The 44,679-nt window shown below is 64.9% G+C and carries 43 protein-coding genes and 1 pseudogene; 23 read left to right on the top strand and 21 right to left on the bottom strand.

From position 1 onward, the window contains the following. From ACROSR_RS14750 to ACROSR_RS14735, 4 genes are all read right to left on the bottom strand, one after another. On the bottom strand, positions 1-302 hold a 302-nt coding region (locus ACROSR_RS14750; protein ID WP_432686347.1), incomplete at its 3' end, for an SOS response-associated peptidase family protein. A gap of 369 nt (positions 303-671) precedes the next feature. Then, entirely contained in the window at positions 672-935 is a 264-nt protein-coding gene (locus tag ACROSR_RS14745; protein WP_432686345.1) for a winged helix-turn-helix transcriptional regulator, read from the bottom strand. Further along, a complete protein-coding gene (locus tag ACROSR_RS14740; RefSeq protein ID WP_432686343.1) occupies positions 935-2,656 on the bottom strand; it encodes a SulP family inorganic anion transporter in 1,722 nt (573 codons plus the stop codon). Before ACROSR_RS14740 ends, ACROSR_RS14745 begins: the two co-directional genes overlap by 1 nt. A 76-nt stretch (positions 2,657-2,732) precedes the next feature. After that, entirely contained in the window at positions 2,733-2,993 is a 261-nt protein-coding gene (locus ACROSR_RS14735; protein WP_432686341.1) for a helix-turn-helix domain-containing protein, read from the bottom strand. Positions 2,994-3,800: 807 nt separating this feature from the next. Between ACROSR_RS14735 and ACROSR_RS14730 the strand changes: the two genes are divergently transcribed. From ACROSR_RS14730 to ACROSR_RS14715, 4 genes are all read left to right on the top strand, one after another. Beyond that, entirely contained in the window at positions 3,801-5,063 is a 1,263-nt protein-coding gene (locus tag ACROSR_RS14730; RefSeq protein WP_432686339.1) for a site-specific DNA-methyltransferase, read from the top strand. Continuing rightward, a complete protein-coding gene (locus ACROSR_RS14725) occupies positions 5,060-6,445 on the top strand; it encodes a site-specific DNA-methyltransferase (RefSeq protein ID WP_432686337.1) in 1,386 nt (461 codons plus the stop codon). Before ACROSR_RS14730 ends, ACROSR_RS14725 begins: the two co-directional genes overlap by 4 nt. Then, positions 6,442-6,651 (top strand): DUF7220 family protein, encoded by a 210-nt coding sequence (locus ACROSR_RS14720; RefSeq protein WP_432686335.1) that lies wholly within the window; start codon positions 6,442-6,444, stop codon positions 6,649-6,651. The genes ACROSR_RS14725 and ACROSR_RS14720 overlap by 4 nt, the downstream gene beginning before the upstream one ends. A gap of 84 nt (positions 6,652-6,735) precedes the next feature. Beyond that, entirely contained in the window at positions 6,736-7,098 is a 363-nt protein-coding gene (locus ACROSR_RS14715) for a hypothetical protein (protein WP_432686333.1), read from the top strand. A 6-nt stretch (positions 7,099-7,104) separates the two neighbouring features. On the opposite strand, the gene ACROSR_RS14710 is transcribed toward ACROSR_RS14715, so the two are convergent. Beyond that, on the bottom strand, positions 7,105-7,662 hold the full coding sequence (locus ACROSR_RS14710; RefSeq protein WP_432686331.1) for a DUF3489 domain-containing protein: 558 nt from the start codon (positions 7,660-7,662) through the stop codon (positions 7,105-7,107). Positions 7,663-7,803: 141 nt separating this feature from the next. Then, entirely contained in the window at positions 7,804-8,076 is a 273-nt protein-coding gene (locus ACROSR_RS14705; protein ID WP_432686329.1) for a hypothetical protein, read from the bottom strand. 129 nt (positions 8,077-8,205) lie between these two features. Here ACROSR_RS14705 and ACROSR_RS14700 point away from each other — a divergent pair, with 129 nt between their 5' ends. The 17 genes and pseudogenes from ACROSR_RS14700 to ACROSR_RS14620 all read left to right on the top strand — a co-directional run bounded on the left by ACROSR_RS14700 (position 8,206) and on the right by ACROSR_RS14620 (position 22,867). Beyond that, positions 8,206-8,766: a hypothetical protein gene (locus ACROSR_RS14700; RefSeq protein ID WP_432686327.1), complete on the top strand. Its 561-nt coding sequence runs from the start codon at positions 8,206-8,208 to the stop codon at positions 8,764-8,766. Continuing rightward, a complete protein-coding gene (locus ACROSR_RS14695) occupies positions 8,714-10,771 on the top strand; it encodes a phage terminase large subunit family protein (protein WP_432686325.1) in 2,058 nt (685 codons plus the stop codon). The genes ACROSR_RS14700 and ACROSR_RS14695 overlap by 53 nt, the downstream gene beginning before the upstream one ends. Before the next feature lie 2 nt (positions 10,772-10,773). Continuing rightward, on the top strand, positions 10,774-10,983 hold the full coding sequence (locus ACROSR_RS14690; protein WP_432686323.1) for a phage head-tail joining protein: 210 nt from the start codon (positions 10,774-10,776) through the stop codon (positions 10,981-10,983). Continuing rightward, on the top strand, positions 10,983-12,497 hold the full coding sequence (locus tag ACROSR_RS14685) for a phage portal protein (RefSeq protein ID WP_432686321.1): 1,515 nt from the start codon (positions 10,983-10,985) through the stop codon (positions 12,495-12,497). The genes ACROSR_RS14690 and ACROSR_RS14685 overlap by 1 nt, the downstream gene beginning before the upstream one ends. Beyond that, positions 12,497-13,996 carry a S49 family peptidase gene (locus tag ACROSR_RS14680; protein WP_432686319.1) on the top strand — a complete coding sequence of 500 codons (1,500 nt, stop codon included), beginning with the start codon at positions 12,497-12,499 and terminating at the stop codon, positions 13,994-13,996. Before ACROSR_RS14685 ends, ACROSR_RS14680 begins: the two co-directional genes overlap by 1 nt. Positions 13,997-14,106: 110 nt before the next feature. Further along, positions 14,107-14,487 carry a head decoration protein gene (locus ACROSR_RS14675; protein WP_432686317.1) on the top strand — a complete coding sequence of 127 codons (381 nt, stop codon included), beginning with the start codon at positions 14,107-14,109 and terminating at the stop codon, positions 14,485-14,487. 68 nt (positions 14,488-14,555) lie between these two features. Beyond that, positions 14,556-15,578, top strand: a complete 1,023-nt coding sequence (locus tag ACROSR_RS14670; RefSeq protein WP_432686315.1) for a major capsid protein — start codon at positions 14,556-14,558, stop codon at positions 15,576-15,578. 5 nt (positions 15,579-15,583) lie between these two features. Next, the gene (locus ACROSR_RS14665; RefSeq protein ID WP_432686313.1) at positions 15,584-15,895 is read left to right on the top strand and encodes a head-tail joining protein; all 312 of its coding nucleotides are present in this window, start codon (positions 15,584-15,586) and stop codon (positions 15,893-15,895) included. Then, positions 15,892-16,527 carry a DUF6441 family protein gene (locus tag ACROSR_RS14660; RefSeq protein WP_432686311.1) on the top strand — a complete coding sequence of 212 codons (636 nt, stop codon included), beginning with the start codon at positions 15,892-15,894 and terminating at the stop codon, positions 16,525-16,527. The genes ACROSR_RS14665 and ACROSR_RS14660 overlap by 4 nt, the downstream gene beginning before the upstream one ends. 76 nt (positions 16,528-16,603) lie before the next feature. After that, a complete protein-coding gene (locus ACROSR_RS14655; protein ID WP_432686309.1) occupies positions 16,604-17,197 on the top strand; it encodes a hypothetical protein in 594 nt (197 codons plus the stop codon). Positions 17,198-17,271: 74 nt separating this feature from the next. Then, positions 17,272-17,562, top strand: a pseudogene (locus tag ACROSR_RS14650) (acyl-CoA transferase); the annotation flags it as partial. A gap of 695 nt (positions 17,563-18,257) precedes the next feature. Continuing rightward, positions 18,258-19,559, top strand: a complete 1,302-nt coding sequence (locus ACROSR_RS14645) for a hypothetical protein (RefSeq protein ID WP_432686307.1) — start codon at positions 18,258-18,260, stop codon at positions 19,557-19,559. A 71-nt stretch (positions 19,560-19,630) separates the two neighbouring features. Further along, positions 19,631-19,939 carry a hypothetical protein gene (locus ACROSR_RS14640; RefSeq protein WP_432686306.1) on the top strand — a complete coding sequence of 103 codons (309 nt, stop codon included), beginning with the start codon at positions 19,631-19,633 and terminating at the stop codon, positions 19,937-19,939. A 161-nt stretch (positions 19,940-20,100) separates the two neighbouring features. Further along, positions 20,101-20,781 (top strand): YcbK family protein, encoded by a 681-nt coding sequence (locus ACROSR_RS14635; protein WP_432686305.1) that lies wholly within the window; start codon positions 20,101-20,103, stop codon positions 20,779-20,781. After that, positions 20,781-21,038 carry a hypothetical protein gene (locus ACROSR_RS14630; protein ID WP_432686304.1) on the top strand — a complete coding sequence of 86 codons (258 nt, stop codon included), beginning with the start codon at positions 20,781-20,783 and terminating at the stop codon, positions 21,036-21,038. Before ACROSR_RS14635 ends, ACROSR_RS14630 begins: the two co-directional genes overlap by 1 nt. Positions 21,039-21,066: 28 nt before the next feature. Then, the gene (locus ACROSR_RS14625; RefSeq protein WP_432686303.1) at positions 21,067-21,198 is read left to right on the top strand and encodes a hypothetical protein; all 132 of its coding nucleotides are present in this window, start codon (positions 21,067-21,069) and stop codon (positions 21,196-21,198) included. Between the two features lie 713 nt (positions 21,199-21,911). Then, positions 21,912-22,867, top strand: a protein-coding gene (locus ACROSR_RS14620) for an IS5 family transposase (protein WP_432686302.1) whose coding sequence is annotated in 2 segments (ribosomal slippage) — positions 21,912-22,500 and positions 22,500-22,867 — 957 coding nt in all. Because the reading frame shifts where the segments join, the coding sequence is not laid out codon by codon here. Between the two features lie 178 nt (positions 22,868-23,045). On the opposite strand, the gene ACROSR_RS14615 is transcribed toward ACROSR_RS14620, so the two are convergent. The 6 genes from ACROSR_RS14615 to ACROSR_RS14590 all read right to left on the bottom strand — a co-directional run bounded on the left by ACROSR_RS14615 (position 23,046) and on the right by ACROSR_RS14590 (position 32,152). After that, positions 23,046-24,338 (bottom strand): alginate export family protein, encoded by a 1,293-nt coding sequence (locus tag ACROSR_RS14615; protein ID WP_432686301.1) that lies wholly within the window; start codon positions 24,336-24,338, stop codon positions 23,046-23,048. 104 nt (positions 24,339-24,442) lie between these two features. After that, positions 24,443-26,650 carry a phosphotransferase gene (locus ACROSR_RS14610; RefSeq protein ID WP_432686300.1) on the bottom strand — a complete coding sequence of 736 codons (2,208 nt, stop codon included), beginning with the start codon at positions 26,648-26,650 and terminating at the stop codon, positions 24,443-24,445. Next, positions 26,634-28,481 (bottom strand): ABC transporter ATP-binding protein, encoded by a 1,848-nt coding sequence (locus ACROSR_RS14605; RefSeq protein WP_432686299.1) that lies wholly within the window; start codon positions 28,479-28,481, stop codon positions 26,634-26,636. Before ACROSR_RS14605 ends, ACROSR_RS14610 begins: the two co-directional genes overlap by 17 nt. Further along, positions 28,481-29,638 carry a glycosyltransferase family 4 protein gene (locus ACROSR_RS14600; RefSeq protein ID WP_432686298.1) on the bottom strand — a complete coding sequence of 386 codons (1,158 nt, stop codon included), beginning with the start codon at positions 29,636-29,638 and terminating at the stop codon, positions 28,481-28,483. Before ACROSR_RS14600 ends, ACROSR_RS14605 begins: the two co-directional genes overlap by 1 nt. Beyond that, positions 29,638-30,891, bottom strand: a complete 1,254-nt coding sequence (locus ACROSR_RS14595; protein WP_432686297.1) for a glycosyltransferase family 4 protein — start codon at positions 30,889-30,891, stop codon at positions 29,638-29,640. The genes ACROSR_RS14600 and ACROSR_RS14595 overlap by 1 nt, the downstream gene beginning before the upstream one ends. Positions 30,892-30,904: 13 nt before the next feature. Then, positions 30,905-32,152 carry a glycosyltransferase family protein gene (locus ACROSR_RS14590; RefSeq protein ID WP_432686296.1) on the bottom strand — a complete coding sequence of 416 codons (1,248 nt, stop codon included), beginning with the start codon at positions 32,150-32,152 and terminating at the stop codon, positions 30,905-30,907. A 234-nt stretch (positions 32,153-32,386) separates the two neighbouring features. Here ACROSR_RS14590 and ACROSR_RS14585 point away from each other — a divergent pair, with 234 nt between their 5' ends. Next, positions 32,387-33,985 carry a sensor histidine kinase gene (locus ACROSR_RS14585; protein ID WP_432686295.1) on the top strand — a complete coding sequence of 533 codons (1,599 nt, stop codon included), beginning with the start codon at positions 32,387-32,389 and terminating at the stop codon, positions 33,983-33,985. Further along, positions 33,982-34,680, top strand: coding sequence for a response regulator transcription factor (locus tag ACROSR_RS14580; RefSeq protein ID WP_432686294.1), 699 nt, complete (start codon positions 33,982-33,984; stop codon positions 34,678-34,680). Before ACROSR_RS14585 ends, ACROSR_RS14580 begins: the two co-directional genes overlap by 4 nt. 43 nt (positions 34,681-34,723) lie before the next feature. On the opposite strand, the gene ACROSR_RS14575 is transcribed toward ACROSR_RS14580, so the two are convergent. The 9 genes from ACROSR_RS14575 to ACROSR_RS14535 all read right to left on the bottom strand — a co-directional run bounded on the left by ACROSR_RS14575 (position 34,724) and on the right by ACROSR_RS14535 (position 43,795). Further along, positions 34,724-36,034: an HlyC/CorC family transporter gene (locus tag ACROSR_RS14575; RefSeq protein ID WP_432686293.1), complete on the bottom strand. Its 1,311-nt coding sequence runs from the start codon at positions 36,032-36,034 to the stop codon at positions 34,724-34,726. Positions 36,035-36,359: 325 nt separating this feature from the next. Further along, the gene (locus tag ACROSR_RS14570) at positions 36,360-38,027 is read right to left on the bottom strand and encodes a peptidoglycan-binding domain-containing protein (protein ID WP_432686292.1); all 1,668 of its coding nucleotides are present in this window, start codon (positions 38,025-38,027) and stop codon (positions 36,360-36,362) included. Between the two features lie 392 nt (positions 38,028-38,419). After that, positions 38,420-39,727 carry a HipA domain-containing protein gene (locus ACROSR_RS14565; protein ID WP_432686291.1) on the bottom strand — a complete coding sequence of 436 codons (1,308 nt, stop codon included), beginning with the start codon at positions 39,725-39,727 and terminating at the stop codon, positions 38,420-38,422. After that, positions 39,724-40,074 carry a helix-turn-helix domain-containing protein gene (locus ACROSR_RS14560; protein WP_432686290.1) on the bottom strand — a complete coding sequence of 117 codons (351 nt, stop codon included), beginning with the start codon at positions 40,072-40,074 and terminating at the stop codon, positions 39,724-39,726. Before ACROSR_RS14560 ends, ACROSR_RS14565 begins: the two co-directional genes overlap by 4 nt. 660 nt (positions 40,075-40,734) lie before the next feature. Further along, entirely contained in the window at positions 40,735-41,445 is a 711-nt protein-coding gene (locus tag ACROSR_RS14555; RefSeq protein ID WP_432686289.1) for a UPF0149 family protein, read from the bottom strand. Positions 41,446-41,448: 3 nt separating this feature from the next. After that, positions 41,449-41,712 (bottom strand): WGR domain-containing protein, encoded by a 264-nt coding sequence (locus ACROSR_RS14550; protein ID WP_432686288.1) that lies wholly within the window; start codon positions 41,710-41,712, stop codon positions 41,449-41,451. Positions 41,713-41,795: 83 nt separating this feature from the next. Further along, on the bottom strand, positions 41,796-42,302 hold the full coding sequence (locus ACROSR_RS14545; RefSeq protein ID WP_432686287.1) for a tyrosine-type recombinase/integrase: 507 nt from the start codon (positions 42,300-42,302) through the stop codon (positions 41,796-41,798). 253 nt (positions 42,303-42,555) lie between these two features. Continuing rightward, a complete protein-coding gene (locus tag ACROSR_RS14540; RefSeq protein ID WP_432686286.1) occupies positions 42,556-42,819 on the bottom strand; it encodes a hypothetical protein in 264 nt (87 codons plus the stop codon). Between the two features lie 589 nt (positions 42,820-43,408). Continuing rightward, positions 43,409-43,795, bottom strand: coding sequence for a DUF4168 domain-containing protein (locus tag ACROSR_RS14535; protein ID WP_372923108.1), 387 nt, complete (start codon positions 43,793-43,795; stop codon positions 43,409-43,411). Positions 43,796-44,679 lie beyond the last annotated feature (884 nt).

Raw genomic sequence — 44,679 nt, 5'->3', positions numbered from 1 at the left:
CGGTCCTCGAAGCTCTTCGTCCAGAACCGGGAATTGCGCAGCTTGTCGTCCCGCGCGTTGTTGACCGCCTTGGGCTGAATCGGATTGCCGGTCTTTTTCGAGACCTGGGGCATCACGAACCCCCAGTGCGCTTGCTGCAGCCATCGCGCGCCGTCTGTACCGACCCCGACGATCGGCGACATGGTCTTCGGGAAAATCGCCGGCAAGGGCTCGGCGTTGCCCAGCCGGTCATTCGCGGGATCCACAGCAAAGAGCTGGCGCATGGCCTCGGGCGGCATGGTGTTGGAATAGAGGTTGCACATGAAAGCAAGGATAGCTCACCGATCAGCATGAAGCATGCTGAAATATCACCTCACGTCACTGCGAGACCAGACGACGCGCTGGGCAAGCTCACCCCAGGGTGCTCGGCGAAACCGACGCAGGGCACTTGTCACCGACGCCGAGGCCCGATGCTGATTCGGTCAGCGGCCCGCTCAAGTAGCAAACCGGTCATCCGCTCCGCTGATGTCGAACGGCGGCACAGCGCAGGAAGCGGGGTTTGCAGAATTTGGCCTGTTTACCGACAGCGGTCATTCGTGGAGAGTGCGGCGAAAGCCGGTTGAGAGCCCAAAGTGTAGAATTCTGCGGGTCGCCCAAAGGACCTCTGTTGCAGTAAACCTACCTTTCGCCCCTCATGATGATGGGCGCGTCGCCGACCTGATCGCTCGTTCCCAGATGCGCGTGTGGCAGACCCGTTCGGCGGGCCGCACGAGCCCGTCGCGCTCCAACCGCCGCAAGAGATGAAGGATCCCGCTGTTGCTCATCCCAAGCGCGTCGCGCAGCTCCGCTTGCGTCCGCGGACGTTCGAGCGCGTCGAGGACATACCGCCTGCGCGCTTCGGCCTGGCCGTTCCGGCGGCGCAACCCACGCCGCGTGTCCCTGACTGTGCCGGGCATCAGGCGACCTCCTGATCGCCGTCGGCACCATCGCGCACCCTCGCCAGCGCCTCATCCACCGAGGCGGCATAGTGAACAAGCGGACGCTTCAGCCCGTGGGTCACCAACACCCGCTGAATGTCGCGGCTGGCGCCGGTGAGCCAGAGCGCAACGCCCTGCTTCTGAGCCTTGTGCGCGAGACCCTCGATCATGTTGGCGCCCGTCGAGTCGAGGAACGGCACGGCCGAGAAATCGACAATCAGCGCCTTGTGTGTGTCCTGGATGCGGTCGAGAACCGAGCCGATCGAGGCGGTCGCCCCGAAGAACAGCGCCCCGCTGATGCGGTAGATGACGACGTCGGGGTTCGCGGCCTGCTCCTCGTGGTATTCACCGCGCGGGTGGGCGCTGTCGGCCTCATCCCGGCTGACGAAGGCGCGTTCCGTCGCAACCTCCGTCGTCCGGCTCATGCGGTGGATAAAGAGCACCGAGCCGAGCGCGAAGCCGACGACGATGGCCTCGGTCAGGTCGCGGAAGATGGTGAGGAAAAAGGTGGCGCCAAGGACCGTCGCCTCACCCCAGCCCGAGCGGACGAGGATCGCGATGGCCGGTTTCTCGATCATGTTCCAGGCCACCACTGCCAGAACACCGGCGAGCGCCGCCAGCGGAATGTAGGAGGCGAGCGGTGCCGCGACGAGCATGAACAGCAGGATGAAAAGGGCGTGCAGCATGCCGGCCACCGGGCCATGCGCCCCGGCCCGGACGTTGGTCGCGGTGCGTGCAATTGTGCCGGTGACGCAAAAGCCGCCGAACAGGGAGGCCCCGATATTGGCCGCGCCCTGAGCCACCAGTTCGCAGTTCGAGCGGTGGCGGCGGCCGGTCATGCCGTCGGCGACGACGGCGGACAGCAGCGACTCGATGGCGCCTAGCAGGGTGAAGGAGATGGCAGCCGGCAGGACCGCGAGGGTGGCCTCCATCGAGAGGGACGGCAGTCGCGGCGCCGGAAGCGACGCGGGGATTCCGCCGAACCTCGTGCCGATGGTCTCCACCGGTAATGCCAGCAACCCTGTCGCGGCCGCCGCAACGCCGACGGCGATCAGCATGCCAGGCCAGTGCGGACGCCAGCGTCGCAGCCCGAGGATGACGGCAATCGTGGCAACGGACAGGCCAAGTGCGGCTGGCGTCAGGCTCGCCCGTGCCTCCCACAGCGCCGGGATCTTCTCCAGCAGTTCGCCCGGTTCATCCGACAGCGTCAAGCCGAACAACTCCTTGACCTGGCTGGCGAAGATGATGACCGCGATCCCCGCCGTGAACCCGACCGTGACCGGAAAGGGGACGAACTTGATGAAAGTACCGAGGCGCAGGAACCCCACGACCGCAAGCATCAGCCCCGAGAGAAACGTGGCAAGGATCAGCCCCTCTATTCCGTGTTGGGCCACTGTGGCGGCGACCAGCACGATGAAGGCCCCGGCCGGTCCGCCAATCTGGAAGCGCGATCCGCCCAGAAGCGACACCAGGAAACCGCCAACGATGGCCGTGTAGAGCCCCTGCGCCGGAGTCGCGCCGGAGGCGATGGCGATGGCCATCGAGAGCGGCAGCGCCACGATGGCCACGGTCAGCCCGGCTATGGCGTCTGTCCGCAGCTGCGTCAGCCCATAGCCTTCGCGCAGGACGGTGACGAGTTTCGGGGTGAAAAGCTCGGCGAAGCTTGGGGCATCGCTCTGTCTGCTGGTCTGGTCTTTCATCTGTGGCCGCACCTTTGGTCGGTGTGCGGCGGGATCGTCGGCATGTCGTCGGCGGTCGCCGTCGCGGGTTTACGAATCAGTGTTTCGGCAGAGGCACCTTCAGTCTCACGCCGCGCCCGCCTGCGGTGCTGGCAGCACCTTCCGCGATCAGTTCGACACCGGCGCGCTCAAGCGCCGCCACGACCTTGGTCAGGCTGCCCACGACGCCGCGCACATTGCCGTGGCTGGCCTCCATGCGCTGGATGGTCGGCACGGAAAGCCCCGCCCGTTCGGCCAGGGTTTTCTGGTCGATGCCGAGCAAGGCGCGGGCGGCGCGCATCTGAGGGCCTGTAATCATTGATAATATCCTGAACGCGACGATAGGTATCTAGAGTTTGCAAGTCGATATGTCAAATATCATGTTACTTAGCCTGATGTAGGGCAGCAAAGAGTGCTTGGATGATGGCACCGGTCAGCAAGCTGTCCGCGTGCGGACGTCGTTTTGCGATGCCGAAAGGCAGTCACCGTCCGCAGTTCACTAGTTCGCAGTCTCCGCAGCGAAGGTCAGCTATCGCAGATTCGGGCCAAGGGCTGTGGGTCCGCTTCGGGCTGACACCGGTCCTTCGCCACATCAAGCCCGAGCGGCCGCTTCGGTGACTACCGCACCTCGGCCCTAGGGGTCGCTTGCACCCCCCTCCCATGGTTCCTCCAGGGCGCTGATCGTATACGGGGGGGCTCAGCGCGCGATTTCGCTAGCGACTGGATTCCTCACCGGGGAATCCACTTGGAATCCACCTCATCGGCTCGACTCGGATTTCTGACTCATTATCAGCAGCTTAGCCGAGGGCCCCGCTGGCAAGGTGGATTCCTCGGAGGAATCCAAGGAAGCCACCTGAACGGAATCCACCCCAGCCGGAAGCCGCCTCGGAAAACCCCTCGCAGGCCCGCCGGGGCGATGTTCAGGGAAGATCTTGATTCCAATGCAAAAAACCCTTTGACATTTCTTGCCCCCTTGACGTACCTCTTAATAATCGAAGAATTGCGCCCGGAGGACACCCCTCGCGGGCGTTTTGCTTTTCCCGACATCGTGGATCCTGATGCTGCCGCCAACCGGACTGGTCGCGGGTGTGCGTCTGTCCGCCTTTCACCACAACAGAGAATATCCATGGACCTTATCTTCGCGCCGAGCGAGATCGAGGCGTGGCCGATCGACCGGCTGCGCCCCTATGCCCGCAATGCCAAGATGCACGGCGACGACCAGGTGGCGCGGATCGCCGCCAGCATGGCGCAGTTCGGCTGGACCGTGCCCTGCATGGTGGCCGACGATGGCGAACTGATCGCGGGCCATGGCCGGGTGCTGGCCGCCACCATGCTGGGGCTCACCGAGGTGCCGGTGATCCGGCTCAGCCATCTGGATGAGGCCGAGCGCCGGGCCTACCGGATCGCCGACAACAAGCTCACGGAACTCGGCGACTGGGACGAGACCATGCTGCGCGACGAGATCGCCGGGCTGCTGGCCGAGGATTTCGACCTGTCGCTGCTGGGGATCGGCGAGGCCGAGCTCGACGCCCTCCTGCAGGATTCCGCGGCGCAGGACGGCGACGGCCCGGTCGAGGGCGAAGACGATGTGCCCGAGGCCACGGCCACGCCCGTCTCCGTGCCGGGGGACCTCTGGCAGCTTGGGGATCACCGGCTGATCTGTGGCGACAGCACGTCGGCCGATGTGGTCGGGGCGCTGCTTGGTGACGTGAAGCCGCTGCTGATGGTCACAGACCCACCCTATGGCGTGGCCTATGACCCTGCGTGGCGTAACCAGGCGGGCGCCGCGAAGACCAGGCGTACGGGCAAGGTGATGAACGATGACCGGGCCGACTGGCGCGAGGCATGGGCCCTGTTTCCGGGTGATGTCGCCTATGTCTGGCACGGGGCGCTGCATGCGGCCGAGGTGTCGGAGTCGCTGACCGCCTCGAATTTCGCCATCCGGTCGCAAATCATCTGGGCCAAGGATCGGCTCGTGCTCAGCCGCGGTGACTACCACTGGCAGCACGAGCCCTGCTGGTATGCGGTCCGGACCAAGGCGAAGGGTCACTGGGCCGGCGATCGCAAGCAGACGACGCTGTGGCAGATCCCAAGCAAGGATCAGGACAGCGAGACGGTGCACGGAACGCAAAAGCCCGTGGAGTGCATGCGCCGCCCGATCCTCAACAACTCGAATACCGGCCAGGCGGTCTATGAACCCTTCATGGGATCGGGCACGACGCTGATCGCGGCGGAAACCACCGGGCGGATCTGCTACGGGATCGAGCTCGACCCGGCCTATGTCGATGTCGCCATCGAGCGGTGGCAATCTTTCACTGGGGAGGAAGCCGTGCTGGCGGAAACCGGCGAAAGCTTCGCCGCCTTGAAAGCCAGGAGGCGCGCGGCATGAGCGTGCCAATGCGTCCAAGTCAGATCGCGTTCTGGCCGCTGGAACGGCTCAAGCCCTATGCCCGCAACGCCAAGACCCATGACGCCGATCAGGTGGCGCGGATTGCCGCGAGCATGGCCGAGTTCGGCTGGACCGTTCCCTGCCTCGTTGGCGAGGACGGCGAACTGATCGCCGGACATGGCCGCGTCCTGGCCGCGGCACAGCTGGGACTGGCGGAGGCGCCGGTCATCGTGCTGAGCCATATGAGCGAGGCGCAGCGCCGGGCGTATCGCATCGCGGATAACAAGTTGACCGAGCTGGGCGGCTGGGACGAGGCGCTGCTGCTGGAGGAGCTGCGCGGGTTGATGGCCGAGGATTTCGACCTCGGGCTGATCGGCATCCATGAGGACGAGCTGGAGGCGCTGCTCAATGATGCGGATGACGGCGATGATGATTGCACGCCGATCGCCATTGAGGCCGCGGACACCATCCCTGAACCCCCGGCCGAGCCCATCACGCAGCCCGGCGATATCTGGGCGTTGGGCAATCACCGCCTGATCTGCGGCGATGCCACTGACGCGGATGTCGTGACCAGACTGATGGAGGGCGCGCAGGCGTCGCTGATTTTCACCTCGCCACCCTATGCCCAGCAGCGCGACTATGGCGCGGCGAAAGAGACGGTCGGCGATTGGGACGCGCTGATGCAGGGCGTCTTCGCAGTGGCGCCGGTCACCGACGCAGCCCAGCTGCTGGTCAACCTCGGCCTCGTGCATCGCGATGGTGAGTGGATCCCCTATTGGGAGCGCTGGGTGGAATGGATGCGCAACTCTGGCTGGAGGCGCTTCGGTTGGTATGTCTGGGACCAGGGGCCCGGATTGCCCGGCGACTGGAACGGCCGCCTCGCGCCGTCACATGAGTTCATCTTCCATTTCAATCGCCAGCCGCGAAAGCCGCACAAGACGGTGGAAAGCAAACATGCGGGCGAGACGCTGGGCGGCGGTGGGCTGCGCACCACCGAGGGCCAGGTCAGGGCCAAGACCGGCACCGGCAACGCGATCCAGAGCCACCGCATTCCCGACAGCGTCTTCCGTATCATGCGCCACAAGGGCGGGCTGGGCGCGGCCGGATCGCACCCGGCCGTGTTCCCGGTGGCGCTCGTCGAGGCAGTCCTGGCGGCCTTCACCGATCCGGGCGATCTCATCTACGAGCCCTTCTGCGGCTCCGGCACCCAGCTGGTTGCCGCGGAACGCACAGGTCGGCGCTGCTTCGCGATCGAACTGGATCCGGCCTATTGCGACGTCGCCGCACGGCGCTGGGAACTCGCGACGGGGCAGAGAGCCAGCCGGATCTACAAACAAGAGGAGGCAGCGAAACCCGCGCGCCGCACGAGGACACGCGCGTGACGCAGTCGCGCCGCATGTCGTTGGTCGAGGCCATCACAAATGTCGTCGTCGGATATGCACTGGCCGTGGCCACGCAGATCCTGGTGTTTCCATGGTTCGGCTTACAGGCAAACCTCGGCGAGAACCTCGCGCTGGGCGGGATCTTCACCGGCATATCGCTTCTGCGCGGTTACACGCTGCGCAGGCTGTTCGAGCACTGCCGGTAGTACTGACGCCACCAGCTTGCCGGAATGGAGATGTAGGCGCGCCAAAAGCCTGATAGGGACGCCGCCATGTTGCGCCTTTTCGACATGCTGGGCCGCTCCGCCGCGATGCGGGCCCTTGATGATGCGCTCCGGGCATCCGGCGTGCATCCGCTTCTCGTCCCGGAGCCCGTGAAGCTGACCGTGATCAAGCTCAACAAGAAACATGCCGGTTTCAGAAATCAGGATGTTGCTTTCGCCGAAGCATCACAGTTGCTGGCCTATTGCATGCTCGGACATGAACAGTTTGCGGCCAGCAACAGCATGGCCGATGCCGATCGCATCGACGATCGAGTGGAAACGGCACTGGATGACGGTGACACGCTGGATGCGAAGCTGATCCTGTTGGCGCTGCATGCAGGGCGGATCGCGCCGGACATTGCAGATCGGATCGATCTCGACGAGGCGTGAGCCCGATCATGCGTCCAGACTGTAGACGGTGCCCCTGTCCGCCTCTTTCCGGGAAGTGATCGCGAGGCCCAGCTTCTTCTTGAGCGCCCCGGAGATCATGCCGCGCGCGCTGTGAGCCTGCCAGCCGGTCGCTTCGACGATCTCGGCAATGGACGCCCCCTCGGGGCGCTGAAGCAGCGCAATGATCCGGGCCTGCTTGGTGCCGGCGCGGATGGCCGGAGACGTCGGGGCTTCGGAAGCCTCGGACGTCGGCGCGGGGTCCGGCTTCGCCTTGCGCGGGGCGCTGGCGGCCATGGGGACCACCGGCTCGATACCGATCGCCTCCAGCCCGGCCTCGGTCGCGATCAGCGTGGTGCCATGACCATCACCGGTCTCGCGCCAGAGGGGCTCGCCCTTGCGGATATCGGCATCGACCTCCTCGAGCCAGCCATTGGAAATCATCCGGGCAACTGACATTTTGGCGGCAGCGCCATGCAGCCCCTCGGGCAGCGGCATGGCAAGATTGCCGGGGCGCGTGGCCGCGCGGCTGAGGATGATGGTCTGTGTGTCGGTGAGTTTGGACATCGGGGCCTCCGGTGTGGTCGGGCAACGCGGGATGCGCCGCCTTCTACCGGCATTCGCCCGGCTTACGCGGCCCCACTGGGGCCACGGTCCCGGCTCATCCCGCCATGGTGGCGAGCTGCGCCGAAGGCCGGGCTGGAAGGATCACTCGGCGTGTTCGCCTTCGTTGAAGGCGCTGTCGGTGATGCGCTTGAGGAGGCTGGAATAATGCTCGAGCGTGCCTACTTCGCCCCAGTTGATCTCGTCGGGGTGAGTCTCGAAATGATCGTCGCTGAGCGCCTGCAGGCGCGCCAGCATCTCGTCGATCTCGGCCTTCTTCGCGATGAACGCGGCGAGCGCGGCTTCTTTGTTCTTCCGCGCTTTATCGGCGCGGAGTTGGTGGCGCGGCGTGGTGGTCGGGTTCAGGCGGGTGGTCATCTCGGTGGCTCCGTATGGTGAGTTGCATCGTCCTTGTGTCACCAGAATCGCTCGACGGGGAAACACAATCAACTCGAATAGACGTACGTCTCCGTTTACTTCCAATGCCTTGAGGATGACAGAAGTGCCATGAAAGGGATGTCCGAGCGCGCCTATGCCGCCCATGCCGGGCTCTCGCGCGGCGCAGTGCAGAAGGCACGCAAGGCCAGCCGATTGGTGCTGTTCGCCGATGGCTCGATCGATGCTGCGGCCTCTGATGCGCGGCGGAGCGGGATGACCGATCCCGATCAGCAGATGCGCGCGCGGGGCGGGATTGGTGGCATCGGCGGTGCTGAGGCCGGTACAGTGTCCGGCCCCGCCGACAGCACCGCCTATCTCAAGGCGCGCACTGCGCTGACCGTTTACATGGCGCAGGACAAGCAGATCGCTATCCAGTGCAAGAAAGGCGCGCTGGTCGATCGCGCCCGCGCCGAGACGCTGGTGTTTCGACTGGCCCGGCAGGAGCGCGATGTCTGGATCACCTGGCCCACGCGCGTGGCCGCCCTCATGGCCGCGCAATTGTCCGCCGACATGGAGACCGCATCCGGGACGCCCGTGACGATCGAGACGGCGATCCTGCAAAGGGTGCTGGAAACCCATGTCCGCGAACAGCTCGACGCCCTGGCCGACCTCCGGGTCTCGCTTGAATGACGGAGATCATGACGAGGGCCTGACCGACGACGACCTGAACGCAGACCTCGATCTCGGGTTCGATGGCGCGGAGGACATCCTGCGTGCCTGGCGCCGCGGCGTGCGTCCCGATCCGGATCTCACGGTGTCGGTATGGGCAGATCAACATCGCTGGCTGTCCTCGCGCGCCTCGGCCGAACCCGGGCGGTATCGCACCGCCCGCACGCCCTACCTGCGCGAGATCATGGATGCGCTGAGCCCCGCTCACCCGGCGCAGCGCATCTCGTTCATGAAAGCCGCGCAGGTCGGCGCCACAGAGGCCGGCAACAACTGGATCGGGTTTGTGATCCACCACGCGCCGGGCCCGATGCTGGCCGTGCTCCCCACGGTCGAGATGGCGAAGCGCACATCGCGTGGCCGGATCGACCCGCTGATCGCGGACAGCGCGGCGCTGAAAGAGCGCGTGCAGCCGGCGCGGTCCCGCGATGCGGGCAATTCGATGCTGTCCAAGGAGTTCCCCGGCGGCATCCTGGTGCTGACCGGCGCCAATTCCGCCACCGGCCTGCGCTCGATGCCCGCGCGCTACATCTTCCTCGACGAGGTAGATGCCTACCCGGCCTCGGCCGACGAGGAAGGTGATCCGGTCACGCTGGCCGAGGCCCGGACCACCACCTTCGCGCATCGGCGTAAGGTGTTCATGGTCTCGACGCCCACGATCCGAGGGCTGTCCCGCATCGAGCGCGAGTTCGAGGCCAGTGATCAACGCCGCTACTTCGTGCCGTGCCCGCATTGCGGCCACATGCAGTGGCTTCAGTTCGAGCGCCTCCGCTGGGAGAAGGATCAGCCGGAGACCGCCGCGTACCATTGCGCGGGCTGCGAGACGCCCATTGCCGAGCATCACAAGACAGCGATGCTGGACGGTGGTGAATGGCGGACCACGGCCGTGCCCGCGGATGCCCACGCCATCGGGTTCCACCTCTCGGCGCTCTATTCGCCGATCGGCTGGAAGAGCTGGGCGCAGATCGCGCGCGACTGGCTGGCGGCGCAAGGCTCCGACGAGATGCTGCGTGCGGCGCGCAATACGCTGCTGGGCGAGACATGGGTCGAGAGCGGCGAAGCCCCGGACTGGCAGCGCCTGGCGGATCGGCGCGAGGCCTATCCAGCACAGATCCCCGCGGGTGGGCTGTTCCTGACCGCGGGCGCGGATGTGCAGAAGGACCGCATCGAGGTCGATGTCTGGGCCTGGGGCCGTGGGGGAACCAGCTGGCTCGTCGATCACGTCGTGATCCCGGGCGGTCCGGATGACCCCGCGTGCTGGGAGGCGCTCACCGGGCTGCTTGGCCGGACATGGGTTCATGAGCACGGCGCGGTGATGACGCTGGCCAAGCTCGCCATCGATACCGGCTACGAGTCGGCGGCCGTCTATGCCTGGGCGCGCCAGCAGGGCACGGCACAGGTCGCGCCGGTCAAGGGCATGGAAGGGTTCAATCGGGCGACGCCGGTCTCGGGGCCAACTTTCGTGGATGCCACGGTGAACGGGCGCAAGCTCAAGCGCGGCGCCCGGCTCTGGACCGTGGCCACGGCCACCTTCAAGGCCGAGACCTACCGCCATCTGCGGCTGGAGACGCCGAGCGACGAAGCGCGCGCCAATGGCATGCCTGACCCGCCCGGCACGATCCATCTGCCGGACTGGGCCGACAGCGAATGGCTCAAGCAGCTGGTGGCCGAGCAGCTGGTCACGATCCGCAACAAGCGCGGCTATGCCCGGCAGGAATGGCAGAAGCTGCGCGAGCGCAACGAGGCGCTCGATACCCGCGTCTATGCGCGCGCCGCGGCCTGGATCCTTGGGGCCGATCGCTTCGATGAGCGGATGTGGCGGCAACTGGAGACGCAGGCCGGCGTGGAAACGGCACAGCCCACGGCCCCGACCGAAGCGGTGGAGACCCCGTCCGAGCCCGAGGCCGGGCGTATCACGACGCCGCGCCGGCGCGGCTGGCGCGTCAGCACGCCGAAATACATGGAATGATGATGACCCTCGATGATCTCAAGGCCCGCCACGACGCCTTGCTGGCGGCGCGCTACAGTGGCACGCGCAGTGTCAGCTATGACGGCAAGAGTGTCACATACGGCTCGGATGCGGAAATGGCGGCAGCGATTTCGGATATCGAGCGCCGGATTGCCTCCATGGAACGTGGCGCCGGGCGCATCTTCCGCCCCCATGCCGTGAAGGACCTGTGATGGCCGCGATGAACTGGCGCCAGCGTCTCGGGGCCTTCATCGGCGGGTTCGATGCCGGCCAGCACCACCGCCGCCTGCGCGGGTTTCGTGCCACGCGCGCACATGTCAACGCGCTGGTCGCCGCCAGCGGTCCCGACATCACGGCGCGCGCCCGCTGGCTGGTGCGCAACAACGGCTATGCGGTGAACGCCGTCGAAAGCTGGGCCGCCAATACCGCCGGTGACGGTATCAAGCCGATCTCAAGGATATCCGATCCAGCCCGCAAGGAGGAGCTGCAGCGGCTCTGGCTCGACTGGACCGACGAGGCCGATGCCGAAGGGCTGACCGACTTCTACGGGCTGCAGCGCCGCGCGGCGCGCGAGGTGTTCATCGCCGGCGAGGTGTTCTTCCGCATCCGGCCCCGGCGTGCCGATGACGGGCTGAGCGTGCCGCTGCAGCTGCAAATGCTGCCCGCGGAAATGCTGCCCCTGGAGCAGAGCGGCACCGCGGCCAATGGCAATGCCATCCGCCAGGGGATCGAGTTCGACCGGATCGGGCGGCGCGTGGCCTATCACTTCCTGCGCCGGCATCCCGGTGACAGCACCGATCCGGGGCTCGTGGGTGAGACCGTCCGCGTGCCGGCAAGTGAGGTCATCCACCTGGTCGATCCGGTCGAGGGCGGCCAGCTGCGTGGTGTCTCGAAATTGGCGCCCGCCATCGTGAAGCTGTTCCTGCTGGATCAGTACGACGATGCCGAGCTCGACCGAAAGAAGGTCGCGGCGATGTACGCGATGTTCGTCACATCGCCCGCACCGGAGAACCCGCTCGCCCCACCCGAGGACGAGGACAGCGGGGCGGGCCTCGAGATCAGTCCCGGCCAGATCGTGCGCCTCGATCCGGGCGAGGATGTCACCGTGGGCCAGCCCGCCGACAGCGGGGCGACCTACGAGCCGTTCCAGTACCGCACGCTGCTGCAGATCTCGGCCGCGCTGGGCATCCCGTACCCCTATCTCGCCAATGATATGGTGAAGGGCAACTTCTCCAATTCGCGGCTGGCGCTGATCGAGTTTCGCCGGCGCGTCTCGGCCTGGCAGCATTCGGTCATGGTCTACCAGCTTTGCCGGCCGGTGTACGCGCGCTGGATGGATGCCGCTGTCCTTTCGGGCGCGCTGACCCTGCCGGATTACGAGGCCAACCGCGCACGGCTGGTGGCGGCCGACTGGCTGCCCACCAAGTGGGACTGGGTGGATCCCCTCAAGGACGCCAATGCCGAAATCGCCCAGATCGAGGCCGGGCTCAAATCCCGCACGCAGGCCATTTCCGAGCGCGGCTATGACGCAGAGCAGGTCGACCGCGAGATCGCTGCAGAGCACGCCCGCGAGCGCGACCTCGGTCTCGATTTCCGCCGGCCGGGCTCCCCGGCGCAGGGCGCGACGGCGATGCCGGGTGAGACCGGGGAGCGGGACGCAACCAACACCGATGGCACAGACGATACCGCGGAGGACCGCCCGCGTGCAGACGAGGACCAGCCCTGATGCTCTATGCCCGTATTGCCGCGCGCGCTTTCAACACCCCGCTTCTGGTCGAGCCGACCAAGGCGATGGCGTTCCTGTCCGGTCTGGGTCCGCGGGTTCTCGGGCGGCGGGTCGAGCTGGCAGGTATGGATGACGTGCCAGAAGGCGCAAGACCCCTGCCCGCTCGTGCCGGCATCATCGCTGGAAACCTCGCTGAAAGCCTGCGCCAGCATGGTGACGCGCCCTACCCCGTCATTGACGGCATCGCCGTGATCGAGATCTCGGGCGTGCTCATTCATCGCGGCGGCTGGATCGGACAGTCATCGGGCCAGACCAGCTATGAGGGGATCGCCGCACAGATCGAGGCGGCCGCCAGCGACCCGTCGGTGCGTGGTGTCGCGCTGGAGATCGACAGCTTCGGCGGCGAGGTTGCCGGGGTGTTCGATCTGGCCGACCGATTCCGCGCCCTGCGGCGCGACAAGCCGGTCTGGGCGTTCGTCGCCGAGCACACCTTCTCGGCCGGCTATGCGCTGGCTTCTCAGGCGGATCGTATCCTGCTGCCGCGCACCGGCGCGGTGGGCAGCATCGGGGTTGTCGTCATGCATGCCGATCTCAGCGGCCAGCTCGATCAGGACGGCGTGCAGGTCACGCTGATCCATTCGGGTCAGCACAAGGTTGATGGCAATCCCTACGCCCCGTTGGCCGGCGATGTGCAGGACGACATCCAGCGCGAGATTGACGTGTTGCGGTTTCTCTTCGCCGAGACCGTCGCGGCCGGTCGCGCCGGACGATTGAGCCAGGACGCCGCGCTGGCCACCGAAGCCGCCACCTATCGGGGCGCAGACGCCGTCGCGGCGGGTCTCGCCGACGAGATCACCGATCTTGCGCGCGGCTTTGCAGCCTTCCGCGAACAAGTAGCGCGCACGTCCGGTTCCACATCTGCGCGCATGCAACGCGCATCCCTTCCCAAACCCCGAAAGGAGACCGCCATGGCCCATGCGCCCGACCAGGAGCCCACGCCGCAAGAGGAGGAGGCCCGTGATGCGCAGCCGGATGATGCGAGCGAAACGAAAGACGAAACGCCTGCGCCAGACGCATCCCCCGAGGCCAGCAGCGCTGCAGCAGCGCCTGCGCCTCACGCGACGTCTGCATCCTCCGACGCGGCCAGCGCCGAACATGGCGCCGCATCGCCGCCTGCAACCACCCCGGCATCAGAACCGCCCGCCACGCAACCGGGAAATCTGGCCGAGGTCTCGGCGCGGCTGCGCCAGGAGGCGGCGGAGATCACCGAGATCGCGGCGCAGGCGGGCCGCCTCGGCATCGCGATCGACGCGGCGAAAGCCCTGCGCGAGGGCACCACGCCCGAGGCCCTGCGCAGTCTCGTACTTGAGCGCGCCAGTGCCGCCGCCGATGCGCGCGATGTCGTCGCCGCACCGCCGTCGCCCGCCCTGCCGCAGAAACCGGAAAGCCCGCTCGTGGCCGCAGCAAAGCGGTATGCGGCCGCGAGCAAGAGCGGCTGACGCACCGCGGGCAGAGCCGCGCCAGACCGCCCGACATCCGACCACCCAACGAACCCCGTAGCACCATCCCGACGGGGAACCCTCCCGCATGGACCTGAAGGATCTCCGACATGACCTTTCTCACCCAACCGCCCACGATGGGCGACGTCCTCAAATACGAGGTCAACCCGAACTACACCCGTGAGACCGTGCCGCTGCTCGCCGGTACCGCCTATCCCGTCGGCTCGGTGCTGGGGCGCATCACCGCCAGCGGCAAGTACAAGCTGGCCACCTCCGGCGGCACTGATGGCGCGCAGAGCGGGGCCGCCGTGCTGCTCTACACCGTGGATGCCACGCTGGCCGATGCCGTCGGGGTGGTGGTCGTGCGCGGTCCCGCCATCCTGTCGCGCGCGGCCCTCTTTTATGACGAGACCGTCGACGACGCGGCCAAGATCGCCACCAAGATCAGCCAGCTGACCACACTGGGCATCGTTGTCCGCGACACGGCCTGATCACTGCAGCCGTGCCGTAAATGCTCGGCCCGGCACGCCTCCCTTTATTCTTTCTCCGGAGATCCCTCATGACCCTCACCCGCAACCCGTTCGACGCGGGCGGCTATTCGCTCGCCGAGATGACGCAGGCCATCAATATCCTGCCCAATCTCTACACCCGCCTCGGCCAGATGGGCCTGTTTCGGTATCAAGGCGTCACGCAACGCTCCATCGTCATCGAGCAGCGCGAGGGCGTGCTGAGCCTGCTGCCCTCGGTCCCGCTCGGCGCGCCCGCCACGGTCGGCGAGCGCGAACAGCGTTCCATGCGCAGCTTCGCGCTGCCCTGGATCCCGCATGACGACGTGATCCTGCCCGCCGATATCCAGGGCATGCCCGCGCTCGGTCTTTCGGACGCCGCCGATCCGCTGGTCGAGGTGATGAACCGCAAGCTGACGCTGATGCGCCGCAAGCATGCCCAGACCCGCGAATACATGGAGATAAACGCCCTGCGCGGCATCGTGAAGGACGGCGCCGGCACCACGCTCTACGACTACTTCACCGAGTTCGGGCTCACCCGGATCTCTGTCGACTTTGCTTTCGGCACGGCCGGCACCAATATCCAGGCCAAGGTCCGAGAGACCCTGCGCGGGATCGAGGACAATCTTCTGGGCGAGACCATGACCACCGCGCATGCGCTGGTCAGCTCGGAGTTCTTCGACAAGCTGATCAGCCATCCCAAGACCGAGGACGCCTACAAGTTCTACTCGGCCACCGGGGGCCAGCCCCTGCGCGACGACATGCGCCGCGCTTTCCCCTTCGCAGGCATCCTCTTCGAGGAATACAATGGCTCCGTCACGCTCTCGAACGGCACCTCGGAGCGGCTGATCCCCGCCGGCGAAGGCATCACCTTCCCGATGGGCACGTTCGACACCTTCACCACCTATGGCGGGCCGGCCAACCTGCTGGAGACCGCCAACACCGTCGGCCTGCCGCTCTATGCACGCCAGATGATCGACGCCAAGGGCCGCTGGATCGACCTGATGACGGAAAGCTCGATCCTGCCGGTGAACAAGCGTCCGCGGCTGGCCATCCGCCTGCACAGCTCGAACTGACGTCCATGTCGCTCTTTGCAGACGTCATCGACACGCTCTTCGGCGATCCCAACATGGCCCGCGATGCGGTCTACACGCCGCAAGGTGGTGTCGCCGTCCTTGTTCGCGTGGTTGCGCGCCGCGCGGACGACACCACCGCGTTTGGCGAGGCGCGGCTCTGGTCGGAGACCACGCGCGTTGATCTGCGCGTCGCCGAGGTAGCCAATCCGCGCCCGGGTGATCGCCTCGAGATCGACGGCGAGGCCTTCCTTATCCAGGGCGAGCCGGTGCGCGATCGTGAGAGGCTGGTCTGGACGATTGATCTGAGGCCGGCATGAAGCTGAAACTTGACGTCACACCTGACCTGGTCACCATGATGGCCGCCGAGATCACCGCGGGTGAAAAGGCCGTGTCTGCTGCCACACGCGAGGCCGGGACCAGCCTCAAGACCGCCTGGCGCGGGCAGATCACCGGCGCGGGGCTCGGCCAGCGCCTGTCCCGCACGATCCGGTCCGAGCAATACCCGAAGGGCCAACCCAGCCTGAACGCCGCCGCGCTGGTTTGGTCGAAAGCGCCGGACATCGTCAGCGCGCATGACACCGGCCCGCTGATCCGCTCGAAAGACGGGTTCTGGCTGGCGATCCCGACGCCCGCCGCCGGACGCGGTCGCGGCGGTGCACGGCTCACGCCCGGCGAATGGGAGCGGCGTCGCGGGCTGCGGCTGCGCTTCGTCTATCGCCGCCGCGGACCAAGCCTGCTGGTCGCCGACCGCGCCCGCATCAACACGCGGGGCACCGCGTTGGCGTCGCGCGCGAAGACTGGCCGCAATCAGGTTACCGCGCCGATCTTCCTGCTCGTCCCGCAGGTCAAGTTGTCCAAACGGCTGGATCTGGATCGTGATGCTGAACGGGCACATAATAGTGTGCCGGGGTTGATCGTGGCGAATTGGGCGGAGGGGCGTTTTCGATGAGACATCGAAAGCAAACCCTCTGGCGCAAGCAATCGGACGAGGTCAGATTGGGTGTCTAACCATGCCGAGCCACGCAATGCCATCAACCGAACGACTGAAACAGGACAACGCCCATCTGTTGCGGACGCAACGGCACTTCCGGCGTGCGGCGGACGTGATCACGAAGGCTTGGTCCAGTTTCCCGCAGGTTGCCGCGATCGCCGTTATTGGATCGGTTGCAAAGCCCCTGTGGAAGGAAGTGCCGCGTTTCACCCCGTATCGCCGCCGCGGCATTCCGCTCTGGCATGAATGCAAGGACCTCGACCTCGCGCTCTGGCTTGACGATCTGGGTGGCCTCGGTGATCTGCGGCGGGCAAAGGTGGCAGCGCTGAGGGCCGAGCACGAGCGTCAACAGGATTTCGGTGTGGCAGATCATCAGATCGACGTGTTCCTGTTCGAGCCTGAGCGCGACGCCTATCTCGGCAGGCTATGTCACTTCAATCGTTGCCCGAAGTCGCGGCCCGAATGCGCCGTACCGGGCTGCGGTGCAACACCGTTTCTGCGTCAATTCCCTGATTTCGAGGTGGATGACGACATCCTCGCGAATGTGGAGAGGAGCACGCTCTACACACGCGCTGGCGGCATCCAATGCTTCGCCTCGGATCTTCCCGAGCCTGTCGAAAACCCATAATCCTGCGCCTGTGCCATCGCTTGCACCCCTTTGTACGGAGATGGCGCTGAAAGCGCAGCATCGAGAAATTGGCCATGCCCACCCCACGCGAAACCATCCTCGCCGCGCTACACGCGCGGCTCTCGGCGTTGCCTGCCACCGCCCTTCGCGGCGACGTGCTGCCCGAGCGTGTCCCGGTCGAGGGCCTGCTGATCCTGCGCGATGGCGAACCGAGGGATCCGGAGGTGACGCTGTCGCCGCTCGCCTACCACTACCAGCATCGCGCCGAGATCGAGGCGGTCGTGCAAGGCGCCGACCGTGACACCGCCTTCGACGCGCTGACCGCCAGCGTCGGCGCGACGCTCGCCGCCGACCGCACGTTGGGCGCCCAGAACCAGAAGGAGGTCACGGTCAATGATGCGATCGACGGGCTCGACCGCGCCATGACTGCGACGCTGGCGGTCGATTGCGGCGCAGGCGGCACCGTGACGGTCAGTGCTACGGATCTGCGACGGCATGTGCGGTTGCTGTTCACAGGCAGCCCGGGCGCCGGGTTCACGCTGGAGCTCGCCGATGTGCCGCGGCTTCTGGCGGTGCGCAACGCCACCGATGCCGCGGCCATGGTGACGGGCACCGCCGGCCTCGAGGCGGTGGAGGTGCCGCCCGGGGCGGCGCTGATGGTGCATTCCGGGCCGGACGGGGTCACCGGTGTCGGTGCCGCTGGCGGCGGGGTCTACGACTTCGGCGCCGTGGCCTTCACCGCCCCGCCGCCCGGAGCGGTCATCGGCAAGGTGGTACTACCCCGCGCCATTGTCATCCCTGCGGATTTTGCCGGCGCGCGCGGCCATGTCGACACGGCCCCCGTCGCCGATTGGGTGCTCGATGTCATCCGCAACGGGCTGAGCATCGGCACCATCACCGTGGCCACCGACGGCGCGCTGGCCTTTGCCACTATCGCAGGGGCGGCCGTGCCGATAGCCCCGGGCGATGTGATCCGCTTCGTCGCGGATCCGCGCGATACTCCGGCCGAGACCGCGATCGCAGGGTTTTCGGTGACCATCGCCGCCGAGGTGGCGACCTGATGGCGCTTTTGTTCACATCATTGATCCCGACCGGAACCGGTGCCCCGCCGCCCGTGCCTGCGGCGATCGAGACCTTCTTTCCCGACGGCCAGAACAGGATGTTCGAGCACGATACGGGCCTGACAGCGCAGGTGGCGGGCTCCAACGGCCGCACCTTCCTGTCATGGGATGTGCCGGGCGAGCATGCCGATGTCGAGGTGCTGGCCCGGGTCACCACCGATGCACCGCCGACGCGTCGCATCGGGATCATCGCGCGCGGCAGCGGCAGCGCGGGCACAGAGACGGGCTGGGTGCTCCAGCGCGCCCGCGACGACGAATCCTTCGAGATGGTGATCTACGATGCCGGGAGCTTCACCATCAAGCAGGCCTCGGCGGCCGCCCAATACGTCAATCCGGATGCCCGGTGGGTCTGGCTGCGCCTGCGCCTGCAGGGCACCCGGGCCCAAGGCCGCATCTGGGCCGACGGCGTGCAGGACGAGCCGGCCAACTGGCAGATCGATGTGACCGACAGCGCCGTGGCATTGCCCGGCCGCATCGGGCTCTTCGGGTTTGACGCCGACACGCATCTTTTCTGCGACCACCTCGCGGTCGGCGTGGGCGGTGCGGTGGCCCCGTCGCCCGGCGATCCAGTGGGCACGGATCAATACCGCATGGATCCCGCCACGACGGATGTCGCGACCGGCTGGACGCCCCGCTGGGCGCCGCTGCAGCAGGCGCTCTCGCAAGCCGGAACAGACGTCACCCAGATCATGCCCTGGGGCTGGCAGGGGCTCTGGGGTGAGGCGGGCGCGACCACCACCGCCCTTCTCGGGGACGACCGGCTGTCGCTCACCGCGGGCGGCAATGCGCGGCGGGCCTTCGTCTACTGGCCGCTCGGGCGTCTGGGTGATTGCGACATCCGCACGCGCGTGCTGACCACTTCCCAGACGAACAACCAGATCCGGTTGCATGCGCGCCTGCCCGATTACGCCCCCGGCGCGCCGGAGCAGGGCTACATCCTCGACTTCGTCTCAGGCGCGGTCGAGCTGCGCAAATACGACGCGACAGGCGCCACGGTCACGCTGGACGACACCGCCGGGATCAGCTGGCAGGCGGACACATGGTACCACGCCCGCCTGCGGCTCGAGGGCGATCTGATCCGAGGCAAGGTCTGGGCCGGCAGCCCGCTCGACGAGCCGGCCCTCTGGGCGCTCTCGGCGCAGGATACCGAATTCGCTAAGGGTTATGCCGGGATCGGGCTCTACACGGCCACCGGCACCAGGCGGTTCGATCACATCCGGATCGAGAGCCTCGATCCGTAACGCAGGTTCGCGGCCCGTCCCCCGGTCGGCACCACGTTACCCCGCCCAAGTCATCACCCTCAGGAGGCCCCATGTCCGAGCGCGACAGCGTCACCGACCAGATCATCCAGGCGTTCCGGGATCATGGCGTGGCGGCCGCGATCGGCGTCTGGTTCACCTTCATCGGCGGGTTGGCCGTCGCGGTCACGCGCAAAGCGTTTACGAACGAGGCGCTGCTGCACAAGCTCGAGCAGGAGCTCGAGGCCGAGCGCCTGCGCATCGAGAAGCGCCGCGACGAGGACCGGCGCGTCGATCACGACCGGCTGGAGCGCATCGAACGCGATATCCACGACATGCGCAACCTGATGTTCGCCGCGTTTCAGCGCGGCCGCGACGAGTGACCGCCGCGGGTCAGGCGCGCCCGCCATAGCGCAAGCACGGCACATCTGACCGCAAGGTGACGCTGACAGACGTCCAGACCCGCAATCCCGACATATCGAACCTGCCGCCCATCCGGACGGCGGTCTCTTCCGCATGCCTGTTATTCCGAAGGAGCCCCCTCATGTCCGACCCCATTCGCAGTTTCCGTCATTTCCGCGAGGTGCCCGAGCGTCTCTGGCGCTGGTCCGACTTCTCACCCGCCGAGATCGCCTGTCGCGGCACCGGCCAGCTCAAGCTCCACCCCGAAGCGCTCGACACCCTGCAGGCGCTGCGCGATCGGCTGGGCAAGCCGCTGATCGTCAACTCTGCCTACCGCAGCCCCGAGCACAACCGCGCGGTGGGTGGCGCGGCCCGATCCAAGCACATGGATGGCACGGCCTTCGATATATCCATGGCGAACCATCACCCGGAGGCGTTCGAGGCCGCGGCGCGCGAGGTGGGATTCCTCGGGTTTGGCACTTATCCCCGCTCGAACTTCATGCATGTCGATCTCGGGCCCGCACGCCAGTGGGGCAGGCCATTCCCGCCGCGCGCGACGCCCTTTGCGGCCGAAACCCCGCCCGCACGCGAAAAGCTGGCCGAAAGCCGGACGCTCAAGGGCACCGGAGCGGCGGGCGTGGCAACTGTCGGTGCCGGCGGTGTCGAGGTGGCGCAGGAAGTGCTGGCCGAGACGCAGGGCGCGGTGCTGCCGCTGGTGCCGCATCTCGATACGCTTCGATGGGTGCTCATCGCGCTGGCGCTCGCGGGGATCGGCGTCGCCGTCTGGGCGCGGGTGGATGACTGGCGCAAGGGCCGCCGCTGATGTGGGGGCATGCGCTGGCCGGGATCCTGGCTCGACCGTGGGCGCGGCGGGCAGCAGGTCTTGGCCTCATCGTGCTCACCGTCACCCTCTTTCTGTTCAACCTCCGCCGTACAGCCGAGCGCGCAGGCCGCGCCGTCGAACGGCTCGACATGCTGGAGCGCAATGATGCCGTGCAACGGCACATGCTGGAGGCGGCTGCGCAGCGGCCTTGTGATCGGGACGCTCTTGTTGAGCGGTTGCGCCGGGGTGGGTTCTGATGCCCCGCCCAGCGCGTGTCCGCCGGTAGTGGAGTACAGCCCGGCCGAGCAGGCGCGCGTGGCAGACGAGGTGGCGGCGCTGCCGGAAAGAGCCGTGATCCTGGAGTGGTTGGCGGATTATGCGGTTTTGCGCGACCAGGCACGGGCCTGCACAGGCTGAGCGGTTTCCGAGATTCTTCACAACCCCTAAGGACAGGCCGGGCGAACTCGGCGGGAAGCACCGAATGCCTCGATCGTCACGGGTGACGCCCGGCGCGTCCTTGTTATTCACGATGTCAATCAGCCGAAGGAATCTTCGCCGTCGCCGGTTGATCCTTGCACGGAACCTGCCGTATGTTGCGATTGTAAATGGGCACAATTGTGCACCCCTGAAACTGCAACACCGACTCTCTAATGCTGTCGGATGCATGTGCACGATAATCGGTTCGTCACCGGTGTGCTCTTGAGTTTGCGAGTCGGGGATCTGCGCGTGCAGAATTTCGTTTTCGGCAGGAGAAACCGTGACGACAAGCTGTAAGCCTAAGGCGACCCTTCCGTCGACAGCTTCGTGGCCTCCGATCCCGATCCAGTCGCCGGTATCGATGCGCCCGACCTTTGCCGAGGCCGAATTCGGGGTAACCTCTGGCGGCTGTATTTTTCCGCGACCAGACGACTTACAGCGTCCCTTGGGGTTTGAATTGGCGATCGGCATTGACGACCGGACTGTCTTCCAAGCTTACCCGAGATGAGGGAACCAGATCAGCCAAATATTGATGGAGATCTCCAAGGAGAAATCTGATAATTTGGGATGGAGCAGCAAGGGAATCTCTGAAAAACCTTCGGTTTCCAGCGTGATCTGATAAGATCGCGGTGACCTTGAGGGGAGCCGCTCCGATGCCGAAACAGCCCGCCTTTCCCGGCCTGACACATGTGATGAAGAAGAAGCACACGCGGCGAGAACGGTTTCTCGCGGAGATGGATGTGGTGGTGCCATGGGGGCGTCTTCTGTCGCTGATCGAGCCGCACTATCCAAAAGCCGGACCGAAGGGCGGTCGCCCTCCGATGCCACTGGAGACGATGCTGCGGGTCTACTTCCTCCAGAACTGGTATACGCTGAGCGACCCGATGGCTGAAGAGGTGCTCTACGACAGCGAGGCGATGCGGCGCTTCGCCGGGATCGAGCTGGGCGATGACCGCATCCCGGACGAAACCACGATCCTCAACTTCCGTCATCTTCTGGAGCGGCACGGGCTGCCCGAGGCGATCTTTGCGGATGTGAATGCGCATCTGGCCGACAAGGGCATCACGCTGTGCTCGGGCACGCTGGTGGATGCCACGATCATTGACGCAGCGTCTTCGACCAAGAACAAAGCAAAGGCCCGCGACCCCGAGATGTCTTCGACCAAGAAGGGCAACGACTGGTATTTTGGCATGAAGGCGCATGTCGGTGTCGATGCCGCCAGCGGCGTTGTGCACAGCTCGACACAACGACGGCCAAGGTGCACGACAGCCGGGTCTGGGACGAGTTGCTTCACGGCGAGGAGACCTCGGTCTGGGCTGACAAGGGCTATGTCAGCGCCGAGCGCGAGGCTGCATTCACCGGCGCGGACCGCTGCTGGGGCGTCATGCGCAAAGCCCCGAAAGGCGGCAAGCTCCATCCCCTGGAGGAGGACATCAACAGGATCATCTCCATGGTGCGCGCCAAGGTCGAGCATCCGTTCCGGGTGGTGAAGCGCCAGTTCGGCTACGTGAAGACTCGCTACCGCGGTCTCGCCAAGAACCGTGCCCAGCTCTTCACGCTGTTCGCCCTCGGCAACCTGTTTCTGGTGCGACGAAAGCTGATGGCATGAGGAGGAGTCTGTCTGAAAACCGCCATACCGCCCCTCCGGCGGGCCTGAACCCACGAAATCCGGCCACAAGACGCCGTCGTGCGACCAACAGAGCGATCAGGCCGCCTTGTCGGCGCAGCCGAACGCGTTGATCAGACTTTCCCAAGGAACGCCGCGACCACAGCCTATTACACCAGCTTCAGAACTCCACCTCGACGCCCAGCTCGACGGAGAACGCGTTGTCGGCTGCGTCGAAGGCTTTACCCGGGAAAAACCAGCCGAACTTGGCGCGCAGGCGGACGTCCTCGATGTCTTGATAGCCAAGGATCAGGTTGACGCCGTGGCCGATGTCGCGGCTTTCGCCGTTGGTTTCAGGCCTGACCCGGGCGCCAGGAATGTCGTCTTCGGTGACCTCGTCCTGGCGATATCGGTGATAGGTCAGATCGATCGAACTCCGCTCGGTCGGGCGGACGCCGAGCCCGACCGTGAAGACCTCGAGGTTACTGAGATCCGGGTCAAGCGTTTCGCCATAATATCGGAAATCCTCGACCCCGTTAAAACGGTAGGTGTTGTCGTGCAGCCCGGTTTGCCGGAACTGCCTGTCGATGCCGCCCGACGGGTCCGGATCGCCGCTGCCATAGGCGTAGGCGAGGGTCAGCGACGGCTCCAGCGTGCCGGGAATGCGGTAGGTTGCACCGATATCGAGCGCTGTGCCCCGAAGGCGATTGCCATCGGCACGCCCGCGCAGCATCACGGCGTTGCCCCAGTAGCTGAGCCTGTCGGTCGCGTCGCCATGCGCCCTGAGACCGATGTAGACCGGATCTTCATCGAGGTCTTCGCGACCGTTGCGGAAGAACGTGTATGCTGAAATCAGGTGGTCGTCCGACGGCGCGAAGCTGAGGGTGGCCGCGTAATTGTCGATCTTGTCCTCTTCGGGTTTGGGCTCCAGCAGGTTTTCCTTGAAGGCAAGTTCGCGCCCGGCCATGATCTCGAACGCGAGGCGCTCGCGCTCATAGAGGAACCGGATTCCATCGAGATCGGCATCATAAAGCCATTCCCGCCTGTCCTGGACCTCTTGGCGACCGAGGCGGAAAGACAGCCCGGGCCGGATGTCCTCGAAATCAAGATAGAACGCCTTGACGTTGAACTCGACCTCGTCGCCCTGCGGGCTGCGGTCCCGCCCGCGCTCGATGACCGTCCTGTACTCTGTCTCCAGTTCGAGGAAAGCCTCGATCTTGTCACTGACCTCATACGCGATCTCGAAGACGAGCTCGGGACGCAGGGCCGACAGCTCGTCGCCCGTCGCGTCGTCGAGGTCGCGGTTGCGCAGTGTTTCGGCGTTTATCTCCAGCGTGCGCTCGATCTCGAAGCGCTCAAGGAAATCTGACACCTCGTCCTCGTCCGCCACGGCGAAGGTCGGGGGCAACAGGCAAATCGCGCAGGCAAACATCAGGATCGGGCGCGGTTGGATCCGCAGTTGTTCAAGGTTCATGGGGGTTCCGTTTCAGCACATAGCCACGGTCTGCAAGACTGCATTGGAGGGGTCCGTAGGAGCGGTCGCTCGACACCCGCCCCGAAATGCCTGCGCTACAGGAATCATGGCTGACATTTTTCTTTTGCTCCAAGTTCTGTGGCCGCGTGCCCGAGGATCGGCTCGACCGTGTGACTGCGCCCGGGCAGCCGCATGCCCAGGTGAACGTGTCTCGCAAGCGAAACGGCCTGGAGAACGGCGACCCGTTCGGGATCGGCCGGACCTGACGCCGCGCCGTAGCCCTCGCGGAACGCTGCCTTTTGCCGGTCGAACGCGTGCGGATCGGCGTGATGTCGCAGGCCAAGCTCGTCGAGATGCGCAAGGAAGTTGCCGACATCGATCGCGGGATCGCCGCAGGCATAGAGATCGAGATCGACGATCCAGATTCGGTCGCCCTCGACGATGACCTGGTCAAAGTAGAAATCGCGGTGAATGCCGCAGACAGGGCCCTCGCCGATCGCCGCCACTTGCTCAGCGGCGTTCTGGCTGATCACCCGCATCGCGGGCGCCAGATCCGGCCGCGCCTTGCCGGCCTCGTCAAGCGCGCGGCTCAGCACCGCAAGCTCGTCGGCCATCGTCCAGCGCCGCGTATCAGCAGGGCCGACGCGGTGAAGGGCTGCGAGGGCCGCGCCGGTCCGGGCGAAGGGCGCGGGATCGGCATCCGGCGCAAGGCCCTCGCCAAGCCCGACGCCGGGAACCAGCTCCTGAAGCCAGAGGCCGAGATGCGGGATCGCACCGACGGCGCGCGGAACACCGACCCCACCGCTGCCGTCGAGACCGGCTGCGCGCAGCGCATCATGCAGGGCGGGCATGCGGCGGTCGAGGCCCTTCGACCGCAGCTTGCCCAGTACGGCGCGCCGATTTCCCTCTGCGTCGATCATGTCATAGCGCACCAGCGCCCGCCGCCCGGGTTTGTGCCGCAGCAGACGCGGCTCTGTCATCCGGACATCCCTCGCCGCGTGGCCCATGGCCGCGGCGAGGGCGGGTCCAGCCTTGGCCGGATCGAGTGCATCATCCAGTTCAGGCAGGGCCGGATCGACACGCCGACGCCGCGGTGCAAGAAGCCCTGCGGCACGGTCGAGCAGCGTGCCGGTACGCTCCGGCCAGTCGGGGTGCCGGATGCGGAACCCCTCGGTGGCCAGCATCAGCAGCCCCCGGGCATGTTGCACCGCGATTCCCTCGGGCAGCCATCCCGCGCTACGGGCATACCCATCCATCAGCGCGGTCCCCATGGCCTCGGCCGTCTGCGGTGCAAGCACGCTATCGGCGACCTGCGCATCAAGCCGCGCGAGGAACGTGCCGAAATCGCTGGCCGGATCGCCCGTTGCGGCATGATCCCAGTCCAGGATCACCGGTCGCCCCCCGGACAGCATGACCTGATCGGCGCTGAAATCGCCATGGATCAGCGTCGTTTCATGATCGGTTGTCTGCAGACGGTCGGCAAGCGCCCCCGCGATGCGCCCGGCCTTGCGCCCGAGCTCTGTGTGCAGGGCGGTCATCGCCGGCGCAACCTCGTCGAGTGCCGCAAGCTCGTCCGCGCGCGTGGTCGCGGCGGCGGGACGAAACGCGGCGGCATGCAGCCGGGCGAGCGCGGCCCCGGTCCTTGCGACCGCGTCCATGTCCGGTGCCCGGCCCAAAGCCTCGGGACAAAGCGGATCGCCGTCGATCCACTCGGTCACGAGGGCGCAGCGACCGGCATCGCAGCCAAGAAGCCGTGCCCCCTCATGCGCGGCCGCGCCCGCCGCGCCGATCAGGGCCTGGTTGAAATCGGTGGCCGCAGTGATCTTCAACGCGGCGCGGGGACGTCCCTTGGCGGTTATGCAGGCAACCAGCCTTCGGCCGGGCTTGTAGCGCAGGATCTCGATCTCGCCCTTCCAGATACCGCTGCGGCGGCCAATCAGACGCCGCAGGAACTTTTCCCGGCGGGCGGCGTCGCAGAACCGCCTGAGCGATTTCAGGTCGCGGTCAAGACGGGCGGGGATGACCGCGATGCAGGCGGCATCGAGCATCACGACATCGGGTTCCCCGCGCCACTCGTCGCGGCGCAGGACCTCGCGGTAGCGCTCTGGTGTATAGGCAAAGGCTGCAATCGGTCCCTGTTCGGGATGCATGAATGCCGCGGCGCAGCTGGTGCCGGGCTTGTAGCGCAGGTAGGCGGGCGCGAGCTCGTGACACCCGATCATCCGTCCGAATTCCGGAGCGTCCAGAAGCAGCGGCAGGCCGGGCAGCGCGGGATCGCGATCGCAGATGGCGCGGTCAGCCGTTGACAGCATCTTTCACCTCCGTGCCCTCGGCCTGATGGCGCCATTGCCGCGCATAGCGCCCGTCGCGGGCCAGAAGTTCGGCATGCGTGCCGTCTTCCACCACCTTGCCATGTTCCAGGTACAGGATCCGGTCGGCCTGCGCCGCGAGGCCCAGATCATGGGTCACACAGAAGGTCGTGCGCCCGTCTGCCAGCCGCCAGATAGCCTCTTCCACCGCGACCTCGTTGGCGCCATCGAGCCCGGTGGTCGGCTCGTCGAGGATCAGGATCGGGCTGCGCCGCAGCACGGCACGGGCGATGGCGATGCGCTGGCGCTGGCCGGCCGACAGGGTCTCGCCGCGTTCGGCGACCTGCGTGGCATAGCCTTCGGGCAGTGCGGCGATGAAGTCATGCGCATTGGCGCGGCGCGCGGCCTCCTCGATCTCGTCGTCGGTCACCTCGCGCCCGGCCCCGAGGGCGATGTTTTCCGCCATGGTGCCCCGGAAGAGCAGCGTTTCCTGTGGCACGAGGCTGGTCTGCAAGCGCAGGCTTTCCACCGTGAAGTCGCGAATGTCGGTCCCATCGAACAACACGCGCCCGGCGGCCGGATCGTAAAGCCGCAGCATCAGCGACGTCAGCGTCGATTTGCCCGCCCCCGACGGCCCGGTCAGAACCACACGTGTGCCCGGTTCCACCTGCAAAGAGATCGGGCCAAGCGTCGGCTGACCCGCGCCATAGGCGAAGGCGACATTTTCGAATGCCACCTCGCCGCGCAGGGCGGGTGCGGGGCGCGCATCGGGCCGGTCGCGGATCTCGGGCAACTCGTCGAGCAATTCGACCACGCGCTCGCCCGCAGCACTCGCCTTGGCCAGGCGGGCGGTGTACTTGGCATAGCTGCGGATCGGGCGGAACGTCGCCTTGAGATAGGTGATGAACACGATCAGATCGCCCGGCGTAATCCGCCCGCGCATGACCTGGAGCGCGCCGAAATAGAGCACCAGCGCGGTCGCCAGCGCCACCAGAAGATCGACCCCCCGTTCCAGCCCGGCCGCAAGGCGCTTGGCCTTCACGCCGTCCTTGAGGCTCTTGCGGTTGGCGCCTTCGAAGCTGGCCGCGGCGCGGTCCTCGATCGCCAGCGCCTGCACCGTGCGCATGCCCGCCATCGCCTCGGCCGCGGTCGCGGCCATGTCGCCTTCCAGCTTGCGCTGCTTACGGCTGACATCCTGGATCTTCTTGCCGGTGCGTACCGAGCCGAGCCACAGCAGCGGCAGGGGTACCAGCGCGATCAGCGCAAGCTGCCAGTCGAGCCACAGCATCACGCCCACCATGCCCACAAGCACCATCGCGTTGGCCGCGAGCGGCAGGGCGGCGGTCACCATGGTTTCCTTCAGCATGCCGACATCGCTGATCAACCGGGTCGTCAGATCGCCGGTGCGCGCGCGGGTGTGAAAGCCCAGTGACAGGCCCTGAAGGTGGCGGAAAAGGACACCGCGCACCTTGGTCAACACACGGTTGCCGACGATGGCAAAGCCGATGGTCGCCAGATACTGGAACGCCGCGCGCAGCCCGATCACGACGACAAGCCCCGCCGCGCACAGCGCCAGAAGCGTCATCGGGTCGAGCGCATCGACGAGCGCCACGCCCGATCCGCCCTCTCCCGCGATGGTCGAGGGGACGACGCGGTCGATCACGAACTTGAGCGGCCAAGGCTCCAGCAGCCGCATCAGCGTGGACCCGATCAGCGCCGCGGTCGCTCCGGCCAGCAGGGCCCGGTGTTGGCGCAGATACGGTGCGAAGCGCGCCAGCACCCGGCGCAGCCCCGGCAGGGCCTTGACCATGGAATCCGGTCGCTTGCCCGCCATCACGCCACCGATCTGGCAGGCTGCGCTGCCGTCAAAAGGCGGTCCGCGACCGCGTCCCAGGTGCGATGCGCCAGAACATGCGCGCGCGCAGCCGCGCCAAGACGGGCACACAAGGCCGGATCCTGCGCCAGCCGCGCGAGATCCTGCGCCATCGCGCCCGGGTCGTCGGGATCGGCCAGACGGCCAAGCGTGCCGTGATCCAAAACCTGCGGCAGGTCGCCGATCCGACTGGCAACCACCGGCAGTCCGGCGGCCATGTATTCGTAGATCTTCAGCGGCGAGAAATAAAATGGCTGATCGGCGGAATAGGGGGCTGTCGCCACATGCATGCGCGCCAGCCAGCCCGGCACTTCGGATGCGGGCACGGCCCCGGTCAGATGCGCCGCCGCGCCAAGTTCGAGGGCGTCGAGGCGGGCCTCGATACCGGCGCGATCCGGCCCGTCGCCCACGATCAGCAGCCGCGCATCGGGCACCGGGCCTGCCCGCAGCAGCGCGAACGCCTCGATCAGCGTCGCGGTATCGTGCCACGGTTTCAGACTGCCCAGAAAGCCGATCGTGAACGGCCCCTCCGCCGGGTCCATTTTCGGGAACCGCGACGGGTTCACGCCATTGGGCACCACCTCGATCCGGCCCGAAACGGCCCCGAACCGCGCGGCGTAGTCCGCCGCCCCCGGCGAGACCGCGGCGACACATCCCGCGGCGGCAAAGGCACGGCGCGCGCTGTCGGCGGCGGCGTCCCGGAACACCAATGCGCGATGGCGCTCCTGCTCGTCTATGAGGGGCGCGTTCAGCTCGAGGATCGACGGGGTGTCCCGCGCCGCCGCCGTCTCCATCGCGGCATGCGCGAAGAGCGCGTGGCGTTCATAGATCAGGTCGAAGGGGCCATTTTCGGCCAGCACCGCCGCGACATCGTCATTGGTGGCCAGCGCCCAGTCGGCCCGCGCGTCGGCCTCGGCACCTTTCGGCGGCTTTTGCAGAGCATGGCAGGTGACGGCGGCCAGATCGTCGGGCGGGGTGTCGCGCAGGCGCGGCGAGATCAGCGTCACTTCGGCACCGCGCCGCAGGAAGGCCCGCAGGATTTCCTGCACATGGATAGACGCGCCCTTGGTGCCGAAAACCGGAATGCCCGGATCGGTAGAGACATAAGCGATCCGCATCACGCCACCGCCGACGGCTGCGCAGCCGGCGTCCCCTGGTCGAAGAATAGCGACCGCAGCCGGGCCGCGTTCCGGGTGATGTCGAAGTCACGCTCGATCGCGGCGCGCGCCATGCGCGACAGCCGGTCGCGCAACTCGTGCGAGGCGAGCAGTCGCGCCAGCCCGTCGGCCAACGCCTCGGGGTCGCCCTCGGGCACGCAGAGGCCCGTCTCGCCATCGCGGACCAGTTCGGGAATGCCCGTCACGTCAGTGCCGATCACCGGGGTGCCCAGGGCCATCGCCTCCAGCAGGACCGTCGGCAGCCCGTCGCGATTGCCGTCGCGCCCCGTCACGCAGGGACAGGCCAGCACGGCGGACTCGCGCATCATCGCCACGACGTCCGATTGCGGGCGCGGCCCGAGCAGTTCCACCACGTCGTCCAGCCCGCCGGCCTCGATCTGCGCGGCCAGATGCGCCCGGTCATCGCCGTCGCCGATGATGCGGCAGCGCATCGGGATACCGCGTTCGTGCAGCAGCCGCACTGCCTCGATCAGGATGTTGAAGCCCTTCTTCTCGACGAGCCGTCCGACCGCAAGGATGTCCACTGCATCCGCGTGCGGCGCAGCATAGGCGAAATGCTCCAGATCCAGCCCGTTGTAGAGACGCACGACCCGCGCGGCATCACTCCCAAACCGCTCGCGCAGATAGGCGACGTTGAAATCCGACACCGTCACCACGTGCCGCGCGTCGCGCAGCTTGTCGGCAAGGTTCACGTTTTCCTCGTACTCGTGGAAGATATCCTTGGCATGGGCGGTGAAGCTGTAGCCTATCCCGGCCAGCTTTGCCGCCAGCCGGGCGACGGTCGTGGCGACAGTGCCGAAATGGGCGTGCAAGTGATCGACACCTTTGGCGCGGCAGTCCAGCGCCAGCAGGATCGCCTGTGCCACATCGCGCCCATCCTCGTCATGCATTGCACCAAGCGTGGCCCACGCCCCCGGCAGCTCGGTCGCCGCGCGGGCCGCGAGGCGCCACAGCGCCTCGGCATTCTTCAGCTTGTCCGGGATGCGTGTCACACCGGCGCGCACCTGTCCCAGCCGGTCCTGGAAATGCGTCTCGTCCACCGGCCGCAGCGCGAATATCTCGACAGCCTGTCCCGCCGCCTCATGCGCGAGGATCTCGTTGACGATGAATGTTTCGGAAAAGCGCGGATAGCGCTTCAGGACATAGCCCACCCTGGGCGTGATCGTGTCGGTATTCATGCGTGTGTCCTTCATGTCATGCAGGTGTTCAGGCCGACTTGCGGAGCTCCGCGTCGCGACCGTCCAGCGCCGCGTCGGCCAGCGCGCGCACCCGCCGCAGTCCGCCCATATCGAGCCCTGAGCGGTTCGGGGCCTGTCGTGTCACGGCACCGGCCATCCATGACCCGAGCCCTGCCGGCGTCAGCGTGTCGGGGTGCATCATGTCCAGAAATCCGCGCTGCGCCAGCCGCTCGGCCCGGAGCAGTTGTTCAAGGCGCGGCCTCACCCGCGGCACGATCAGCGCCGGGCGATCGAGCGACAGCATTTCGGTGGTGGTGTTGTAGCCGCCCATACCCACGATGGCGGCAGCGTGGGCTGCCACGGCAATCGGCTCGGGCACGAACTCGACGACCGTCAGGTCATCGCGGGCAGCGGCGATGCTTTCGATCCGGCGCTTGTGCGCGGCCGACATCTGCCCGCCGGTAATGAGGATACCGCGATGGCTCGCCGGCATCGGCGCCCGTGCGAAAGCATCGCACAGCGCCGACCCGTCGCGCCCGCCACCGACCGAGCAAAGCACATAGGGCCGCGGATCCTCGCCGACGAGATCGACATACGCCTCTTGTGCCGCGGGTGCGCCAAGCCGGCCGCGCTGGTCGAGGTATCCCGTGAAGGCAATCGGCGACGCGGTCTCGATCCCGTATTCCCGCGCCGTGTCGTACAGGCCGGGATCGCCATAGATCCAGACACCCTCGTAGAAATCCCGCAGCGCCTCGAAGTTGCGCTGCCGCAGCCATTGGCGGCGCGTCGTGGCCGGGTCGTCGATCACGTCGCGCAAACCGAGGATGATCCGGGTCCGCGCCTTCTTGCGCAGCGCCTTCAGGGTCGGGTCGAGTTCGTATTGCGCCCCGCGCGGCACGTTATCGACGAGCATCAGGTCGGGCGCGAAGGACTCGACGGCGGCGCGGATCGTGGCGGCGCGGATCCTGCGCAGACCGTCCAGCCCGGTGGACATGTCGCGCGCAGTATACTCGCCTGCCTCGGTCTTGGCATAGGCCGGCAAGCTGACACAATCGACACCGGGCGGCATCACGAATGCCCCGGCCTCGCGCATCCCGGCGATCAAAAGAATATCAGGTGCGCATGCACATCGCTTCAGGGCGCCCGCCAACAGCATGTTGCGGCGCAGGTGGCCGTATCCCAGCGTGTCATGCGAATAGAGGACGATCCGGGGGGGTCGGCGCGCAGATTCGGCGTCTGCTCGAAAGAGCGGCGTTTCGGCTTTGCTTACGTTCATGTCCGACCTCGGCGTCCCCAGCAAAAATCAACACCGCAGTCCTGTCACACCTCCAACGAGTAACGGGAATGCGAAGTTAATATGACTACGGACTAAAGTCGGATTTATTCCATGCCTTTCAAATTAGAATCCTATTAGAGCCGCGGTCCGGGGGTGCATTGGCAAACAAGCGCCGCTATTTTCAGCGGGATACGGCCTACACCCGGCATCCGCGTTGATAGAGAGGCACGGCACATGCTCATCCGAACGAAGCTTCTGGCCAGCCACCTGATCAAGCTGGTCAGCGTGATGCTCGTCTGCTTCGGGATCATCGCCGCGCTGATCTTCTCCAATCAGGACCGCCAGCAGATCAAGAACTCGTACGAGGAATTGCGCAACATCAACCTCGCGGCGATCCATGCGAACCGGATGTCCGAGCAGATCGCAGAGCTGTTCATTCTTGGAGGCCAGGAGCCCGACCTCGTGGAGGCGCGCGACGCTCTGCTGGCCCGGCTGGACCGTCAAGCCAACCTTATCCGCGAACACGAGAGGCTTCCCGACGATCAGGCCACCCTACCGGACGAATTCCGGCAGATAGATGAAATGAAACGAATCGTTACCGAGATCGATCAGTCCCGCAAGGTGCTGGGGGCACATCTCGCGGCGGGTCGCACGGAGGAAGCGACCCGTGTCTACAGCGACGAATTCGAGAACAGGCTGGATCACCAGTTGGGAGAGTTGCTCGATCAGGCAATGGAGCGTCAGCGCATGGGTGTCGAAAGCGCGCTGGTCAGTTCCGAACGCCTGACCCACCGCTCGATCATCATGGCGGTCAGCCTCGTCGTGATCGTCGCGGCGCTCGGGATCACGAATGTCATCATCTTCGAACGAACGATCATGTCGCCTATCGCGACTCTCGTCACCGGTGCTAATACCGTCGGCCGCGGCGATCTGGAGCACATGGTATCCGTTCGCGCCGACGACGAGCTGGGGCATCTTGCGGCGCGTTTCAACGCAATGACCCGTGAATTGAAGGCGCAGCGCGACGCGCTTCTGGACGCCAAGGCAAACCTCTCGGACAAGGTCGAGGCGCGCACAGGCGAGTTGCGCGACAGGACCCAAGAACTGGAAGAGAAAAACGACAGGCTGCGACAGGTCGATGCCAGCCGCGCCAACTTTTTTGCCGATATCAGTCATGAACTGCGCACGCCGCTCACGATCCTGCGCGGCCAGGCCGAAGTCACGCTTCGTGACGAGGACGCGGATCCGGCCGAGCTACGCGACGCGTTGGAAGCTTGCGTGCGCAACGCCGAACATATGGGCCGACTGGTCGATGATCTTCTGTTTCTCGCGCGCTCGGAGGCAGGGTCGATCATGGTGGCGCGGGATGAAATCGTGCTTCAGGATGTCGTTGACAGTGTCGTGCTTGACAGCAAGGGGCTGAGCCGCCGGGCTGATATCACCATCAAGCCAAGCCGGCCATCCGGGCCGTTGATCGTGATCGGCGACAGTGACAGGTTGCACCAGGCGGTGCTTATCGTGCTGGACAACGCGGTGAAGTTCGCGCCGAGGGGAAGCCAAGTCGACGTCGACCTCGAAGCGCAGGCGGATCGGGCCGTGATCCGCGTGCGCGATGCCGGGCCCGGCATGACCAGGGAGGAACTCGGCTGCGCCTTCACCCGATTCTATCGCGGCCAGGCGTCGCGGCCACGCTCTGGACGGGGTCTGGGGCTTGGGCTGTCGATCGCGAAATGGATCATCGATCAGCACGAGGGCGACATTTTCATTGAAAGCGAGCCGGAAGGCGGGGCGCGGGTCGAGATATCGATCCCGCTCGCCAGGGTTGCAGCATGACGGTCTCGGATGGTCCACCTGACCGGATACTGATCGTCGAGGACGATCCCGGCATTGCCGCCTTCCTTGCGAAAGGACTTCGCAAGGAAGGCTTCGACGTGGACATCGATGCGACGGGAGAGGCGCTCGTCGATCGCGTGCGCGCCGGTCGGTTCCGGCTTGTTGTGCTCGACCGGATGCTGCCGGATGTCGACGGGGCCGATTTGTGCCGCCAGCTGCGCGACGCGGGCGACGACACCATGGTGCTGATGCTCACGGCGAAGGATGCGCTTGTCGACAAGCTGGACGGTCTGAATGCCGGTGCCGACGACTACCTGACCAAGCCCTTTGCCTTCGACGAGTTCCTTGCCCGGCTTCAGGCGCTGTTGCGCCGCGCCCCGCAACCTGACGCAAACACCGTGCTGCGCATCACGGATCTCATGATCGATGTCACCCGCAAGCGGGCGGAACGCGGCGGGCGTGATCTGCAACTCACCGCGACCGAATTCCGGTTGCTACAGTATCTCGCCGAAAATGCCGGAAATGTTCTGAGCCGTGCGGACCTTCTCAAGGCGGTTTGGGACTACGAATTCGATCCCCAGACCAACGTGGTCGAGGTCTACATCACCTATCTGCGCCGAAAGCTCGACCTTGGCGCCGACGTCAAGCTGATCAGAAATCACCGTGGATTCGGGTATTATCTCGGTGTTGATTGACCGCGACCGATCAAGAGCACAGGGCGGAGCCGTGCCTGCCTTGTTATCCGTCCGACGCCTTGCGCACCCGCAATTTCGTCAGCCGCGTGTGCTCGCGCTCAAGGATATCGATCCTGTGGCCGTGGACCGTGAAGGTTTCGTCCCGGTCGGGGATGCGACGGGCGAAATCGATGACAAGACCGGCCATCGTGACCGCGCCGTCCTCCGGCAGGTCCCAGCCCAGGGCCCGGTTCACCCCGCGGATGCTGATGCTGCCGGGGACAACGACCGATCCGTCGGTCTCGGCCTGCAACGCCGCGTCACCGGGATCGTCATGTTCATCCGCGATCTCGCCGACAATCTCTTCGAGGATGTCCTCCAGCGTGACGACACCTCGCATGGTCCCGTGTTCGTCGATGACGATCGCGAGATGCGTGTTGGTCTTGGAAAAGGCCTGTAGTTGATCGTCGAGGCCCGTCACATCCGGAATGAAATGGGGGGTCATCGCGAGCGCAGCGATGTCGAGCGCGTCCAGCGCCGTCGCGCCGCCATCCCGGATCGCGGCATGCATCGCCAGCGATAGGTCCTTGATGTGCAGCACGCCGATGATGTTCTCTGGCGTCCCGCGCCAGAGCGGCATGCGCGTGAACCCGGAGGCAAGGGTCTCGGACATGATCTCGGACGGTTCGCGGTCGATGTCGAGCATCTCGACGTCCCTGCGATGCGTCATCACCTCGTCCACGCTGCGTTGTGCAAGGTCGAGCGCCCCGAGCAGGCGGTCCCTGTCGGCCGTCTCGACCGCGCCCTCGAAATGATGCAGGGCGATTGCCCCGGCGATTTCCTCATGCGCGGCGAACGGATGGGCATCCGCCGCGCGCACCCCGAGGACGCGCAGCATGCCCCGCACCAGCATCTGGACAACCGTGACCACCGGCGCCCCGATCATCACGACGAGAGCCATGAACCGTGATACCCGGCGCGCCACGGTCTCGGCATTCGTGATCGCGTAGGTCTTCGGCAGCACTTCCGAGAAGATGAGAACGAGCGCGGTCATGAGCACCGTCGCGACCGCGACACCACCGTCGCCGAGAACGACTGTGAAGAACATCGTCGCCAGCGATGCCGCCAGTATGTTGACGAGGTTGTTGCCAAGCAGGATGGCGCCGATCAGCCGCTCCTTGTCCTCGGTCAGGCGAAGCGCTCGCTGCGCACCGGGATCGCCGCTCTCCGCGCGTTTGTGCAGCTTGCCGCGGTTCGCGGTCGTGAGTGCCGTCTCCGACCCGGAAAACAGCGCCGAGCAGATCAGCAGAAGCAGGATCGCAATTGCCGTGCCGACCAGAAACGGAAAGGAGGAAGAAGCGTTGGCGGCATCCATATGGGTGACTCCTGAATGAATGGGGGGACCGTCGAAGCGTGTAGCATGTGCCAGGCGACATGTTTATCGGCGATAGTAGGTCTGTTGAATAATCCGGACTATTGATGCTCGATCCGCGCATGATCTGTTCGCCCCTTGTGGCATGTCACGATATTGATTCGATCAGACCTTGCAGGGAATGAGGTGACCGATTCCCGGTGCACCCCATGCCAGTCCGTCCACCGGCCGTAGACGCGGGTTCCCCGATTGCATGTTACCATGTGACGCAGTCACTTAGGGCCGGTATCGACTGAAAATCACTGCGGCAGTGCCGCGTTATCAGCAATCATCGAAGAAACGTGTCGGCCATCAACCGTACGGCGGTGGCCCGGTCCAGATACCCCGACACGGGAAGCTGGCGCGCATCCTGATACCTCCGGATGGCGCGACGGGTGTCCTCATCGAAGGTGCCATCCACGGGACCGGGGTTGTGGCCCAGATCGGCGAGCCGGCCTTCAGCCAACCGGCGCGCGACCGGGTTCAGGCCAAGCGCCGCCTCTTCGGATCGGGCGCGCTGTTGCACGGCGTTTTCTTCGGAGTTGCGGTCCAAATCGTCGAGGCGCGCCCGGGCGTCTTCAGTAAAAGCACCGTTTGGATGGTCTTCCAGATAGGCACGATACGCTTGTTCGGTGCCTGCTTCGCGCGCGGCTTGCCAGCTACGGCGGTCCTGATCCTCGGCCTCCGCGCGCCGTTGCTCCTCAATGGCGTCCAGCCGCTCTTGCGCCTCCTCGGCATAAAGCCCGTCCGGAAACCGATTGAGATAAGCGCGGTAGCCCGGCTCATCTCCCTGCTCGCCGGTTTCCGACCAGAAGGTGCGATCCTGCCGTTCCTGCTTCTCCCGACGCTGGCGGTCTTCCTTTTCCAACTCTTCCGCCCGGCGTTCGGCCTGCGCATCCAGCCGTGCGATCTGATCCGCGTTCAGGTAGCCCGACGCTGTGAAGCCGTTTTCATCTTGCCAAGCGGTCACGGCCGAACGGGTGCCCTGACCAAAAATACCGTCCACGCCACGCGTGTCGTAGCCCAGCAGGGACAGATCCTGCTGGATCTCGCGCCGTGCATCGCGCGGCAGGTCCAGATCGGCCTCGGCCTGTTTCTCCTGGTAGAAGGGCTCGGATCGGATTCTGGACAGGCGCTGCCGCGCCTCGGCGGCATGCTGGCCTTCGGGGAAGGCGGCAAGATAGGTCTCGTAACCAGCCTTGGTGTCTTCGGACACCGCCGCTTGCCAGGCAACAGCGTCAGCGGCAGCGCGATCTTCAGTTTCCGTATCGGGCTCTATTGGGGACGACGCCACGTCGGCACCAATGAACAAAGGCAGTTGACGAGGAACAAAACCATGAAGGCTCAACCCCGCCTGACGGGCCAGGGGCAAGACGTCGTCGCCCGTCATCTCGGACAGCTGATCCGTGAATCGTGCCACGTCACCTGCCGTACCGACCGCCGCGGTCACGCCTTGCGGAAGGTTCTGCACCGGCAAGGCGACGGAAAGGCCATCGGCCAAATCGCCCTCGACGTCCAACTGACCCAACACGAGCAGGGCGCGGCCCGGGTATTCGGCTGCCACGGCGTAGACCGCGTCCAGCGGAAAGCCGTCTGTCAGGACATGACCGAGGGACAGTGATCCAGTCATGTCAGCCGGCAACAGATAGCCGCCTGCAACGGTCGACACGAACCGCCCGGTCAGAACGACCCCGACAGTATGGGTCGCCGCGTCCAGACCCTCTGCAAACTCCCGGAAAGCGATGCGCATCTCCGAGGCATCTGCGCTCTTGGTCAGGCGGACATCGGCGCCGCGTCTCTCGAACGCGCTCCGAACAGTCTCGAAGTCACCGTCGCCGACCAACCTTTGAAGGAAGCTCGGATCGCTGTTTCCGATGATCAGCAGATCGATGTTCTCGGCGTGAACGGGCGCCGCGACTGCGATCGCGGCAGACAAGGAAAAAGCCAGTCGTTTCATGGGTGCATCCTCCTGAATTCGACGCCGACATACCCCGAAAAGGCGACGGTTCATCGAAAAAATCTCTCTATTCAGCGCTCGGGTCAATGCCGTTGGACCAATCGCCCGGCGTTGCCCTTGTCTGAGCACGCCTCGGTTTCAAAACACGGCCAAAATCATGTGCGGCTGGGGCGTCCGGTACTTTTCTAAGTCCGGCACGCACCCGTGCCCTGCAACATTCGTTTTGTTTGAATCATTCTTTTGGCCATGTAAGTGCTAGCGGTCCTTTTGATAGCCGGATCGATGCGGTGACCGTTCGATACAATGTCTGTCGTGAGTCACACATCACATTATTGATCTCAATAGCGTTACAGTTGGCCAACGTCCGATCCCGGTCGCGTTCGCTCTGCCATCTACAACCTTCCCGCCATGCGCAATGCGTTCTCCTCGACAGCTTGCGCGGTCTGCGCAACATATCCGCCGCTTGCTTTCGACAGAGCCGTCACCTCGGCCGTGATCTTTACCCTGTGTGCCACCAACGCATCGACGAGCTGCTGCACTCGGTTCTTCACATCGGTGGGCCGATAGCCGATCTCGCGCGCGATGACCTCCCAGTGTCTTCCTGCGATCATGTCGGGCGTGCGCTTCTTTCCAGCGATATTCTGGGCATAGGCCTGAACCACATGCGGCCACGAGAGTACGGTCGAGACGTCATAAAGCGGTGCGAGGCTCGGGCCGCCTCCCACAGGCAGGAGCAGGGAATAGTTCTTTGCATGCGCGTCGGTATTCGCAACGAGGATATTGAAGATCACCTGATCGAGGAGTGCCAGGGCGTCGGTTGCACTTACGTGGCGATCGGTTTCGAGGAGAGTTTTCAGGTCAAGACCGCGCAGCGTGCCCCGCTCGTATTTCCGCCCCGGCGGCAGGCCATTGGCCTGGGCAAAATCTTCCTGATGCACGCGCAGCAGCTGACCACTTCGCCCCAGCCTGCGGTCATAGCGCAGAACGCCGATCGCCGCGCGCTTCGTGGATTGCAGGATTGTCACCTGAGCAGCATCAATACCGATGGCTTGCGCCATCCGCAGACACCAGACCTCATTCTCGGTGATGCCGGACAGATTGGGGTTGTCTGGCTTAACAATCAGCGTGGATGGCGCCCCGTTCAGGGGGATGGCCAGCATATCATCCGCCTGCGGCAGGCGCAGTACTGGCGCGCCGTCCGGGTCCAGAACGGCCAGCGCCGACTTCTTCTGGCCCCCCGCGAGAGATTGCCGAACCCCCTCTTCGCCAACCAGAAACGGCCTGCGCCCGAGATCCTCAAAATGGCGCTCCAACGCCTCCTGCGGATCGTCGGTACCGTAGAACGTCGTCAGCGGCGTGTAGGACCAGCGGCTGCGATCGCCGGATTCCCCGAAAGACAAGGCACCCGCGGTGTCCCCGCCAATTTCCCGGAGCACCGCCAATGCATCAGCCTGACCCAGACCGAGCGAGCGGGCCAGGACTGTCAACTGCTCCTCTTCCGGCAGAAGGTTCGCCAGCCATGGCGAGATGGCTTCAGAGGGATAGGGCGCTGGACGGAGCGGCATGGTCACCGAGAGCGGAAATGCGCCCGCCGTTTGAAGCCAGCGGTCAGCGTAGCACAGAGAGAGCGCCCCGTCAGGTGCCACCTCGATCTGCCCCACCTCGAGCGCGTCGAACCAGACCGGAACCGCCGCGTTCATTGGTAATCCCCGAGATCATAGCCCTGTCCTGTCGAGGGATTGCCCTCGATAGCATTTGCACCACGATCATCCAGCAGAACAGCGAGCGGGACCCGAAGAGCCCGGGCAATCCTTGCAATCGTTGTGACCCGTGCATCGCGCTTGGCTGTCTCGATGAGGGACAGCGCGGGTGCGCTGATGCCGGTCAGGCGCGCCAACTGGTCAAGGCTCAAACCCTGTTCGCCACGCGCCTCACGGATGCGGCGCCCGAGGTCGCTGAGCAACTTGTCTTGTTCAGGGTTGTACTCGGGCATGTGCGACACCTTACCGATTTCGATAAAGGTAGAGCGTTCACGGACAAAACTCAAGCATTCTTATCGTTATAGGTAAGATGCGAGCAAAAGCTGCTACAAATGTCGGTTCTTACCGATTTCCGTAAGACAGAACCAACGGCGCGTTAAGACCCGATGCGATCATGACCGCGAATGCACGCGAATGCACGCCAGTGCGGGCGAATGCCGTTTTTCTGGTCCGGTGTTGATGTGGCGTTGATGTAAACGTGCAAAATGGCTGTGGTATCAAAATACCATCAGCCATGCGTTTGTTTTATTTGGAAAATTTGGTTGCGGGAGTAGGATTTGAACCTACGACCTTCAGGTTATGAGCCTATTCTTTAACAATTCCAATTAGTTATTGAATTCAGCTACTTAGCCGATAAGCCTTTGATTTCGCGGATTTTCGAACCTGACATTGACCAACATTCGCCTTTTTACACCGCCAACAACCCTCGCAAAATGAAATACGCTCGTTGACATGGCGTTGACATGAACGCCTGGCAGCTCGCCCAGAGACAATCACTTTATCTTCGCCCAGCGGACCATTTTTCTCCCGACCGGCGCGCCCCGCTCATGCACTGATGGGGCCTCTCGGCGTAGGGAGAACTCGGAAAACCCATCAACACCACGGCCTCGGCCAACAGAGACAAAACCGCGAATTTTAGGTTGTATCCGTGCGGGAAAAAGGCGTGATCAATTCGCTCCGCAGCACTTTTTGTACTTGCGGCCAGACCCGCAGGGGCACGGGTCGTTGCGTCCGATTTTGCGAGACGAAGCCGATGGAGCGACCATACTGGCGCTGGCCGTCGACGGGAATGGCTCCGCCGGCCGCTGTGCGCTTGTCCAGGATTGGATATTGAACACTATGTTCGCGACGAGATTTGGCACGTCGACCGTGATCGCCGCTGTCTGCTCGTCGGTCAATTCACTGGTCCCGTCGGCCAGAGCAGCGAGTTCGAGTATCATGCCGACCGACATTTTCACGTCCTGTGACGGGTTACCGTCCGCCGCCTCGGCAATGTCTGCCCAGGCATCAGGGCGCAGGCGCATGGCGCGCTCAAAGCCACTCACCCAAGTTTCCCAGTAAGGCTCATCGTTCCGTTCGTCGTGGTCATAGACCGGGGAGAACTGCTCATCCGGAGGTGACAAGAGGCTGACCACGTCGTTGTAGTGCTCCATCATCAATTGGAGCGCGTGTTGCAGCTCCTTGGCACTCTGAAACTCAGGCGTGCTGCCATCACCGCCCCAGACAATCGGCAACCATTCGCTCGGCAAAATCATCTCCGGGCCGATGACCAGGGCTGTGCAGAAGCCATCGAACTCCGCCAGCAACATGCCGTCGTCTTCGTCGGTCATCTCCGCAAGTAGCCGGTCGAGTTTGGCGAGGCGTTGGTCTGGGGTCATGCGCTACTGATACTGCCGCTTGCGCTTGGCGGCCACCAGGTCGGCCAAGACGTCCACGACACCGCCTTCGACGGGGTGGTGCCCGTCGCATAGCTTTCTCTGGCTGTCCATGTGACGGCACTCACGGATGAGGCTCGCGACACCAAAGAAATCATGGTGCAGCACTATACCATGAGAGCGGCGCATGTTCTGTGCGAGGTCTTCTCTGAAAAGGCGGACATGGTCGAGGAATACGTCAAGCGTCATGTCGTAAGTCAGTACCTTCATTGCAGCGTGAGGTCAAAGCGCAAAGCCAAGGCTTCAGCACTCAGAATATCTTGCGCGAGGATTTCCTGATAGAACCTATCAGATTACGGCTCCCAGCCCTTACATGAAATTCGTGCCTGACGCAGCATGGAATGGGGCTTCCACATGAAGGGCTGTCTACTGCCTTTTGTTGCACCGTCCACGAGGGTCGGCAATGCGTAGGAAGGGGAGTTTTGCAAAGTGCCGTGCCCGAGAAACCCGTCAATCTCCCACAGATCGAGAAGGGACCCGATTTGCGCCATCCAAGTTACGCAGGTGTGACGCAAACAGTACGGCGCGACCTCATCCAGCAGCCCCGCCCTTTTCACCGCAGCGCGGTACGCTCTGCTGATATCGCCGATCCGTCGGCTCTGGCACTCGATCATGAACGGGGTCCGCGCGATCTCCCTCGCCGCCCGCGCTTCATCAAGGGCCTCTTGCGAGATCGGGACATGCGTGTGCCTTTTCCCGCCCGGCAATCCAGCGCAGCGCAGGTCAACGAACCCCTTCTCGAGGTCCACCGCGGACCAAGGCAGCCGTAGAATGGCCCCGGACCGGCCGACAGAGCGCAAGCACGAGGTGCTCGAAGGACCGGAGGTGAGGCGCTTCGCAAGGGTCGACGAGCATCCCGGCCTGTTCTTTCGTAAGCCACACGGCGCGGCTCGGACTCGGCCGGTATACTCGGCTTCTACGATACCCTGAGTATAACGCTCCAAGGCGGTTCAAATACATCACCATCAGAACCGCCAGGCGCCTTGATGCCGCTGAGATCATCAAGATCTTCCCGCCTGCCCACGGACGGAGCAGGCGGGAAAATTATCTATCTCATTGCTGGGGAGCGGCTGCCCCGGATGTTCCGTTCGTGATACTTTCAGGCGCGGACTGTTCTGTTGCACTGCCGTTGCCGCCTTCGTCCTCAGAAGCCGATCCGAGCATGCCAAGCGCGACTATTCCCCCCAGAAGCACCACGACGATCAGCAGGGGTAACAGGCCCGTGCTGGACGGCGGGCCGCTCTCATAGCCGGGCGGGCCTTGTCGGTCAAAGTCGCGTCCAGCGCGACGGTGTATGTCGTCATTCGGGAAATGCATGATATCCTCCTTTCCGATGCTGTAATGGTAATTGCGGGGCGCGGACGTGGCACGATCTCACGTCCGGACGCAGGAATCTGGGCAGATTCATGCTATTTTCTGCGGATGCAATTGGCAGGAAGCTGCCGGCGGCGGCGATAGTTTTTCGAATTGGCAAAATATTGCTGGTCGAGCGTCATTAAAGACCAGGTGCGTCGTCAAGCGCTCCAGCAGGCCGACATCCGAATTGAGAAGTATCGCTCTGTACAGATGACGGCCTTTCCATCAAGCGGCAACCCACTTGTGGAATGTCGGTCGAACGCTTTTCGTCGACCGGGAAGGCGGATAATGGCGAGCGTGTCCTGTCTGGGGAAGGGCAAGAACGTTTTATGGAAAACCCAACTCGGACACCCGCCGCCACGAACGCGGCGGCCACACAGCGGGCCACCGCACAAAGCAGTGAACTGGCGCTTGTGGGCACCCTGCATGCCCCGTCCGTGGGGCGGCCCTTTGACGCAAATTCGCCGGGTCGGCTCCGCGCGGCCGGGTTCGCCGAGCGGTGGCGACAGGTGGGCCGAGACCGCACTCGCGATCCCGGCCGCACGCGGTCTTACATCTCGTCCTGCATGGACTGGACGCGCTTTATGATCCGCTGATTCAGCGCCTGGTCCTGGTTCGCCGCCTGTGCGATCTCCGTGTAGCGGTCGAAAGTGATACCGTCAGTGTCCTCGATCACCTGTGTGATCTCGTCGTTGGCCTCCTCGACAATCGCCGCCTGCTGCTCTTCGGTTTCGGCGCTCTGCAGCCTCGACGTGTATTTCTGCCGCACCTCGGCCACGTCGAGCAGCGCGGTCGTGAAGATGTCCAGTTCCTCAGATGAATATTGCGTCTCACTCTGCGCCGCTGCGGACTGGGCCATGAGCGCAACCATGGGTGCCGATGCAAGCGCAAGGGCGATGGCCGTCGTCGTGGCCTTGAATGTCGTGTTGATCAGCATGAAACCTCCGTTACTTTTCGGTTTTCGGAGAACGCCCGTATCGCCGCCTCCTGACGGTAATCTGGACCCACCGAAGAGCGCGCGCAATCAGATGCGCGGCATCCTGCCGAGGGGCGGCTCAGCTGCGCGCCGCGTCGACCAGCGCGATGGCGCGCTCGGCATATAGGCTTGCGTCGACCGCGGTGAAATGATCACCCCTCTAGCGCGGCGAAAGACAGACACACGAAGGGCCACCCGCACGTGCTTCTGCTTTTCGAACCTGCGGCCGGGTTCACTTTAACGAAAGAGATCCAGAACACACGGCCTTCAGGCAGAACGCTTAGCGTAGCCCGGTTGAACCGCTGCCGGCTATACTTTCGGGCGCTTCGGTATCAATAGAGGGCCGGGATTCCGCCGGTTGTATGCTGAGGCTGCTATAGATGACGAGCCCGACCGAGATGACCACTATAATCAACAAGGCCGTTAAACCTTCTCAGGTCGACCCCAAAAACTGCTTGATCAAGATCACTTCATCCACAAAAAAGTTGCCTCTCACCCGAGGATGGCATTGTCCCCTTTTTGAAGGCCGATGCCTCAGATCAGCAAGGATTTGCTCATGGCGTTGCGATGCGGCTGCAGCGTTCACAGGTCAATCTTGTGCGGGGCAATAATACGCGCTCGTTACACCCTCCGCGCCCCTTGACGCTGGGACCGCGTCGCAAGTGAAAGGAGGACAGCATGACCAGCAGGATAATGACCACGGTCGCGACTGCCGCTCTTGTTGCCGCGCCGGCGCTGGCGCAGGACGTTATCGTGTCGGAGCAAGGTCAGGACGAGCTTCGGGGTGAGTGGATCATGGGCAGTGCCGTGCAATCCACCCAAGGCGAGAATATCGGTTCGATCGA

It is taken from the genome of Roseovarius tibetensis, from assembly GCF_050896375.1.
In the GTDB taxonomy this organism is placed as follows: domain Bacteria; phylum Pseudomonadota; class Alphaproteobacteria; order Rhodobacterales; family Rhodobacteraceae; genus Roseovarius; species Roseovarius tibetensis.
Note: the sequence above shows the minus strand (reverse complement) of the source record. Positions and strands in the feature narration are given on the sequence as shown.

What these genes read in the sequence shown, in the direction of transcription:
- ACROSR_RS14700 (WP_432686327.1), top strand. Translation starts at nt 8,206, where the DNA reads ATGAAAGGGATGTCCGAGCGCGCCTATGCCGCCCATGCCGGGCTCTCG.
- ACROSR_RS14575 (WP_432686293.1), bottom strand. Translation starts at nt 36,034, where the DNA reads ATGGATGCCGCCAACGCTTCTTCCTCCTTTCCGTTTCTGGTCGGCACG.
- ACROSR_RS14565 (WP_432686291.1), bottom strand. Translation starts at nt 39,727, where the DNA reads ATGAACGCGGCGGTTCCGGTCTGGTTCGACGCGCTCGAGGTGGGGCAG.
- ACROSR_RS14745 (WP_432686345.1), bottom strand. Translation starts at nt 935, where the DNA reads ATGCCCGGCACAGTCAGGGACACGCGGCGTGGGTTGCGCCGCCGGAAC.
- ACROSR_RS14605 (WP_432686299.1), bottom strand. Translation starts at nt 28,481, where the DNA reads ATGGCGGGCAAGCGACCGGATTCCATGGTCAAGGCCCTGCCGGGGCTG.
- ACROSR_RS14680 (WP_432686319.1), top strand. Translation starts at nt 12,497, where the DNA reads ATGCTCTATGCCCGTATTGCCGCGCGCGCTTTCAACACCCCGCTTCTG.
- ACROSR_RS14555 (WP_432686289.1), bottom strand. Translation starts at nt 41,445, where the DNA reads ATGACCCCAGACCAACGCCTCGCCAAACTCGACCGGCTACTTGCGGAG.
- ACROSR_RS14610 (WP_432686300.1), bottom strand. Translation starts at nt 26,650, where the DNA reads ATGCTGTCAACGGCTGACCGCGCCATCTGCGATCGCGATCCCGCGCTG.
- ACROSR_RS14655 (WP_432686309.1), top strand. Translation starts at nt 16,604, where the DNA reads ATGCCATCAACCGAACGACTGAAACAGGACAACGCCCATCTGTTGCGG.
- ACROSR_RS14665 (WP_432686313.1), top strand. Translation starts at nt 15,584, where the DNA reads ATGTCGCTCTTTGCAGACGTCATCGACACGCTCTTCGGCGATCCCAAC.
- ACROSR_RS14645 (WP_432686307.1), top strand. Translation starts at nt 18,258, where the DNA reads ATGGCGCTTTTGTTCACATCATTGATCCCGACCGGAACCGGTGCCCCG.
- ACROSR_RS14685 (WP_432686321.1), top strand. Translation starts at nt 10,983, where the DNA reads ATGGCCGCGATGAACTGGCGCCAGCGTCTCGGGGCCTTCATCGGCGGG.
- ACROSR_RS14695 (WP_432686325.1), top strand. Translation starts at nt 8,714, where the DNA reads ATGTCCGCGAACAGCTCGACGCCCTGGCCGACCTCCGGGTCTCGCTTG.
- ACROSR_RS14725 (WP_432686337.1), top strand. Translation starts at nt 5,060, where the DNA reads ATGAGCGTGCCAATGCGTCCAAGTCAGATCGCGTTCTGGCCGCTGGAA.
- ACROSR_RS14690 (WP_432686323.1), top strand. Translation starts at nt 10,774, where the DNA reads ATGACCCTCGATGATCTCAAGGCCCGCCACGACGCCTTGCTGGCGGCG.
- ACROSR_RS14615 (WP_432686301.1), bottom strand. Translation starts at nt 24,338, where the DNA reads ATGAACCTTGAACAACTGCGGATCCAACCGCGCCCGATCCTGATGTTT.
- ACROSR_RS14670 (WP_432686315.1), top strand. Translation starts at nt 14,556, where the DNA reads ATGACCCTCACCCGCAACCCGTTCGACGCGGGCGGCTATTCGCTCGCC.
- ACROSR_RS14600 (WP_432686298.1), bottom strand. Translation starts at nt 29,638, where the DNA reads ATGCGGATCGCTTATGTCTCTACCGATCCGGGCATTCCGGTTTTCGGC.
- ACROSR_RS14705 (WP_432686329.1), bottom strand. Translation starts at nt 8,076, where the DNA reads ATGACCACCCGCCTGAACCCGACCACCACGCCGCGCCACCAACTCCGC.
- ACROSR_RS14710 (WP_432686331.1), bottom strand. Translation starts at nt 7,662, where the DNA reads ATGTCCAAACTCACCGACACACAGACCATCATCCTCAGCCGCGCGGCC.
- ACROSR_RS14730 (WP_432686339.1), top strand. Translation starts at nt 3,801, where the DNA reads ATGGACCTTATCTTCGCGCCGAGCGAGATCGAGGCGTGGCCGATCGAC.
- ACROSR_RS14540 (WP_432686286.1), bottom strand. Translation starts at nt 42,819, where the DNA reads ATGCATTTCCCGAATGACGACATACACCGTCGCGCTGGACGCGACTTT.
- ACROSR_RS14630 (WP_432686304.1), top strand. Translation starts at nt 20,781, where the DNA reads ATGTGGGGGCATGCGCTGGCCGGGATCCTGGCTCGACCGTGGGCGCGG.
- ACROSR_RS14735 (WP_432686341.1), bottom strand. Translation starts at nt 2,993, where the DNA reads ATGATTACAGGCCCTCAGATGCGCGCCGCCCGCGCCTTGCTCGGCATC.
- ACROSR_RS14660 (WP_432686311.1), top strand. Translation starts at nt 15,892, where the DNA reads ATGAAGCTGAAACTTGACGTCACACCTGACCTGGTCACCATGATGGCC.
- ACROSR_RS14570 (WP_432686292.1), bottom strand. Translation starts at nt 38,027, where the DNA reads ATGAAACGACTGGCTTTTTCCTTGTCTGCCGCGATCGCAGTCGCGGCG.
- ACROSR_RS14550 (WP_432686288.1), bottom strand. Translation starts at nt 41,712, where the DNA reads ATGAAGGTACTGACTTACGACATGACGCTTGACGTATTCCTCGACCAT.
- ACROSR_RS14635 (WP_432686305.1), top strand. Translation starts at nt 20,101, where the DNA reads ATGTCCGACCCCATTCGCAGTTTCCGTCATTTCCGCGAGGTGCCCGAG.
- ACROSR_RS14740 (WP_432686343.1), bottom strand. Translation starts at nt 2,656, where the DNA reads ATGAAAGACCAGACCAGCAGACAGAGCGATGCCCCAAGCTTCGCCGAG.
- ACROSR_RS14675 (WP_432686317.1), top strand. Translation starts at nt 14,107, where the DNA reads ATGACCTTTCTCACCCAACCGCCCACGATGGGCGACGTCCTCAAATAC.
- ACROSR_RS14535 (WP_372923108.1), bottom strand. Translation starts at nt 43,795, where the DNA reads ATGCTGATCAACACGACATTCAAGGCCACGACGACGGCCATCGCCCTT.
- ACROSR_RS14590 (WP_432686296.1), bottom strand. Translation starts at nt 32,152, where the DNA reads ATGAACGTAAGCAAAGCCGAAACGCCGCTCTTTCGAGCAGACGCCGAA.
- ACROSR_RS14640 (WP_432686306.1), top strand. Translation starts at nt 19,631, where the DNA reads ATGTCCGAGCGCGACAGCGTCACCGACCAGATCATCCAGGCGTTCCGG.
- ACROSR_RS14580 (WP_432686294.1), top strand. Translation starts at nt 33,982, where the DNA reads ATGACGGTCTCGGATGGTCCACCTGACCGGATACTGATCGTCGAGGAC.
- ACROSR_RS14585 (WP_432686295.1), top strand. Translation starts at nt 32,387, where the DNA reads ATGCTCATCCGAACGAAGCTTCTGGCCAGCCACCTGATCAAGCTGGTC.
- ACROSR_RS14595 (WP_432686297.1), bottom strand. Translation starts at nt 30,891, where the DNA reads ATGAAGGACACACGCATGAATACCGACACGATCACGCCCAGGGTGGGC.
- ACROSR_RS14715 (WP_432686333.1), top strand. Translation starts at nt 6,736, where the DNA reads ATGCTGGGCCGCTCCGCCGCGATGCGGGCCCTTGATGATGCGCTCCGG.